Below are 57,671 nucleotides of genomic sequence, written 5' to 3' on the forward strand. Positions count from 1 at the left end.
TGCCCAGCTTGATGGTCGTCACTTTTCCGGTGGCGATTTCCAGATTGCTTTTTTGAGTGCAGGAGAAGAGGACGGGGAGAATAAGGAAAGCGGGAATGAATGAAAGCGGATTCATGGTGAACGTATGTTACTACGCTGGCGGGGGAAAGAGTTTTTCAGCGTGTGGGAAGAATTGTGTAGATAGCCAGATACAGGAGCAGATGGAGGGAGGAGAGGGCCAGCACCTTGTTCATACGGCTGTCCGCAGGCGTTTTGCGGATAAGGAGCATCAGATACCCTCCGAAGAGAATGGAGGGTATCCACATCCACCATGTGTGGGACAGGTTCAGGTGAAGAGCCCGGCTGGATGTAGGCAGCGTGATGTAGGCGGCCAGGATGAAGGACTGGGCCATGGCGCGCGCCTTTCCTTCCCCCAGCCGCACGGCCAGCGTGCGCTTGCCCGTGGTGAGGTCTTCCTTTCTGTCGCGGATATTGTTGACGGATATCATGACGGCGCACAGGAGGCCGCATTGAATACCCGTTACGATGCCGGCATTGTATACCGCAAGCGATTCCACCAGCGTGCCGGGAACGACGGGCGCCGTGCCTATCTGCACCAGAATGGTTCCCAGTACGGCAACCAGTCCAAAGAAGAGGATGACGAAGATTTCCCCCAGGCCTTTGTAGGCCAGCGGCCACGGCCCTCCCGTGTATCCATAGGTGAAGTAGAGGGACGGGATGCCGATGGCGAGGATGGGCCAGCCGCGCAGTTCGATGAGGGGAAAGGCCAGCAGGCACGCTCCCAGCAGGAAGAAGAAGCCGATGAGCATGACTGTTCCATGGGAGAGGGCTCCGCTGGCCGTCATGCGCACGGGGCCGGTCCGCCGTTCCGTATCGGCGTGCTTGGCATGGTCAATGGCGTCATTGAAAAAATTGCAGGCAATCTGAAGGCACAGGCAGGAAGCCAGCGTTAAAAAGGCCAGGGGCGCGTTCCAGCTGCCGGTCAGTTTCTGCACCACCATGCAGCCTGCCCATACCGGAATCAGGGAGGCGGTTAGCGTCTTGGGGCGTGCCGCCAGAAAGGCGGAAGTAATGATATTCATGTGCGGGAAGTCTCCGTAATCAGCGGAGGATGGGGCCGAGGCGGCGGAGGGTTTCCTTAATGAGAGAGACGTGCCATTGCCCGGGGGCCGTTTCCTCTTCTCCCAGGTAGCCGTATACCAGGCAGGAACCCAGTTGAGCGTAAAGCAGGCGGGAGACGGGGCCCATGGGGCCCATTCCCATGACGGCGATCGGTCCCTTGGGCTTGGTGAAAAGCTGCACTCCTGTCTGGATGTCCGAGGCGAGGCAGGGCGTGAATGCGAATTTGACGATATCCGCCTTGTAGGCGCGCGCCTTTTTCTCCTGTTCGCGCAGGTAGTCCACGCCCGGAGTAATTTGGAAATCATGGGTGGAGCCAATGACGGTGACGTTCCGTTCACGCGCTTCCATAATCAGTTCCCTGGCGTGGCGCATGGCGCTGATTTCAATGTCCATGGCGGCGGCGTACGGCATATAGGCCCGGAGCAGGGCAAAGCGCTCTTCTTCCGGCATGCGGCGCAGTCCTCCTTCCTCATGGCAGCGCACGGTGATCAGCAGGGGCATCTCCGGCCGGAATTCCATGACCTGCTCCGTCGCGAGTTCCGGGGGAAGGGCGTCCACACGCAGTTCCACTAAATCGCACAGGTCTGTTAAATCTTTTCCTTTCAGCGTTTTCCATAGCTCCCATGAGGTGACGGACGCAACGATTTTCGGCGGATAGGCCTGATGTTCACGTACAATCTGCTGCATACATCCTACTATCCCAGCAAAGAAAGGAAGGTCAATCTTCTATTAATGAGTACCGCTTCATTTTGGGGCAGAGTATGTCAGTTCGCCTGCCTTCTCCCCTTTTGGAACTGTGTTTTTCCTCCTGTGCCAATCCTGCTGACGGGGCCCCGGCGGCGGAAGGGGAAAAATCCGTTCTGCTGCGCGTAGCGGATATGGCGGCATCTGCTGCGTATGTGATGGATTTTTCCTTATGGGGGCGTTAGGGCGATTTAGATGCTCTTTCCCCTGCGTTCCTTTCCCGGAAAAACTCGAAATAAGATGTTCCGTGCGCCCCTCATCTCAAAAGCAAAACCCCGGACCGCAGGCGGTCCGGGGCGGCTCCCCTTTTCCGGAGGGGGAGTATTATGATATTAGGGGGGGATTAGTTGGCTCCTTCGTCGCACAGGATTTTGACAAAGCCTTCCTCCTGAAGGCGCGTGGCGCCGCAGGCGAACTTGGCCCGGATTTGCAGGGCTTCCTCCATATCGTCTCGTACGGAAAGCTTCACTTTGAAATCATTCCATATGCCAAACTGGGCTTTGCTCTTTACCCAGGCCAGGCAGGAACGAACGCCCTCCTCTGTTTTTGGAAGCCTTTGGGTGCGGATGAATTTGAATCCCATGAAGGTATCTATTTTCCCTTCCACCAGGGCTTTTACATTATTGAAGTCATAACTGCTGACCTCCGTTTCCCGCAGCAGGTTCATGATCTGGGAACTGGTTACCGCAATGACGAGCTGGTCTCCGAACTGCGGGGCATCCTGGTTCCAGGCTTCGTTTTCCTCAAAAAGCTGGAGAGCTGCGCGCAGCTTGGCCACGGTAAGGTTGGTGGCGGCCTTGGTGCCGCTGTCCACGTGATTCACGGCTATTTGCTGGCTTTCCTTGAACGGAACGGCGGTCATGCCATCTTCTCCCACGTAGTTCGTGTCGAGAAAGCCGGAGATCATCACGTCATCCATGCGGCGGCCCGCCGCGGCCTGGAGGCCTTCAATCGTCTTGCTGACGGGAAGGTCCATGTCTCCCAGGCGGGTGGCGTCGAATTCATCGTAGCCAATGGCTTTGGTGAACGTGCGCGGCCGCATGGAGCGGCGTGTGGTGGGAGCCTCGTTCAAAACGGTCTGTCCCACACGTGTGGTTTTTTCCGTGAAGTCCAGAACGCCGAATTGATCCAGAAATACTACCTTGCCGCTCAAGTCGCGCATGACGCTGACATACTTGTCCAGCCGGGAGGCGTGCTGCTGGAGCAGGGTGCCCCATTTTCTGGTGTATTTTACCTGATAATTATCGCTGATAGTTACTGCCATGATTGCAAATATAATGATTGTTTGGATGCAGGAACGGCAATTTGGATTATCGGGTCCGGAATAACCGGAGCGGTCCTGCCGCAAGCGGGAGGCGGCCATGTCCCCTGCGGGATTGCAGGCCGGTCCCATCCAGCGCTGACGGGTATGGACTACAAGAAGGAAAAGCGCACCACGGCAGAATCGTGATGCGCTGTAGAAGGAATGAAAGGCGCCGCCTTTCTGCTGTTAAAGAATCATCGCGTGCGGACGCGTAGCGTGATCCGGGCCGAAAAGAGCCAGCATGCGGCCCGTTTGCCCTTTTTCCATGCGGTAGGAGTAAAAGCGCTTGGTATCCGCCGCCGTGTCCAGCCCTGAATCGTGAATCTGTTCTTCCGGGACTCCCTCTTCAATGAGCTGTGCCTTGATGGCCGTAGGGATGTCTTCCTCGTAATGAGGCGGGCGGATGCAGGGGGAAATGACGGCAATCAGGTTGGACGGTTCCACCCCAAGGTATTTTTTCATGGACTTGATGGTCTGGGAAACGATATTGCCGGCGGTTCCCGTTTTGCCTGAATGAATCAGGGAACGGTGGCAGTTTTCCTTGTCGTACAGCCATACGGCGGCGCAGTCCGCCACGTAAATGGCAAGCACGCAGTCGGAAACTCCGGAACAAATCAGGCCGTCTACGCCCTCCACAGGATAATTGGAGCCGATGTCTCCCACCAGGGCCACTTTCGTGCCGTGCACCTGTTCGGCGCGGCGCAGGTCTTTCCACCGCCAGCCCAGAGCTTCCACTTCCGCCTTATGGTACGGTTCCAGCCGTTCCAGCACGGTTTCGCGGTCTCCGGTAACGTCTATTCCCGGAATTCTCTCAATGAACTGGACGATTTCTCCGGGATAGGACTGGATAGGCTTCAAAAATGCTGGCGTTTCCATAATGATGGATCAGTAGATGTCGTTGGGGACATCTTGTCGTTTTGTATTACCTAGTCGAGCAAAATTTGGCGTTAAAATGTCACGGACGCCGCCCGGTGACTGAGAAAAGGTTTTTTTCCGCGTTTCCGGAGTGATATGAGCAATTCATGCTGCACGGGTATTCTTCACTTTCCACTTTTTTCGCGGGGATGGCCGCCGTATTTTTTTCTCTTACTGCCTCTTTGGCCCAGGAGACCTCTCCGGATGCCGGGCAGCTGCTGAAAAGGGTGCGCCAGGGGGCAACTCTTCAGGAAAACAAGGACATTAAGGGGCAAATACGCAAACGCGGCGTCAAAGTCCCTTTTTCCATGAGCCTGCGCGGCAATCTGATTGCTTTCCAGTACCAGCTCAATAATGTCTGGAACAGATTCGATCTGAAATTCAAGGACCGCGGCCAGGAGATCCTTTCCTGGAGGGACGGGAAAGCCGGCGTTTTGCCTGTTGCCCAGTATGCGGTGCCCATTGCGGGGACGGACGTAACGTACGAAGATCTTTCCATGCGTTACCTGTACTGGCCCCAGGCCAAAATTGTCCGGGATGATGCGGCAAGCACCGTCAAGGGGCGGGATTGCTGGATTGTCCAGATTCCGAACCCTAATCCCAGGGTAGGGCAATATGCCTGGGTGCGCGTCTGGATTGATAAGGAAAACGGCGCCATGTGGCAGGTGGATGGCATTGATCGCCGCGGGGAACTGGCTAAAAGGTTCATGATTGATTCCGTGATGAAGTTGAAGGACGGGTCCTGGTTTTTCAAGCGGATGAAGGTGGAGGTCCGGGATCCTTCCAATCCTCGCAGAACGGTTTCCGTCAGCTATATAGATATGGACAGCCCGGAATAGGTTTCCGGTCCCGGAGCCATTCCCTGCGGAGCTTTCGGATATTTTTTCCGGGGCATGGGGGAGGATTCCTTTTTCATGCCGCACGAATGGATGATTTAGGACGTGACAAGAAGGCGGGATGGGCGTAAATCCTCCAAAAACCTGTTATGAAGAAACATTTATTCCTTGCATGCGTCTTGGCGTTCGGCCTGTCCGCCTGTTCCCAGCACCAGGAGCGGCCGGCGGAGCCCGTTTCTCCGGTGAAAACGACCATTTCTCCCGTGACTGCTCCGGGGAAAAAGCCGGACCGGCCGGCTGTGAAATTGCCTCCCAAGCCCGTTCCGGCGCCTTCCGTAAGTCCGTCCTATAATAATACCCCGCTTTCCCCGCGCATTCCGGGGGTAACGGTCAACCGCGTGGCTGTGCCGGACAAGGTGGTGGCCCTCACCTTTGATGACGGCCCTCATGGAACCCTGACCTCCAAGGTGCTGGACATCCTGCGCGACAATAACGTCAAGGGGACTTTCTTTATGCAGGGCTGCAATGTGAAGGCCCATCCCCAGGTAGTGCGCCGCATGGTCAATGAGGGCCATGAAGTAGGCAACCATACATGGAATCACGTTTATTTGAGCAAAGTGTCCCGTGAAAAAGCGGAATCCCAGCTCCAGAGCACTAACGAAGCCATCCGCAACGCCTGCGGCGTTGTCCCCGTGGTCATGCGTCCCCCCGGCGGCTATACGAATGCCGGCGTGGCGTCCTGGGCCCGCCAGCGCTTCGGCTTCACTACGGTCATGTGGGATGTGGACACGAATGACTGGCGCAAGCCCGGTTCCTCCGTGGTGGCCGCCCGCGCCGTGAACGGCGCCAAACCCGGTTCCATCATTCTGGTGCATGACATTCACGCTTCCACGGTGGCGGCGGTGGACGCCATTGTGAAGGGATTGAAAAACCGAGGCTATGAACTGGTGACCGTTTCCGAGCTTATCAGGAGAGGCCGCGCCGCCGCCGGCCATGCTCCTTCCATGCCCGCGGCCCCTGCCGTACCGGATTCCTCTCCCCTTGCCGTTCCCGCGATTGCGGCTCCCGCGGAGCCTGCTTCCGTTCCGGCGGAGACGGTGGCCGGCATGTAATCCCCGGTGTTTTCCCTTTTCCTTTCAGCCCGGTTTCCGCAGGGAAACCGGGCTGTTCATTGCCAGGCCGGAGCATTTTTTCCAACGTTCCGGAAAGGATGCTTTTCCCTTAACGGGCACACGCACAGAAGGCTTGACCTGCTGGTGAATTTCTCCACAATCCTTTGCCGTATTATTCACCCCCAATCCGGATTGAAATGTCTATGAATCTCCTGGCATCTGCCGATACTCTACCCGCGTCTGGCGGAATGTCCGCTCCTCTCGCCTTTATCTACGATCTCTTCAATAACCCTCTTTTCATCTTCATTGGCGGTCTGGTATTGCTGGGCGTGTTTTTCTGGTATCTGGGTTCCGACCAGGACAAGGTCAAGCGCAATGCCGGAACGATTTTCATTATCGGCATTGCGTCTTTTTCCCTGTTCTCCCTTTTTCAGCAGGGGTTGAAATACGGCATTGACATTGCCGGGGGCGTCTCCTTCACGTTGAGCGTGGAACCGAATATCGGTGACGACGGCAAGCCTATTCCCCTGACGGACCAGGCCATGGAACAGGCATGCGTGATTCTGACGGACCGCCTTAACAGTACCGGGGCCAATGACGTCATTATCCGTCCGAAGAAAAAGGACAACCTGAACCTTATAGAAGTCCAAATCCCCGCTGCGGATCCTGCCAAGCGTGAGGAAACCAAGGCTATTCTGACCAAAGTGGCCAAACTTCAGATTCTCCCTGTCCACCCGCGCAACAATGAACTGGTGGCGGAGGGGCGTATCCGCGTTCCCGGATACAGGATGTATGAATATACCTTCAAAAACGGCAAGGGTGAGGACATCACGGAAAAAATATTCCTGGAAAAGCGTGAATCGCTGACAGGCAAGGATATCGTGCGCGCCGGGGTGGATCTGGCCCGTCCCGGCCACGTCAACGTCACCCTGAGCAATGAAGGGGCGGACAAGATGTATAACCTGACTTCCCGCATGCAGCTGGGCCATGACCGCATGGCCATTGTGCTGGATGATGTGGTCAAGAGCGCGCCAACGGTTCAGGCCATTCTTTCAAAAAGCTTTGAAATCAGCGGTCTGGATGCTCCCGGAGAGGCGGAAGCCCTGACGAAGGTGCTTTCCAACCCCCTCACCAACAAGCTCAATTTTGAGTCCGCCAGTGAAATTTCCGCCTCTCTGGGACATACGGCCCTCCTTCAGGGGGAATACGCTGGCATCACGGGGTTAATCCTCTGCTTCATCATGATGATCATTTACTACCGCTTTGCCGGCTTGGTGGCTATCATGGGCCTGACGATCAATGCCCTGCTTCTCCTGGGGGCCATGTCTATCTTCGGGTTTGAGCTGACTTTGCCGGGTATTGCCGGTATTGTGCTGACTCTGGGCGTGGCGGTGGACGCGAACGTGCTGATTTATGAACGCCTGCGGGAAGAAAAGGAAATGGGGCGCCCCTTCCGCGTGGCTATCCGTAACTCCTTTGACAAGGCGTTCTCCGCTATCTTTGACTCCAATATCACCTCGCTTATTACAGCCGTCATCCTGTACTGGATGGCAACCGGCACCATCAAGGGGTTTGCCGTCACGTTGACAGTAGGCGTCATCACTTCCATGATCGGGGCGATTCTCGTTACCCGCGTCCTGTTCTACTGGGCGGATACCGTCGGCATGATGAAGGATCTTAAATTCCTCAACATTTTCAAGAAAAAGACGAACATCGATTTCATGGGCCAGAAAATCTGGTCCTGCTCTCTTTCCTCCATTTTGCTGGTGATATGCATTGTGGTTGGCTCCGTAAAGGGCAAGGATTGCCTGGGCATGGACTTTACGGGCGGTTCCTCCATTTCCTATCTGGTGAACAAGGGTGACATCTCTTTCCGGGAAGTGGAAAGCGTGGTCAACAAGCTGTCCCTGACCCAGAAGGCTACGGTGCAGGAAGTGGCGGAGTCCACGGACAGCAGCAAAGTGAATATTCTGATTAATTTCTCCGACCACGCCCAGGACAAGGAGGCTATCACCACGGCATTGGACAAGGCGTTCCCGGTGCTGGACAATGCTCCGTTCAGTGAAGAAACCATCGGGCAGTCCATGGGGTATGATACGCTCATTACTTCCGCCTGGGCCCTTTTCTTCGGCATTCTGGGAATCATGGTCTACCTGACGGTGCGGTTTGAATGGACCTTCGCCATTGGTGCGGTCATCGCCCTGACGCATGACGTCCTGCTGGTGCTTGGCCTGGTGATTCTCAGCGGAACGGAGCTGAATGTTATTCACATTGGCGCGTTGCTGACGGTGGCGGGGTACTCCATCAATGACAAAATTATCGTATTTGACCGCATCCGCGAATTCCTCCGCTTTTCCGACCCGAATGAAAGCGCTTCCCAAATCATGAACGAGGCCATCAACCAGACGCTTTCCCGTACTATTTTGACCTCTCTTTCCACGCTGGCCGTGCTGGTGTGCCTGTACTTCTTTGGCGGTCCTTCCATGGAAGACTTCGCCTGGACGATCTCCGCAGGTATTTTGATCGGTACGTACTCATCCATCTTCATCGCTTCTCCGGCGGCACTCCTCTTCTCCCGGAAGCATGGGTTGCATGAAGAAGTCAGACAGGCCATGAAGGCCGGAGCCTGAGATTTGGCGTTGATTCATTAAGTCTCTGACAGGGGAAGGCATCATGCCTTCCCCTGTCTGTTTCTTGAAAAGAGAGGGACAGAGAAAGGCCTTGTCCGGAATAGAACCCGCGAATTTCTTTCCTTCATCTTCCTCCTTCGCTTTTCCTGTTTCCGTCATCTACGGCTACGGTCTCCGCGTGATTTTCCTGCCTCGTGTTCCTTTCTTGTATTTCCGGTATAAGAAAACCCCGCCTGCCGTTAGGCAGACGGGGCCGTATCTCTGATTTCCTGCTATGCGTTTCTGCGGGTGAAGTTATTCATCATCCCCTTTCTCCTGTGACGGAGCGGGAGGAGGAGGCATATCATTGTTGCCGCGGGCTGCTTTTTTGGCTTCCCAGCGCGCTTTCAGAGCCTTGGAAGCGTCAGCGTTGAGTTGGGACATTTCAGCCTCATTCAACTTTCCGTCCTTGTCGGCGTCATACTTTTCTTCAATCAGGATCCATCCGGCAGCCATGATTGGCGCGCGGTTGGGGTCAAGCTGGGGGCGGGGGCCGTTCGGACGGTTGCCGCGGGGGCCCCGGTTGCCGTCTTCACGGCGTCCTTCACCGCCTCTGCGGCCTTCCGGTCCTCTGGGAGCGCGGGGGCCTTCAGCTCTGGGGCCTCCCGGACGCCTCGGACCGCCCATTTTGGGCATTCCCGGTCCTTTGGGGCCGCCGGGAACGGCATGGTGCGGGCCGGGCTGGCCGTGATGGGGGGGCATGGCCAGCAATTCCTCCGGGGAAAGCTTTCCGTCGCCGTCTTTGTCAAATTTTTTGATCATGTCGGCGGCGTGGGCTTCCTGGCGGGCTTTCATTTCTTCCATGCGCCTGGCTGCTTCCGGGTGGTTTTTGGCCCAATCTTCCCGCATGGCTTTCTTTTCCTCGTCGGAAAGCTTTCCGTCTCCATCCTTATCGTACTTCTTAAGCATTTCGGCTTTACGGGCTTCCTGGCGGGCTTTCATTTCTTCCATGCGTTTGGCCGCTTCCGGGTGGTCCTTAAGCCATTCTTCCTGCATAGCTTTTCTTTCCTCCTTGGAAAGCTTTCCGTCCCCGTCCTTGTCGAACTTCTTCAGAATGGCGGCCTTCCTGGCTTCCTGAGCCTTCTTGACGTCGGCCTGCAGAACGGCTATTTCCTCGTCGGAAAGCTTCCCGTCCTTGTCGGCGTCATATTTGGCCAATACCAGTTCTTCTCCGATAATCATGATGCCGGGGTCGATTCTCTTCATCTGGACCCGTTTTGGCCCCTGGCGGTCCCTGCCCCCGGCGTGATGGCGGTGGCCACCCCTTCTTTCCGGGGGGGCCTGCATTTCAGGTGCATCGGAAGGAGCCCCCGGAGCGGGAGGCGGCGGTGCGTCCTGGGCGAACGCGGAGCATGCGGCGAAAGCCGCGGCGATAATCATTTGCTTGCTCATATTTTTGAATGGTGAGGTTTGATGCGTTTCGGAAAGGGGCGTGCGCTGTGTGTCTCAAACAGGCGGAAACGTCTCCCTTTGCTAAAAGGAACCCCCGGAATTCATTCCAGTTGCAAAATAAAAAGGAGAATGCGTTGCAGAGGGGCTGCGTTACCGTTCTTATCACACCTTTTTTCTTTCAGGGTGAAGAAGGGAGAAACGATTGATGATGAATGAAATCAATAAAAAAGGCCGTGGCCGGGCAGGGGAGCGCGCCGCCCGTGTCATAGCGGAAAAAATTATTCGCCGGAAATAAAACGGATGTAGGCCAGCCACCATTGGCTGCCGCCCAGCAGCCAGATCAGAGCGGCGCTGAGAAGAGCGGGGCCAAAGGGGAGGTTTCTGCCGAATCCCATGCGTGAGGCGGCAGCCTGTACAATTCCCAGCAGGGAGCCGAGGAAAAGGCAGAACAGGGCGCCCTGCCAGCCGCCCGCGCAGCCGGCCATCATCAAAATCCAGGCGTCGCCCGAGCCCATGGCTTCCCTGCTGGCATGAACATCCGTCAGATTTCCCTCCACGCTCTCCAGCTCTTCCAAAAGAAAAACGTCTCCGTTTTCCATTTCTATCCTGTCGTGCCGCAGCGTGACGGAGCAGGGAGGGTGCGTTTTCCCGTCAATGGTGACGGAGCCTCCGGAAAGAACAGCCTTGTCCGTAGACCGGTGGAAAAGCATGGACCAGTCGTGAGGCTGGCCGTTGATGATAAGCTGGAGTTCCTCCTGCTCGGATTCCGGCTCCCTTAAGTGCCACGGGGCGGGAACGTCAAAATGCTGCTTCCAGGTGCCGAACAGAAACTTCCCCAATTCAATCACCAGCCTGATGGCTGCATACCCGGCCGCTCCTCCCAGCACGGATGCCGTGAAAGCGTCCGTCCAGGTCATGACATGGTTGTCCGGCAGGAGGAAAGGGTAAAGGGCGCAGGCTCCCGTTCCGGCCAGAGCGCCTGTCAAGGCCTGGGAGCGGAAGACAATCAGGTGTTCCGCGTCAATAAACATGATGACGATGGCGATGGCGGTCCACAGGCAGAGCAGGGCGGCGGCCCCCAGGGAAAAGTCCGCGTATTTCCAGCCGATAGCCGCGAAGAGCAGGGCCGTGAGCAGCTCCACAAAGCAATAGCGGAAGCTGATGCGCGTTCCGCAGCAGGCGGATTTACCCCGGAGAGCCAGCCAGCTCAGAACCGGAATATTCAGGAACCAGGGAATGGGTTTTCCGCATTCCGGGCAGAAGGAACGCGCCGGATCGTTGACGGAGACACCCCGCGGCATACGGTAGATAACCACGTTCAGGAAGGAGCCTATGCAGGCCCCCATCAGGCCGAAAACCACGGGAATCACCCATGCGGGAAAGGCGTCAGTCATGGGAAGGCGGGGAATAGGTCCGGCTGGGCGTCTGGTTGATGCGGTCAATCAGCAGTCTCAGCCTGCCGTAATTGCCGCGTTTGATGGGGAAGACGAGCCGGGGCAGGCGGTCCAGGTGCGGTTCGTCCGCTTCATCCGGCAGGGGGCCGCTCTGAACCATTTTCCCCCCGGGCAGAATCAGGTCTGAAAAGTCCCGTTCCAGATGTTCCATCCACTGGGCGGGAAGCTGCGCGTTCAGGCGGATGACGATGGAATCTCCGACAAAACGGTAGGAGTGGAAAATCCTGTAAAAACGGTCGATGTGCTCCATGGCTTCCGCCGGATTTTTAGTGACATGGATGAGATGGAGATCGTCTTCGGAAATCAGTCCGGAGTCCACCAGTTCCACGCGTATGAAGGCCAGCCAGTTCAGCCAGAAGGTTTTGCCGGGGGAATCCAGAAGGACGATCGGGTAAATGGTTGCTTTTCCAGTCTGGATCAGGGTGAGTGTTTCAAACACTTCGTCCATGGTTCCGAAGCCTCCGGGGAATGCCACCATGGCGTCGCTTTCCGCCACGAAATTCAGTTTTCTGACAAAGAAGTAATAAAAATTGATGAGTTTGTCGCTGTGGGCCACCACATGGTTGGAGGTCTGTTCATACGGCAGGGTGATGTTCAGGCCGAAGGAGCGTTGTTCTCCCGCCCCTTCATTGGCCGCCTGCATGATGCCCGGGCCGCCCCCGGTAATGACCATGTAACCGTGTTCGCTGGCCTCTTTGGCGAATTCCCTCGCGGTTTCATACGCCGGTTCGTCGTTCCTGATGCGCGCGGAGCCGAAGACGGAAATCTTGCGGATGTGGCGGTACGGGGCGAAAACGCAGTTGGCGCGGTACATCTCCCGCCCGGAACGGATCAGGACGGTAAAGTCATGGTCCGAGGCGGCGGACTGGGCCATGTTGATTCCCGTTTTGATATACTCCTGGAGGTAGCGGGGATCGTGCCTGGTGGAGGCTGTTTCGGAAAGCTTTTTAACGGCGTTTTCCAGAGTCTGGTAGCTGGAGTCCATGGACATGGAGGAGGGGCGTTTCTTGTCTTCTCCTGTGAAATCCCTGTTGTCCAAAAAATCAGGATGCTTCATGAGTTGGTATGATAGGTTTGCCTTACTATGCCAGATGACGCGCGTTAAGTCACAGAAAATTTGCCGGCGGGCATGAAAAGAGTTGATTGTTGAAAACAGATCGTTACATTGCTCCCCGCACGGGCGTTCCCAGAACATGCCGTTGGTCCTTCAGGCGCATTGGCCGCCGTGTCCGTGCTGAGGGGAAACCCGGTACATTACATATGATTATGTCGGAAAACGAAACCACTACTGCAGAAGAAACCGCCGTTACCACGCTGGCCCGTTTTGAGGTTCCCAGCCGTCTGGAAAAAATTGAAGATCCGAATGATGCGAATCATCTGACCTTTGTGGCGGAACCGTTTGAAAACGGTTACGGCCATACGCTTGGCAACTCCCTGCGCCGCGTTCTTCTGGGTTCTCTTGAAGGCGCCGCCATTACCTCCGTCCGCATCGCCGGCGCGCAGCATGAATTTTCCTCCCTGCCCGGTGTGGTGGAAGACGTGACGGAAATCGTGCTGAACCTGAAAAAAGTCAAATTCAAGCATAACGGCAAGGAACCGCGCCTGCTCTCTCTGCGCGTGCATAAGCAGGGCGTCGTGACTGCTGCCGATATTGCCGACGATACCGTTTACCAGGTGGTCAATCCCGATCAAATCATTTGCACTCTGGACCAGGACACCATGTTTGAATGCGAATTCCAGGTTCGCGTGGGCCGCGGTTTTTCCACCGGCGATGAAAACAAGGTGCCGGATATGCCCATCGGCGTGATTCCGATCGACTCCATTTTCTCCCCTGTTACCCGCGTGAAGTATTCTGTGCAGAATACCCGTGTGGGACAGATGACTGACTACGACAAGCTGATCCTTGAAGTCTGGACGGACGGCCGCATCGCCCCCGCAGACGCCATGCTCCAGGCTTCCGCCATTCTGCGCCATCACCTGGACGTCTTCGTCAACTATGACGACAAGCAGGTCAACTTTGAAGAAGCTCCTTCCGCCGTCCAGGACGAAGAAACGGCCCGCCTGCGCAAGTTGCTCAACATGAGCGTCAACGAAATCGAGCTTTCCGTGCGCGCCGCCAACTGCCTCAACAATGCCAACATCACGACCGTTGGCCAGCTCGCCATGAAGAGCGAAAGCGAAATGCTCAAGTATCGCAATTTCGGCAAAAAATCCCTCAACGAAATCAAGGACAAATTGCTGGAACTGGGCCTTTCCCTGGGCGTTCAGGTGGATCCCTCCCTGCTTACCGGCCCCGTGCCGCAGGCCAAGCCGCGCCTGGGTCTGGAAGAGGAAAGCCCTGTGGGCCTGGCAGACCTGATTGCCGCCAACATCGAAGACGACGACGACTAAATCTCACAAAACCAACACACATAGAAAAATATCATCATGAGACACGGTGTAAAAACCTCCAAGCTTCAGCGCAACGCTTCCCATCGCAGGGCTCTGCTCGCCAACCAGGCATGCAGCCTTATCCTCAACGGACGCATCACCACCACCCTGGCCAAGGCCAAGGCTCTGCGCCCCTATGTGGAAAAGCTGATTACTCTTGCCAAGCGCGGTGACGTGCATTCCCGCCGCCTGGCCACCGCCACCATTCATAATACGACTGCCGTTAAGCGTCTGTTTGATGAAATCGCGCCTCTCTGCGCGGAGCGCAAGGGCGGCTATACCCGCATCGTCAAGCTGGGTCAGCGTCTGACTGATTCCGCTCTCGTGGCCATGATCGAAATTATCGATCTGCCCCGTGAGGCGGCCGAAAAGGAAGAAGCTCCCGCCACCACGGAAGCCACCGCCTAAGCCGCGCTTCTGGAACGTCCTGTTAATACCCCCGCTCCGGCCTTTGATGAGGCCGGAGCGGTTTTTTATTGGGAATAAGAGAGTTATAGTGATAATATCGCTCTTGCTTCTTTCCTGCCGGAACGTTATAATCCAACTTTAACTATGGACGCAGTATTATTGTTTTCCGGACAAGGTGCCCAAAAAGTAGGCATGGGCAAAGATTTGTATGACCAGTATCCCGCCGCCAAAGCCCTGATTGAACAGGCGGACAAGGCGCTTGGTGAATCCCTTTCCGCCATCATGTTTGAAGGCCCCGGCGAAGAACTGACGCGTACCTGCAACTGCCAGCCCGCCCTCTACGTTCATGGCCTGGCCTGCCTGGCCGTCCTGAAGGAGCTCGTTCCCTCCCTGAATCCCGTGGCAGCCGCCGGCCTTTCCCTGGGGGAATTCACGGCTCATGCCGCTGCCGGGACCTATTCTTTTGAAGAAGGCCTCCGCCTTGTCCAGAAGCGCGGCGCGTTTATGGAGGAAGCATGCAACGCCACGAAAGGCACCATGGCCGCCATGATCGGCGGCACGGATGAAAACGTCATTAAGCTGGCGCAGGAATGTGACGTGGACGTCGCCAATTTCAATTGCCCCGGCCAGACAGTCGTTTCCGGTACGGAGGAAGGGGTGGCCAAGGCTGTAGCAGGGGCGAAGGCCGCCGGCTGCAAGATTGCCAAGAAGCTCAATGTGGCGGGCGCCTACCATTCCCGTTTGATGCACAGCGCGATGGTAAAGCTGGCGGAAGAGCTCAAGAATATTTCCTTCGGTACGCCGTCCATGCCTGTTTACTGCAATTATGAAGCCCGGGTAGTAGAAGGTCCGGATGACATCCGCAGCATGCTGGAACACCAGGTATGCGGATCCGTGCGCTGGACGGCTTCCATGCAGAAGCTGGTGGATCAGGGCCACCGCCTTTTCATTGAACTGGGGCCGGGCAAAACGCTGGCCGGCATGATGGCTCGCATCTGCAAGGAGGCTACGGTCATTTCCATTGAAGACGTGCCCAGTTTGGAAGCCGCTGTTGCGGAGCTGAATAAATAATTTCCCTGAATAAGGGGTGTCAAGCCGCCGGCTCGTTACGGAGCCGGCGGTTTTTTATTGGCGCGTTATGGCGGGGTTTTGCCAAATAAGAAATATCCCATGGAACAGGAGAAATGCCTGTCGCCGTGTCAGCGCTCCTGCTCCTGCGCGGGCATTTCCTTGACGCCACCGGTGAGAAAGGGCATGGACATCAGCATTTTTCCCCATGAAAAACGCAATGGCGGGCACGAACAGAGTTTTCACATAGAAAAAGGTGTGGGGCTTGGATATCCGCCGGGGAAATAGGCCCCACCATTTTGTCTTTGACGCGATAATGGTATCATGAAGCACGCCGGGAAGCCATTCTCCCTGCATTAGGCATGAAAGGAATTCCGTCAAGAAACAAGGCGTTATGGAATAAAAATTCCTGATTTCTAAAGAAGTTCCTTCAGAGAGCGGATGATACTGGTCGCCAGGGAAAAATCCGCCTGCGCCGTCACCCTGTTTGGAACGGAGATGACTGGCATTCCTGCGCGGTATGCGGCTGTAGTGCCGTTCTGGGAGTCTTCCAGCACCAGGCATTCGGCCGGAGATTTGCCCAGGTTTTCCGCGGCTTTCAGGAACAGGGCCGGATCCGGTTTGACGGGGAGGCCGTCGTCGCGGCACACGACGGTTTGAAAACAGGATATGATGCCCAACCTGTTCAGCCAGTCGTCCACCCAGCGGTGGGAAGAGCTGGAGGCCACGCCCATAGGCGTTCCCGCTTCCGCCAGGTTCCGGATGAGTTCTCCGGCGCCGGGCAGGAGGCCGGCGTGTTCCAGATCCCGGACAATTTCCTCCTGGCGGCGGCTGTTGACGGTTTCCCAGTCGAAAGTGCGCCCCGTCAATTTCTCCAGATGTTCTCCGGGGTTCCAGTGGGTGTAGCCGCTGCCCAGGCACTGGTTGAACAAGTCCAGGGGAAGAGGGTGGCCGCAGGACGCGAAAACCCGTTCCCAGGAGGAATAAATGGCATATTCCGTATCCACCAGCAATCCGTCAAAATCAAAAATAACGGCGTGTGCTTGCCGGAGCAGTGCGCGGGCTTTTAGAACGGCTTCCCGGGAACCGGCAAAATGATCAGGAGGGGTCATGGACGGGAGTCTTTTTCAAGCTTCTCAATATTTCCGAGAAGCTTCTGTGGGCCAGCTTGGTTTGAAAAAGGCGGATGGCGATGATGGTGTAAATGATGTTGGGCATCCATGCTCCCAGCCAGGTGGGGAGGTAGCCTGCGGAGGCCAGGGTGGGGAAAAACTCATACAGGAACAGCATGGCTGCCGCCAGGAACAGCGCAATGCCGATGCCGGACATGGCGGAGCGCCTCTGGAACGTGATGGCGGAGGGAATGGCAATAAATGTCAGGATGATGCAGGAAAATATGCGGGCTATCCTGACGTGCCATTCCGTTTGCAGGCTTCTGAGATACCTGGCGTTTGTCGTTCCGGACTTGATGAGTTCCTGGAGAGCCGGAGTTCCCTGTGTATCCACGCGGACGTTGGGAGAGATCAGCTGCCAGGGCGTTTCGGGGTAACGTTCTGTCAGCGTTTGGTATTCCTGCCCGGCAAAAACGGGAACATCATGAAGCTGGCGGGGTTCCTCCTGGGAATAATTTCTTTTGATGGCCTGTCGGAAGGTCCATGTTCTGGAGACCGGATTCCAGGTGGCTTCATCGGCAAACAGCTCGTACTTCATCTTTCCGGGGGCGCTGAACTGTTCCACCCGCACCTGACGGAAAGGATCGCCGGGGGAATCAATTCCGGGAGGATTGCCCAGATACCAGATGCGGGATTCCGCATCATTTTTGTAAATGGAGCTCTGGGAAGCATGGTTGTTTTTGTTCTGGCTCAGGGAGGAGAACATCAGTTTCCTGTACAGGGCGGAGTTGGGCGCCCAGTGAAACCCGAAAATGCCGAAGTAGATGGAGGCAAAGACGGCGCCGATGATGATGGGGGAGTTGATTCGGAGCAGGGACCGTCCGGATTGCAGCATGCCGGTGATTTCTGAGGATGAGGAAAGCTTGGTAAGCGCCCATAGCGTACCTAGGAGAAGGGTATAAGGCAGAATCAGGTTCAGGATCATGGGCAATTGGCTCAGATAGAAGCGAAACGTGCCCGTGAGGGGGGAGTCCAGGTTCATCAGATCGCCCACATTGTCCGCAAAATCTCCGATAATGTAAATCAGCGTCAGGATGGCCGTGCACATGGTGAAAGCCGTGAACCAGGTGCGCGCCACATACTTGTCCAGGATGCTCGAACGGTTGTACAGGAACATCCCCAGCGCGGGGAGAAAGCAACCCAGAAGGATGAGCCAGGGCCGCAGGAGCTGGGAGAGGGGATATTCGGACGGCGTACCGGGAATTTCCCATTGCATCTGGGACCATTCCCGGGGCATCAGGAACCAGGCCGCCGTTCCTCCCAGCGCAAGCAGGAGGAGAAACGCGGACCATTGGCGGAAATGTCGGGCCTGGATTGCCATGAAAAGAGAGGGTAGGGCAAGAATGCCAGATCGGGAGCGGGAAATAAAGCGTTATTTGGCCGCCGGACAGGGATCAGGGGCTGCCGGAAGCGCGTATCCGTGTTTGATGCGTGAATCTCAGTATACGGTTCCGCTTCTTGAGGGACGGAAAGTCATGCGGGAGATGTTCCGCGTGATAGAAGTTGACTGTTGTCAACGTAAACTGGATGAGGTAAAATCTTTCTGACAACTGTTTCCCGGCAACAGTCTTTCCATGTTCAAACGTCTTGTTCAATTGTTTCTTCTGCTTTTTCTGGCTGCTGTGGGCGTTCTGGCGTGGTTTGCGTGGTACGTTTCCACTCCCCTGCTCATTCCCGTGGGAGGGGAGGAACCCGTTTCTTCGCCTGTCGCAGATTCCCTGGTGATGGAACCGGTGGAAGCCGTTTCAGCCGATGGCACGGCTGTTGAAGGTTATCTGGTGCGACCGGGCCGTCCGGAGGCTCTGTCCCCGCGACAGAGCCGTGTGCGGGATACTCTGAAACTGCGCGGGAAAATGCCGCATCTGGAGGCGAAACCGGAGCTGGTTGTGATAGCCTCCTCCTGGAACGAGGGGGTGGAAAGTTCCCTGCCTCTGGCGGAAGGGCTGGCCGGAGCCGGTTATACGAGCCTGATATGGAATCCGCGCGGAAAGAACAATACCCGTAAATTCTGCACGTACGGATTAAGGGAATATGCGGATGTAACGGCGCTTCTGGACGCCGTATCCAGGAAGCAGGGCGGATTGCCCCCCGTGGCCGCCGTGGGGCAGGGATTTGGCGCGGCCGTGCTGCTGAAAGCCGCGTCTGAAGATCCCCGCATCCGCTGCATGGTCAGCATGGACTGTTTTCCTTCCCTGAAAACCGTGGCTGTCCGGGAGATGGAGCAGGATTGGGGCAAGCCTCTGTGCTATGCCGCTTACTGGCTGCTGGATGCCGGGGTGGATTGGCGTGCGGGTTTCAGCACGTTTGACGTGGCCCCCGTGGATGACGCCCTGAAATTGGATTATCCGGTCATGGTGGTTTGTACGAACCAATACTTTTTCTCCACGCTGGAAGATTGCCTGAGCATTTACGATTCCCTGAAGAATGAGAAAAAACAGCTTTATGAATCCATCCGGGAAGGGGAACCGTATGGCACCCGGGAACGGACTTTCCTGCATTCCATTGAAGGAAAGAAGGGGGAAAAATTTGAAAAGGTCTATAAGGTCAACGTTTATGCGGGGGATGACGAGCTGCAGGCTGGCATTGCGGAATGGATTCATGAGAATACGCGCATGCCCATGCCCAGGGTGTTGCCCCATGAGTCTTACAGTGCGCCTGTTACGGGTACCGCTCCTTCCGGTTCATGAACTGTTCCTTTCCTTTTGCCGATGATCCCGTGAGTGCGAACCAGGACAACAACCGAGAACTTCGCGAAAACCGCCGCAGGCGCAGCCGTTTTATTCTGCCCGCGCCGCGACATCTGGCCGCTGTGGCGGTAGGGGCTCTCCTTGCCGCCGTGCTGGTGCATTACCTGGGGTTTATCATTCTGAGCTGGTTTGACCTGGGCATTCATGTGCACAAAGCCCCCGCTGTCCAGGAGGACAGAAAGCCTCTGCCTGAAAAAATAGTTCTGAAGGCGGACGACCGTCCCGCTCCGGATGTGGCGGAAGCCGTTGAAAAACCGGATATCGAGCAACTTGAGGAGATTCCCCCGGAATTGCCGGATTTAGAGGATATGCTTCCGGAACAGGTGGTGATTGCTCCGGGGGAAACCAGCTTTTCCGCGGATCCGGTGAGCCCTTCCCCCCCGGAATCCCTGGCTCCGAAAATGCCGCAGGTGGACATGAAAGCCGTCGCGAAGGGGTTGCCCGAACCTTCCCCGCCTGAGATGCTGAAAGCTTCCGCCAGTCCGGTTACAATCAAGACGGTGGAACCGGACATGGTGAATCCGGATGAATGGTATAACAATAAGCTCAAAGGGGCGGGCGGGCAGGATGATTCCCATTTGCCGGATGGGAGCAAATCTCTTTCCCAGCTCATGGCCCAGTCCTCCTTGGGCAAGGACAGCGGGTACAGCAGGCTGGGAGCGGATCTTCTTTTTGAGTACAACAAGGCGGTGATGAAAAATTCCGCCCGGCTGAGCATGCTTCAGCTTGCGGGGCTGATGATGAAAAATCCGGATACGATTTTCATTGTGGAAGGTCATACGGACAGCTTTGGTTCCGAGGAATATAATGCCGTGCTTTCCCTGATGCGCGCTAATGCCGTCCGCCAATGGCTGAAGGATAACGGCATAGCCCTGACGCGCCCGAATGGTGAATGCAGGTTGTACATACGCGCTTGCGGCGCTTCCCGTCCCGTCGTATCCATCAGGGGGGACCGGGATGCCCAGGCCGCCAACCGGAGGGTGGAAATCCACATGCGCAAGCCGGGAGAGGAAATACCCGCCGGGAGCCTGCCCCTCACGCATGCGGTGGATATGAACACCCCTGTCGCCCGCCAGGTGCGGGCCGGCGCGGGTTCCCGCGCCGGAATCCCCGCTTCCCCGGCGGAAAGGAAAGCGCCTCCCGCCGTGCGGCCATCTCCTGCAGCTCCGGAACGCCGGGAAAATCCTGTGCCGCGGCAGGAAATAATTCCTGAGGCGGAACCCATTCCGGAAACGATTCCTTCGGCAGAGCCTGTGGAAGAACGCATCCCTTCGGCAGAGCCGGTAGAGGATGATATCCCGCTGGCCGAACCCGTCGTGCGTGCGGGGAGCCGCGGCTTAGTGAAGGGAGGGGCCGGACGGAGATGGATTTGATGCGTTTTCTGCCGGTCCGGGCGCTGCCGAAACCCGGACGGCTCCGGTATCTTTTCTCCTTTGATTTTGACGATACTCTGTTCACTCCTGGCGGCCCTGCGGAAGAAAGGAGCATTTTTTTCAGAACCATGCGCGTGCTCCGCGCGCAGTACGGCGTACTCTGGGGTGTTAATACGGGGCGCGACCCTGTTTATCTGAGAGAAGGTCTGGCGGATATGTTCCGGGATAATGCGGAAGCGTTTGCTCCGGATTTTACGGTGACGATGGAACGGAATGTGCACCTGGCGGATGCGGAAGGCAGGCTGATGCCCGGTGTTATGTGGAATGATGCCTGCGCAGTTGCTCATGACGACTTGTTCACCCGTTACGGCGGCGTCCTGGAATCATTGATGAACCAGCTGGAAGGCCGGTTTTCCGGGCTGGGACTCCGCAGGCAGGACAATGACGCCTTTTCCCTGGTGGTGAATGATGCCTGCGGCCTGGATGAAGTTTCCTGCGTTATTCAGAATGCGGTTGGTCCGTATAAGGAAATTGTCACGCAAAGGGCAGGCCCCTACCTGCGTTTCAGCCATCGTGATTACAATAAGGGAACATCCCTTTCCTTTGTTGCCTCCCGGTTCGGCGTTCCGTCCGCCCATATCGCCATTTTCGGCGACGGGCACAATGATCTGGACGCCATGCGGCACTTGCCGGAGGCATTCCGGTGCTGCCCTTCCAATGCGGCGCAGGAAGTGAAGGATATGGTTGCCCGCGGCCATGGGTACATTAGCCCGGAACCGCGCACCCGGGGCGTTCTGGACGGACTGGCGCATGGTGTGTTTCCCTATTTCGGGATGAAGGCGGTGGTTCCGCGGGAGGATATTTGAAAACCGGCTTTCAACATGTTTCTTTCATCAGGGCGCTCCCGGAAGAGGAAGAATCGTATTGACAGGGAATGCCTGCAATGCGGAAATGAGAAAGATTCGTTTCCACTCCCGATTGCATGAACACTCCATCTTTTTCCCGTAGCATTTCCAGAGGTTCCGCCGTAGGCTGGTTTTTAGTGGTGCTGCTGGTTTGCGGCGCCGGCGCCGGATATTATCTTTACCAGGATAACCTGGCAAAAAGAAAAGCAGCCCAGGAATTGACCGCTGAGCGTAAATTAAAGGAGAAGAAGGCCAGGGAAGCCGCGGAAAAACAGCGGATAAAACGGGAACGGGAAATCAGGGAGAGGAAGGAAAAGGAACGGCTGGCGGCCCAGAAGGCTTATGGGGAAGCGCAGGAAGAGAAAGCGCGGCAGGCTGCGGAAGCGGCCCGGAAACATCAGGAGCAGGCCGAACGCGAAGAACGGGAAAAAAAGAGGAGGGAGGAGCTGGAACGGCGCGAACGTGAGGAAGAGGCCCGCAGACAGGAGGAAGATATTCCTGCGGAGGAAGAGCCGGAACCGGAAGGACGTTTTCCTCAACCCGTGAAAAACCGGATGCCGGATGTTTCCGTTTATTCGATTCCTTGCAGGGATGAAATCCAGGCGGAGAAAGATAAGCCGCTGGAAACATGGTCCTGGGACAAGGCGGAGAAAATGGAGGGAATGGAGGAATTTCCCACGGGTTCCTCTCCGTGGGAAAAAGGGAAAGACGCCGGGCGCATGCAGGCGCTTCTGGAAAAATGCAGGGAATGGAAGGACGCCAAGCTTGCCTCGCTGAAGGCGTGCCCGGCGGCGAAGGATTTTCCCGGCGTCCCGGAGGATGGAGCCCAGACGGTCAGGAGGACGGTGGAGATAGATTCCAATATTGGGGGCTGGCATAGTACGGGGCTGTATGCGCCGCCCGGGGCGGAAATTTCGTGTTCCCTGTCCGGCGCTCCCAAAGACGGTTCGATCAGCGTCCGCATAGGATGCCATACGGACAGCCTTCATAAGCTGGATGAATGGAAAAGAGTGCCGGAAATAACCATGCAGGTTTCGGCTGGCCGGGGGCGCGTGAAAATGGTGAATCCGATGGGCGGCCTTGTTTATGTGAATGTAGGCCAGCGTCCCAGACGGGGGAAGGTCTTCAAGGTCCAGATTTCCGGAGCCGTGCCGTCACCCCTGTTCGTAATGGGGAAGACCACTCCGGAACAATGGGCCGAACAACTGGAAAATACCAAGGCTCCGTGGGGGGAAATACGCATGCCCCGGCTTATTGTCACGATGCCCGTGGAACAGCTGAAACAGTGTCCGGAGGTTCAGAAGACGGCGGAGTTTCTGCAAAAAAACATGGCTCTTCAGGACTGGATTATGGGCTGGGATACCAAGCCGGACCGTCTGCATCATCCGATGCGTTTTGTCGTGGACAGGCAGATATCCGCCGGGGCCGGGCATTCCGGTTATCCCGCCATGGCTACGAAGGACTGGACGAATTCCATCGCCGCCGGTTCCATCATCCATTCCGGAAGCTGGGGCTTGTGGCATGAACTGGGGCATAACCATCAATCCCCTCCCTTCACGATGGAAGGCCAGACGGAGGTATCCGTCAACATATTCTCCATGGTGTGTGAAGTGATGGGGACTGGAAAAGACTTTGAATCCTGCTGGGGCGGCGGCATGGGGCCGTACGGCATGAGCGCGGAAATGAAAAAATATTTTTCTGGCACCCAGACTTACAATGAGGCGCCCAACAAGGTGCAGCTCTTCTTCTGGGTGGAGCTGATGTACCATCTGGGATTTGACGCCTTCCGCCAGGTGGCTCTTCAATTCCATGACAAGCCGTACGACAACGGTGAGCTGAGCGATGAAAAGAAATGGGAATGGGTCATGAACGCTTTTTCCAGGGTCACGGGAAAGAACATGGGGCCTTTCTTTAAGGTGTGGCGTACGCCGGTTTCCGAACGCGCCGCAGGCAGGATGAAAGACCTTCCCGTCTGGCTGCCTTCCAGGGATTATCCGGCCTGTTATACCGCAGAGGAATAAGAAGATCCCGGAACAGGGACGTTGCCGCACTCGTTTCTGGACGGTTCCGCCGGCTGGGGCTAGGATGGCGGAGCTGATGAGATGGCTGAATGATTGGCTGGGCTTCTTCAAGCCCCTTCAGGTGCGGAACCTGCAAATATTCTGGTCGGGGCAGGCCTCCGCCTTGATTGGAATGTGGTTGCAGGTGACGGCCATGGGCATTCTTGTGTATGATATTTCCGGCGGCTCCGCCACGGCAGTGGGGCTGTTGGCAGCTTTGAACGCCCTCCCTTTCTTTCTGGGCGGCATGCTGCTGGCCGGGCTGGGGGACCGTTTTGACCGGAGAAAACTTCTCATAGCCGTGCAGTGTGTCCAGTGGCTGGTGGCGGCAGCCCTGTTTTTGTTGACTGTGCTGGATATGCTTCAGTTGTGGCACCTGTACGCCGCCGGGCTGGTGATGGGCGTCAATCAGACGGTGGGTTTTCCCACGCAGCAGGCTTTTGTGGGCGACCTGATACCGCGCCGGCAATTACAGGAGGCCGTGGGCATGTATTCTCTGGTGTTTAATACGTGCCGGGCCATAGGGCCGGCGCTTGCCGGCTACATCATTGCGGAATGGGGCGCCGGAACCGCCTTTGGCGGCAACGTGGCGGCAAGTCTTCCGCTGGTTGGCTGCCTGGTTGCCTTAAAGGGACGCGTAGCGGATACCTCCGCTCCCAGAAAGCAGCGCGGCGCAGGAAGGAAAGCATCCGGCCTCAAGGCGGTGCTTGCCACGCGCAGCCTGCTCTTTATCATGATCAGCGCTCTGATTCAGAATATCTGCGGGCAATCCCTCTATCAGATTGTTCCGGCATTGATGCATGGAAATCCCAGGCATACCGGCCTCATTCTGGGAGCGGTCGGAGCCGGGGCCATGGCGAGCATCCTCTTTGTCCTGCCGTTTGCTCGCAAAAGCGACAGGGTGGGGGCCAAACTTTCCTCAGGTACCCTGTGGATGGGATGCGCGCTGTGCGTGGCCGGCGTCATCCCGGTGGTGGAAGTGCAGGCCCTCTGTTTCTTTTTTGCCGGGCTGGCCACTTCTTCCCTCTTCGTTACTTCTTCATCTGCCGTGCAGCTTTTGTCTCCCCCGGAACGCAAGTCGGCTATTCTGGGGTTGTTCAGCATCGTCACCATCGGAGTGCAGCCGCTGGCGGCCATGGGCTGGGGGGCTGTGGTGGATGCCTGGGGTGTCCAGACGACGATTGTCCTGGCGGGTGGGCTGGAAGCCTTGTTTTCCATTTGGATGTTGAGCGTTCCATTTTGGCGCCATTTCAAATTTTCTCCGGATGATTGTCCGGAGGCGACATAACGCCTTTTCTCCATTTGCGGCAGGGGAGGAAAAACGCTGGTCCGCATTCTGCGGGGAAAGGGGGCGCATGGGAGGCTTTTTCCCGTGGAAATTCCGGAATGCGGCCGGATGAGGGAAGAGGAAGCAGGTTACAGAAACGTCAGGCGCCGGTTGTTAGCTGTCCGTTTTTGCTTCGTGTTCGGAATAGCTGATGCCCAGCATGCAGATATCGTCGGCTTGATTGGTGCAGCCGGTGAATTTGGCTACGCAGGTAAGGGCCTGATGAACGAAATCCTTGGTGCTGTGAGGGGAGGAATTGTTGAAATAGTCAATCAGCCTTTCTACGCCCATTTCTTCCCCATCCTGGTTGGCGGCTTCTGTCAGACCGTCCGTGTACATCAGGATGCGGGACCCCGCCAGAAGCGAAAACTGGGCATTATGGTATGTGGCGTCATCCAGCAGTCCCAGGGCGATTCCTCTGGGCAACGGCATTTTGCGGGCGACCCCGTCCGGACCCAGAATGATGGGATGCGGATGACCGGCTGTGGAGGCTGTCATGACCCCGGTTTCCAGATCCAGGTAAATATAAACGGCGGAGGCGAACATGGTGGTGTTCGCCCGTTGCAGGATTTTGGCGAGCTGGTGGTTGAGGGAAGTAAGGAAAGCCGCCGGATTATCCGCCAGATGGGACAACTGTTCCATCAGGCCGCGGAGCATGGAGGCGATCAGGGCGGCGCGGATGCCGTGGCCCATCACGTCGCAAACGATGGCGCCAACGCCGGAATTGCCTACGGGAAAAGCATCGAACCAGTCCCCTGCAACCCCTTCCGAAGGAGTGAAAATATGGTGAAAATCCGCATGGCGGGTCAGGCCGTGTTCCGTATGGGAGCGGGAGGGAATCTCGTAGGGAAGCAGGGCGAACTGGATTTCCCTGGCCAAATCTATCTCCTTTTCCAGAGTTCTGTTGCGTTCCTCCAGAATGCGGGCCGTTTCCGTGGCCTTGATTTCTGTCTTCACCAGTTTGGTGACATCGCTGGAAATACCCACAATTCCCTTTAGCTCTCCGTTGCGTCCATACCACGGAAACTTGCTGTTCTGGCTCCAGGAATCATCCTTGTGCAGCCATGTTTCATGATGAAGGCGGGCGCGGATGGGGCGTCCGGTAACCATGATGTCTATTTCCTCCTTGCGGGAAATATCGGACATCGTCTGGTCAAAAAAATAATCGTCCGTTCGTCCGGTCAGGTCTGCCGGCGTCGGTACGCCCAGCTTATTGGCTGTGGCGGTATTCGCCAGGACGAAACGTGATTCCCGGTTCTTGAAATAGATGCTGTCGGGAATGTGTTCAATCAGGGTATGAAACAGGTCCCTGTCCTCCGCAGCGCGCAGTTCCGCCGTTTTCCGCCGGGTTATATTAACCCATACGCCCACCAGCATAACGGGCCGGCGCTGCTTGTCCCTGCGGGCGAGGCCGTTGACGCGAACCCAGCTCCAGCTTTTGGAGTTCAGCTTCTTCATCCGGATTTCAATGCGCATGGGCACATGAGTGTGGCCATCCAGGTAACGGCGCACCTCCTGGGAAAAAAAGGCCTGGTCTTCCTCATGTATGGTAAGCTCCGGCTGGGTGAAAATATTGGGAGCTTTCTCCTTGCGGCTGGCCCCCATCATGGTCAGGCAGCGGTCCGTGTAATGGATGACGCCCGTTTTAATATTCCAGATGTAGAATCCTTCTTCCGCCGCCGCCAGGGCCATCTTGATTTTGTCCCAGGTAAAAACTCTCTGGGCGGAATGTCTGTTGCGTGAGGACGGCATTTCAGTTGCCGTTAATCTAACGACAAAACCGCTGTCTTGGCAAGAGGCAAAATAAAGGAATCCTTTCTGAAAGGAGGGCTGGCCGGCAGGTTTTGAGATGAACTCCTATTTTTCTTTTTCCTTTTCCTGGGATTGAAGAAATTGCAGTTCTTTCTTCAAAGCGCTTCCTACGCGGTGCTTTGCCAGATAAACCTGGGCAATCGTGACTCCGAGCTGCCGGCGGACCTTGGCCGCGTCCCACTCCCGCAGGACATAATAGTCAAAAATCTGGAACTGCTTGGGCGACACTTTTGCCTTGACGCGTTCCAGAGCCGCCTGAAGAAGGTTATTCTGCCATTCCCGTTCCCATACCTGGTCAAAATTATTCTTCCCTTCATCCGGGATTTTGTCAATGGGGTGTTCCAACGTGCCCGGGGCATCCGGATTCATCAGCATGGCCGTGTCCTTTTTCCTTTTGCGGAACTGGTCGTTGATGCGCCAGCGGGTCATGTTCCAGAGCCAGAGTTTGAAGGAGCCCTGTTCCGGTTTGTAAATATTTTTCCTACTTTGCTTGGCGATGGAAAGAATGGTTTCCTGTACCACGTCCCAGGCCTCGTCTTCCCTCAATCCGGCCTTGAGGGCGACGGAATAGATAAGGCGCCAATACGTCCGGTAAAATTCATCCCAGGTGCGCTGGTCTTCCCAGTTTTCCAAACGCGCGATCAGGCTTTTCCTGGTATGTTCCGCGTATTGGGAAAGTGTCTGCTCGTCAGGCTGGGATTCGTTATGGGGTTGCAATGGGGACACATTCATGGTTTATCATGAACTACGGATGGAAGTGAAGCGAAAGCCGAGTAATAGGCCGGAAAATTCTGTACGGTCCGGCTTGTTCATTCACTACGTCCGCCATGGAGAAAATCTTTCAGGGAAACGGACATGATCAGGAAAACGTCAAAACGCAGGGGAACCTCCGTCATCGCGGCCCTGGTTGCGTTGTGCGCGGTGGTGGGGTACGGTTTGACGGAGTGGGCTCCGCTGGATAATGAACCGCAGGCGGTTCCCGCCCGCCAGAGGGAAGGGCGGCAGACGGTTCGGGAGAAGGTGGAAATCCCCGACAAGGGGGAGCCCGTTCGTCTGCTGACTATGAACGCCGGCAACTACTTTGTTCCTGAAGACCCCAGGAGAAGCAATTTTCAGGTAAAATACAAACCTGTGGAAGCCCGTGAAGCCGTGGCGGAGCTGGTTCATCAATCGGGGGCGGAAATCGTGGGGCTGTGTGAAATGGGCGGGGAGGCTGCCGTTCGTGACTTGCAAATGCGGCTGAAGAGAAAGGGCGTTCATTTGCCGTACAAAGTTCTTGTCATGCGGGATGGGGAAGACCGTGGTTTGGCTCTTCTTTCCAAATACCGCATCGCGGATAACCGTTCCGTAGCGGACATGCCTGTATCCGGAGAGACGAAACGGAAAAAGACGATGCTGCGGGGCATTCTGGACGCCACGGTCAGCATGCCGGACGGACGGCTGTTCCGCCTGGTGGGCATTCATTTGAAATCGCGCCTCAGCCGTGACGGTTCCGCTGAGGACACGCGGAGAAGGGAAGCCTACGCCCTGCGGGACTACCTGAATGAAGCTCTTGCCTCTCAGGACGGCATGCCTCTGCTTCTGTACGGAGATTTTAATGACGGCCCGTCAGACAGCGCCGTGCAGGTCATCCAGGGACCGGTTAAAACGGAATACCGCCTGAACCGTTTGAAGCCCAGGGATTCCCGCGGGGAGACCTGGACCATTTACTATGAAGACGGAGATACCTACCATTCTTTCGACCATCTTTTCCTGAATAATACTCTGAAGAAGCGCCTCGGCCGCAAGCCCCCCATGGGCATTCTTGACTCTCCCTCCTCCTTCCAGGCCAGCGACCACCGCGGCGTGTGGGTGGAATTGAGGTAGAAAGGGCTTGATGCTTTTCCGCAGGGGAGATGGAGATGAAACGGGGAAAATGAAGGCTCCGGAAAAGGGGGAGAAGGCGCGCTTCATGTCGTTTTGGTCTTATTCGCGTCTTGAAATGCGGGACTTGAGACGGCCGGATGTTTCCCTTTTCCGGAAGGATGGCGGGAGAGGTGATTCCCGGATGACAATTCCTTGCCGGAATTTTGTTGGACAGGAATATATCAGGCATTCCCGTTCCTCAAAAAATGATTGCCGTGTCCGTCTGAAACGGGTAGCATGCCAAAAATCGTTGTTTAATCCTGCATTATCTGTATGAGATATTTTTCCAAGCATTCCGGAATGGCTCTGCGCTGTTCCTTGTCAGGGAGCAAAGGGTTTACCCTGGTGGAACTGATTGTCGTGATCACCATTATGGTGGCCATGATGGCCCTGGCCGCCAGCATGTTAAGAGGTGGGGGCAGGGGGCAGGGCCTTCAGGCCGCCGTTGAAATGGTGGACGGCCTGGTGCAGGAGGCGCGGCTGGATGCCATGGGCAAAGGAACGTGGAGCCGCCTGATTATTGTGAGTACCCCTGATGACGAAGCCCGCAATATGCGCACCCTGGGCGTGATGTCCAAAAATCCGCGCACCGGGAAGTGGCACCTGGTCAACCGTTTGCAGACTCTTCCCGCCGGTTTTTACGTCAGTCCTGCCTACAGCACCCTTCTGGAAGGTTCGAAGAAGGCCAGGGGCGAGAAATCCACGGCCCGCGATTTTGCCAGCCGTGACGGGCAGGATACCGTCAACCTTCCCGGCAACAGAATGACGGATATTTACTTCATTGAATTTGACGAGGAAGGCCGCATGTCCCAGCCGAACGCCCCCACCCGCCTGGTGGTGGTTGCCGGTTCCGCCGGGAACGGCAAGGAGGAGAGGCCAACCCCGATGGTGGACGGCAAACCGGGCCTGGCAGGCGGCATTGTGATTTATCCCAAAGGCAATATCAGCCGTCTGAGGACGACGGAGCAGGTGATACCCAATTAGTTTCCATGATGTAATATCGGATTTTCATTTTATGTTGACCAAGTGTATGAAACAGTCTCGTGCCAAGGGGTTCACCCTGACGGAAGTGGTGCTTGCGATCGGCGTGGTTGCCGTGCTGATCGTCGTGTTCATGGCCATGTTTATTCCTGCCAGAAGGACGGTTCAGTCCGCCCTGACCATTCGCGAAGCGGACCGCATCGTTCACGCCCTGACGGCGGAACTGGGAGAACTCCGCAATTCCGAGCGTGCCGCGTCCAACGCCAGAAAGTCTTCCTCATCCAAATATGTTTCCGCTTTTGACAAGGCGTTTTACTGGATGCAGTTTACGTCCAGACCCGCTACGACCATTCTTGTTTACAATTACAGGGCGGATTTGACCAAAGGAGCCCGCAGGGACGGAACTCCCCAGCCCTGGCTGGAGGAAGGCGGAAGCGTTCCCGGCAAAAATACGGCGGTAGTGACAGGGGTTTGCCTGGCGAACAACAAAGAGCGTTGGGATGATTTCAAGGCCCTTGTGGGTCCCGTCTTCGCCGTGCGCATGACCCAGCTGGTGGTGGAGCGCATGGATTCCAGCTCTTACGGGTATAAACTGGCCCCCAAGTATGGAACGATTTACAATCCTTATAACCGCGGCAAGGTGATTAAGGAACCTTCCCTGTATGTTTATACGCCGGAGAAAGGAGGCGGCCTGAATTTGCCGTGGGGGGCGGAAGTCCTGTACCAGGCGGAGTTCTTCCAGCTGTTGAATACGGATCCCGAACGTTTACAGCATTTGACGTGGGAAAATTTAAAGACTCCCGTGTTTACGCGCAATCTCGCTTTCCGCCGTTAGCGGGCATTATCTGAAGACCTCTGAAAAAACATGAAGACATTTGCCAAAATCAAATCCGGCGCGTTCACCCTGATTGAACTCCTGGCAGCCATGACCATCACTACCGTGCTGGTTCTGGTCATTGTGGCCCTGACTTCCCGCGGGGTGGATATCTGGAGATGGGTGTTGCAGGATGTGCGGACCACGACGCTTGCCCGCACGGCCATGGATACCATGACCAAGGATTTTGAAAGCATGCAGTTCCGGCCCGGGAATCCCTTTGAGTGGATGCTGGTGCAGCGGGACAGCGACTTGGTTGCCCGTGCGGGAAAGACTGCGGTTTCCAGGAAAAAGGGTCGAGCGTCCTCCCTGGATGAAGCCCGCGTGAACCTGATGACCATGGGGCCGGAAGGCGCCAAAGTCACGAATGCCTCTCAGTTGGTTTTCTTTACCACGGCTACAGACCGCAACCCGGCCAAATCCAGCATGGATATGCGTAATGACCGCATCATCGGTGACGTGAATTGCGTGGGGTACAAGCTTCTTTACCGCGATCAGATTCTGGATCAGGACGCTACGGCGGAGTCTGACGGTTTTCCCGTTTATTCCCTGTACCGCAACTTGATCAGTGCGGAAGATACCGTGCGGAACCTTCTGGGGCAGCAGGATCTCTGGTCCGCTTACGAACGGTACCGGCAGGATGAAACCGTCCCTTCCAACTTCCTGGTGGAGAATATTGTGGAAATGACGCTGATTTTTGAAGTGGATTACCAGAAAAAGATCGGCAATTCCGGCAGCAACAAATCGGACAAGGATGCCACGCAAAGAGCATCCGTGCTGGTTCCTGTCATGACTACGGGCGCCAACCGCCTCGGCTCCTGCACCCAGATGGATGTGTATGGCAACCGCCTGGATATCGTAGGCAGCAGCGTGAATATTGATGATTTGAAATCCGGCCGCGTTACTGCCGTGACGATTTCCATGACGGTGGTGACGGATGAAGGCATGGCCCTTGTGGACCAGATCCGACAGAAGAAGCGTCCCGCTCCCTCTCCTGAAGAATTTTTTGAACGTTATACCCGGTCTTTCACCCAGCGGATCGCATTGCCTATGAACCGTTAGGCCTGTATCCGGGAAATTGGGGGAGGACGGAGTGTCCGTTGCCGCCTTTTGCCCAGAGCGTTTCCTGCCATTCATTGTTCTGTAGTTGCAATATGTTGGGGTTTACAAATATCGTCGGTAATTTATCCCCTCTGCCGGAGCTGGTGCTGTGGCGTGATCCTGTCGCCAGAAGCGGGGAGGAAGCCATGGCAGTGGACGAAGCTTTGCTGGAATGGGGCAGGAAACCGGTGCTGAGGGCGTACCGATGGGCGGAACCGACCGTGACTTACGGTTATTTTGATGAGGAAGCCACAGCGCGCGCCATTTTCCCGGGTGAGGAGCTTCATTTTGTCCGCCGCTGGACGGGCGGGGGAATTGTGGATCATCGGCAGGATATTCCCTTTACTCTGGTCATGCACCGCAAGGGAGAACAAGAGCGTCCTTCCAGCGCGGTTCTGTACCGTTGGATTCATGGGGCGCTGGCCCGCGTCCTGAGGGATTGCGGCGTGGAGTGCGTGATGCTGGACGGGGATGCGCCGGATGGAGGCCGGGCCTGTTTTTCCAGCCCCGTAACGAGTGATCTTGTCCTTCCCGGCGGGGAGAAACTGGCTGGCGGTGGCCAGAGAAGAGTCCGCGGAGGCGTTCTTCACCAGGGGAGCATCCAGAATTGTTTTCTTCCTTCCGGATGGGATGAATTGTTGGCCGCCCGTCTGGCGGAGGAACATTCCCTGTGCGTGGACGCGGAACTGTTCCCCGGCATGGATGCCCGCGTGGAGGAACTGCTGGCTTCCAAATACCGTACGGAAGCATGGCGTTCCGGCGTACGGCATGGGCGCCCGTCTCAATCACGGTAATTTCCCTTTTTTCTGATGAACTATCTTCCTGATCCCGGCCGCTACAGCCATGCGGCCTACCGCCGCTGCGGGCGCAGCGGTCTGCTGCTCCCTCCCGTTTCCCTGGGGCTCTGGCACAATTTCGGCGCAGCGGATAATTTTGAAAACGCCCGCCGGCTTATTCACGGCGCGTTTGATGCCGGCATTACGTATTTTGACCTGGCGAATAATTACGGTCCTCCTCCCGGTTCGGCGGAAGAATGCTTTGGCCGTATTTTCATGCAGGATTTGTCCCGTTTCCGGGATGAACTTGTCATTGCTACCAAAGCCGGGCATTTGATGTGGCCCGGCCCGTACGGGGACTGGGGATCCCGCAAACACATGCTTGCCAGCCTGGACCAGTCCCTTTCCCGCATGAAGCTGGAGTATGTGGATATTTTCTACGCGCACCGGCATGATCCGGAAACTCCCCTTGAGGAAACGGCCGGAGCCCTCATTACGGCGGTTCGCTCCGGAAAGGCCCTGTATGCCGGTATTTCCAAGTTCCCGGCGGAACAGGCCAGGCAGATGTGCTCCATGCTCGGGGAGGCCGGCGTTCCGTGCCTGGTGCATCAGGTTCGTTACAATATGTTTAATCGGGAACCGGAAACATCCGTTTTCCAAGCTGTCCGGGAAACGGGTACCGGATGCGTCGCTTTTTCTCCTCTGGCCCAGGGGATGTTGACGGACCGTTATCTGGAGGGTATTCCTGAAGATTCCCGCGCGGCAGGTTCCTCCGTCTTTTTAACAAAGGAACGGGTCCTTCAGCATGGGGATAAGATTCGCCGTCTGGCCGCCCTGGCCAGGAGCCGGGGGCAGAGCCTTGCCCAGATGGCCCTGGCCTGGGTGCTGAAAGATCCCGTAGTGACCACGGCCCTGATTGGCGCCAGCCGTCCCTCTCAAATCAGGGATTGCCTGAAAGCTCTGGATAGCGCGCCGTTTACGCCGGAGGAGCTTTCTCTTATTGACGCAAATGCGGATAGATAGGCGCTGCTTTTCCCGTGGCGCTGGTCTTTCTGCAGGAAGGGGCATTTTCCGTTCCGGACACAGGTTTTTTCTTGGAGTAAAGAAGAGCTGATGCTATGTTTCCACCACTTTAATTTAAAGTGTACTGACAATGATAAGCATCCAGGATTTATTTTGGCTCATCCCATCGGCTTCCGTGCTGGCCCTCATTTTTGCGGGCATCTTTTTTTACCGCATGAAAGCGCAGGATGAGGGGAACGAGGTCATGAAAATGATTGCCAGGCATGTCCGCAGCGGCGCTATGGCCTATCTGCGGCAGCAGTATAAGATTGTCGCCATTTTCTTTGTGCTGATTACCATTGTATTCGCTTTCCTGGCCTATTGCCTGCATATCCAGAATCCATGGGTGCCGTTCGCGTTCATTTCAGGCGGCTTTTTCTCCGGTCTGGCCGGGTACATCGGCATGAAGACGGCTACGTACGCTTCCGGCCGCGTGGCGAATGCCTGCCGCCATTCCCTGGATGCCGGGCTGCAAATCGCTTTCCGCTCGGGCGCCGTGCTCGGCCTGACCGTCGTGGGCCTTGCCATGCTTGATATTGGCGTCTGGTACTGGGTGCTGGATTGGTTTTACGGGGACATGGAGCTTTCCATGCGCCTGGTCGTCATCACTACCACCATGCTGACGTTCGGCATGGGGGCTTCCCTCCAGGCCCTGTTTGCCCGTGTGGGCGGCGGCATTTTCACCAAGGCGGCGGATGTAGGAGCCGACCTGGTAGGGAAGGTGGAGGCCGGCATTCCGGAGGACGACCCCCGCAACCCCGCCACCATTGCGGATAACGTGGGCGATAACGTGGGGGACGTGGCCGGCATGGGGGCGGACCTTTACGAATCTTACTGCGGTTCCATTCTGGCTTCCGCCGCTTTAGGCGCGGCAGCTTACATGGCCGTTCCTGAAATGGCGATCAAGGCCGTCCTTACGCCCATGCTGATCGCCGCCCTCGGCACCATTCTTTCCCTGTTGGGCGTGTACGCGGTGCGCGTGAAGCGCGGCGCTTCCCAGACGGAGCTGATGGCAGCCCTGAACCGCGGCATTAACTTGAGTTCCTTCCTGATTGCCATAGCCTCCGCTTTCCTGCTCCAGCTCATCGGCCTGGATAACTGGGCCGGCATCTGGGGGGCCATCGTCACCGGCCTGGCGGTGGGCATCGTCATCGGCAAGAGCACGGAGCATTACACCTCCCATGATTCCTATCCCTGCCGTAAAATCGCCCACAGCGCGAAGACGGGGCCTGCCACCGTCATTATTTCCGGCATCGGCATTGGCATGATTTCCACCTGCATTCCTGTAATTACTGTCGTCGTGGGAACTGTGCTGGCTTACGGCATGGCTTCCGGGGACTGGCATTTCACCGGGGCTGAAATGAGCAAGGGGCTATATGGCATCGGCATTGCCGCCGTCGGCATGCTTTCCACGCTGGGGCTGACATTGGCGACGGACGCTTACGGCCCCATTTCCGACAACGCCGGGGGTAATGCGGAGATGAGCAAGCTGGACCCGGAAGTGCGCCGCCGCACGGATGCCCTGGATGCCCTGGGCAACACGACAGCCGCCACGGGCAAGGGATTCGCCATCGGTTCCGCCGCGCTGACGGCGTTGGCGCTTCTGGCTTCCTATATTGAAGAATTGAAGATTGCCATCCTTCACTGGAGTGAGGCCACGGGCAATACCATTTACAAAATTAATGATGCCGTAAGCGTGGAGGTTTCCAAAATCGCTACTGCTTCCCTGTCTGATTTCATGGGCTATTTCCAGGTAACCCTGATGAACCCGAAGGTGCTCATGGGGCTCTTCGTGGGGGCCATGATGTCCTTCATGTTCTGCGGACTGACCATGAATGCCGTTGGTCGCGCCGCGGAAAAAATGGTCAAGGAAGTGCGTCGCCAGTTTAAGGAAATCAAGGGAATCCTGACCGGGGAGGCAGAGCCGGATTACGTGCGCTGCGTGGAAATTTCCACGGCGGGTGCGCAGCATGAAATGATCTGGCCGTCCGTGCTGGCGGTCATCACTCCCATCTGCATGGGTATCGTCTTCGGCGTTCCCGGCGTGTTCGGTCTGCTGGCCGGCGGCCTGGCTTCCGGCTTTGTGCTCGCCGTATTCATGGCGAACTCCGGCGGCGCGTGGGACAATGCCAAAAAATATATTGAACAGGGCCATGTGGGCGGCAAAGGCTCGGAAAGCCATAAGGCAGCCGTTATCGGCGATACGGTGGGCGACCCCTTCAAGGATACGTCCGGCCCGTCCCTCAATATCCTGATCAAGCTCATGAGCATGGTGGCCATCGTCACCGCCGGCGTGAACATCGCCGTGACCCTGTTTTAAACAGGAAAATTTTTTTCACGGTTAACGAAGGGAGCCCGCGGGATTGGCGGGCTCCCTTTTTTGGGCTGATAGAGAACTGTCCACTGGCAAGCGGTTTCTTAATGGCCGTTTCTTTCAATGGCTTTTTATTCTGCTGTCTGTGAAAAGGGACAGTATAGTTGAAATAGGGTGGATTAGGGGTTAAATAGCCTGAAAGCCAGCAATGGCGGGGGATGACGAAGATGGAAAGAAGAGACGAGTAGTTGCGATGTGAAATGCCCTCCGAAGAAGGGCTGTTAATATGACGAGGCCAAAGCAAGGCCAAGCCGATTACAGGCGACGAAGTCAAGCATCTTGAAAAATCCTTCATGAAACTGCTTGTTTTCGAATTCCCGGGCCAGTACGGCAAAGTGGAAAAGTTCATTCTGGAAGCCGGATATGCAAAAGAAGACATCCCCGGCCTGATTGACCGCACCGTAGGAAGGGGTAGAGTCATCGTGGCGGAACTGTTTTTCGGCGGGAAGGTGTTGGCATTTCTTTTGGCGGACTTCAGCGGGAGATCCTGTTTTCTTTTGTTTCCGGAAAGGAAGAGATATCGTAAGTTTTTTCTTTCCTTCTGCGTATTCATAACATGCAGATGTTTGCGTATTTTATTGAATCAAGAAGATAAATAACTTATGAATTGGAAAAATCTTTCTGGAATATCTACCTATCTCATGTTGCTGGTATGTAGTACGGGCAGCGGTGCCAAAGAAACTTCTATTGCCGATGACTACAAAAATCCGGCATTACCGCTTGAAGAGAGGGTTGAATCTTTATTAAGTCAGATGACGTTGGAAGAAAAAGTCTTGCAGCTTAGTCAGGGGGTGCTCGGACGGGATTACAATGTCAACAATCTCGTGGAAGGAAATGTTCAGGCTGACCCGCGGATGGGCTCGATGATTTGTGCGCTGGAAGATCCGGAAAAGCGTAACGCCTATCAGAAATTTATTGTGGAAAAGAGCCGATTGGGTATTCCCATGATCTTCGGCTATGATGTGATTCATGGGTATAAGACCATTTTCCCGGTGCCTCTGGCCCAGGCCTGTTCCTGGAATCCGGAATTGGTGCGAGAGTGCTGTGTTGTCGCCGCCAAAGAGAGCAAGGCGTCAGGCATTGACTGGACATTTTCTCCGATGATCGACATCGGCCGCGATCCCCGTTGGGGGCGAGTTGTGGAAGGCTACGGGGAAGATCCTTATGCTACGGGAGTATTTGCCGCCGCTGCCGTCAAGGGGTATCAGGGAGAGACTGTGCCGTACAGAATGGTTGCTTGTTTGAAGCATTTTGTCGGATATGGCGAGTCGGAAGGCGGACGGGATTATTCTTATACGGATATTTCCCGTCAGGCTCTCTGGGAAACATACCTGCCTCCTTATGAAGCCGGCGTCCAAGCCGGAGCCAGGACTTTGATGGGAGCTTTCAATGACATTTGCGGAGTGCCGGCGTCGGCCAATGCCTATATCCTCAAGGAAGTATTACGTAACAAATGGGGGTTCACCGGTTTTGTCGTGTCGGACTGGAGTTCCGTTCCGCCAACTGATGGACCAGGGGTATGCGGCCAATGCGGCCGACTGCGTCAAAAAAGTTCTTGAAGCCGGGCTCGATATGGAGATGGTAGATGGATTTTTCAGGAAGTTCATTCCTGCCCTTGTCAAAAGCGGGGATTTGAATCCCAAATTCGTGGACGATGCTGTGCGGCATGTTTTACGCGTCAAATTTGAGTTAGGGCTTTTTGAACATCCTTACGTGGAGGTCAAACCGGCAGCGGAACGTTGGCGTTTGCCCGGATACAGGGCTCTGGCTCGCCGGATGGCTGTGGAGTCCATGGTTCTTCTTAAAAACAAAGACAATCTTTTGCCTTTGTCTCCCAAGCTCAGGAATATCGCCCTGATCGGTCCTTTGGCTAAGGATAAGAATTCCCTGATCGGCAGTTGGCGCGGTCGTGGAGAGGCCAGGGATGTGACGGATATTGAAGAGGGGCTCCGCCAAATGCTGTCATCTTCTGTCAATCTTCATTATGCCAGGGGGTGCGGCGTGAATGAAGGTTCCGATGAGGAACTTCAGGAAGCTGTGCGGGCCGCGGAGCGATCGGAAGTCATTCTTCTCTGTCTGGGGGAAACCTCCGGTATGAATGGGGAGAATGCCAGCCGTTCGACCATTTCCCTGACTTCTCCTCAACAAAAGTTGTTTGCCCGTCTGGCCGGGTTGAAAAAGCCGATAGTTCTTCTGCTGGCGGCAGGAAGACCAATTTCCCTGCATAATATTGAACCTCAGGTATCATCTATTCTTGTAACATGGCATCCCGGCACGGAAGCCGGACTCGCTGTGGCTGATCTTCTCACCGGCAGGGAAAACCCCTCCGGCAGGCTCGCTATTACTTTCCCGCGTACGGAGGGTCAGATCCCAATGTACTACAATATGCGGAATTGTGCCAGGTCTCACCAGGGCAAGTATCAGGACATTTCCACCGAGCCGATGTATTGGTTCGGAGACGGTATCAGTTACACTGCATTCGAATACGGGCCCCTTGACCTGAGTTCCAGAGAGTTGACATGCAGTACGCCTCTAACTGTGAATATTGACATCAAAAATACTGGATCCAGGGTCGGCAAAGAAACTGTTTTCCTGTATATTCACGATAAAGTGGCTTCAATATCGCAACCGGGGAAACGCCTGATAGCTTTTCAGAAGGTCGAATTACAGGCCGGTGAGTCTAAAACCGTTTCCTTCACCGTAGAGCCTTCGCGGGACTTGAGTTTCGCCAATTCCGACGGATGCCGGGTGCTGGAACCGGGGGAATTTGAAATTATTGTCAAAGACAAAAAGGAAACGATCAACCTGAAGTAGCCTATCAGCAGGAGCCACCAATAAAGGCAGGAAAGATGTAAAGTGCGGCAAATACAACGCATGAAAAATAAAAATGGTGCAGAAAATTCATTTTAGTCCGCCTCGGTGAATTCCAGAGGCGGGTTTGCTTCCTTGGGCTCTGTTGGGAAAGCTCCGGTGTTTTTTCGTCATGGACAGAAAGTTTTTTTGACAAGGCAGAGGCAGAGGAGTAATAAACGCGCAGATGCGTTTCAGCACTGTACAGCCCTTTTTTAGCAAGAACCGTTATTATGGCAACGGCTATTGGTGGCGCGTACCCATGTCCGGACGGGGGAATCCCGAGGTGCAGTAATAGCATTCAGCTATGACCATTTTTCAAGAACTGCTTTGATTCCTCCGAGAGTCAAAGCAGTTTTTTTATTTTCAACTTACATCCATCATCCATGCAAACACCATCCATGATTACTCTCCAACAGCGCAGCCGCCGCCTGAGCGCCGATCTGGAGACTCCTATCAGCCTGTTTCTGAGCCTGACTCAGAATAAAATCCCCGGACTTCTGCTGGAAAGCGCGGAAGTGGACGGCAGATGGGGGCGCTACAGCATCATCGCCTGCGATTACCTGATGACCGTTTCCTGCGTAGACGCCAGGCTTTCCCTTTCCATCGAAGACGACCGCCTGGCATCCCTGAAAGAGCTGGAAGGCATGCCTTACCTGGATGGGCTGCGCGTCCTGATGCAGCGTCTGGAGCTGGTGGGGGACGATATGAGGCAGGCTCCCATCACGAGGGCTTTGTACGGCTATTTCGGGTATGAAACCGCCGCCCTGTTCCAGCCCAGGCTGGCGCAGGCCATTCCTGCCTCTTCCGCAGAGTCCTGCCTGGTGCTGGCCGGCACCGTGATTGTTTTTGACCATTTGTACAATCGCCTTACCCAGCTCAGCCTGGGCGAACACCGTGATTTGTCCCATGCCCCGCTCCATGGGGCAGAGGAACCTTCCATAGGGGAGGTTTCCCGCACGCCGGACCAGGCGGCTTACATGAAGGGGGTGGAGCATATCAAGGAGCTGCTGCATGACGGAGAAGCCATCCAGGTGGTGCTTTCCTCCCAGGCTTCCGCGGAGTTCCACGGAGACGCTTTCATGCTGTACCGCCGCATGCGCAGCATTAATCCGTCCCCATACATGTTTTTCATGCGCCTGCCGGAGGTGACTTTGTTCGGATCTTCACCGGAACTGATGGTGCGCTGCACGGACGGAAAACTTCAGCTTTCCCCCATTGCCGGAACGCGCAGGCGCGGCAGGGATGATGAGGAAGACGCCGCACTGGCCGCCGATCTTCTGAAAGATCCGAAGGAATGTTCGGAACATGTCATGCTAGTGGATCTGGGCCGCAACGACCTGGGTCGTGTCGCCAAGCCCGGTTTCGTGAAGCTGGAACGCCTGATGGAGATTGAACGTTTTTCCCATGTGATGCATATGACTTCCCGCGTGACCGCCCAGGTGAACGACGGGTTGGGCGTCTTGGACATTCTCGGCGCTGCTTTCCCTGCCGGGACGGTTAGCGGGGCCCCCAAGGTGCGCGCCATGGAAATCCTGGCGGAGGAAGAGCCTTTGCCCCGCGGTCCGTATGCCGGATGCATCGGGTGGCTGGGGTTGGACAAAAACGGCGTTCACATGGATTCCGGCATTACCATCCGCAGCATGTGGGTGAAGGATGGGCGCATCCACTGGCAGACGGGAGCCGGCATCGTATACGATTCCGATCCGGCAGCCGAATGGCAGGAGTGCATGAACAAGGGCAAAATTATTGACGTTATTTTGAAAGGAGAAGACCATGTTTCTGTTCATTGATAATTACGATTCTTTTTCGTGGAATCTGGTGCAGGCGTTTTACGCCCTGGGACGCAAGCCCGTGGTGCATGCGAATGACGATCCGCGTATCCTGGAACTGGCGACCAGCCCGGAGCTGGAAGCCGTGTGCATTTCCCCAGGCCCCAGCCATCCGCGCAACGCCGGGCTGTGCCTGGAGTTCCTGAAACGCCTCCCTGCTTCCGTTCCCGTGCTGGGCGTGTGCCTGGGGCACCAGCTCCTGGGCTACTTCGCCGGAGCGGAGGTTTCCCGCGCCCCGTATGTCATGCACGGCAAGAGCTCCGACATCATCCATGACGGCGCGGGGCTGTTTGCCGGACTTCCCAATCCCATGACCGTGGGCCGCTACCATTCCCTGGTGGTCCAGTCCAAGGAGGACGAGCCGAACCCCCGTTTTACCGTTACTTCCCGCGGGCCGGAAGGGGAAGTCATGGCTTTGCGCTACAATGACCGGCCGTGGGTAGGCATTCAGTTTCATCCGGAATCCATCCTGACGCCGGACGGGCTTCAGCTTCTGGGCAACTTCCAGGATAACGTCGTGCCCTCGGGGCAGAAGGAAAAGCGCATCAGCCGCATTCTGGACGCCCTGGCCGCCGGACAGGATCTGACGGCGGATATGGCCGCTGCAGGCTTTGCGGACATCATGGATGGCCGCATGACTCCGGCCCAGGCGGGCTGCTTTCTAATGGGGCTCCGCATGAAAGGGGAAACCCCGCTGGAAATGGCCCACGCCGTGGGCATTGCCCTGGGCCGCGCCAACCGGGTGGAAGGTTTGGAGGGCGACTGCATTGACGTGGTAGGTACGGGCGGGGACGGCCGCAACTCTTTCAATTGCTCCACGGCCACGGCTCTGACGCTGGCCGGAATGGGGTACAGGGTGGTGAAGCACGGCAACCGCGCCGTGTCCTCTTCCTGCGGTTCTGCGGATGCTCTGGAAGGCCTGGGGTTCCCGCTGGACGTAGCTCCGGAGGATGTCCGGCGCCTGTTGGACGAGCGGAACTTCGCTTTCCTGTTCGCGCCTAATTTTCATCCTGCCTTCCGTAATGTAGGCCCCATCCGCCGGGAGCTGGGCATCCGCACCCTGTTCAATCTGCTGGGGCCCCTCATCAACCCGGCGCGCCCCACGCACATCCTGCTGGGTGTGGCCCGTCCGGAACTCGTTGAGCTGCTGGCGGAGACGCTCCGCCAGTCCCACATCCGCAAGGCTGCCGTAGTATATGGCGCCGGGGGATATGACGAGGTGACGCCGCTGGGGCCCACCAAGATGATGATCGTCCACAACGGCAACTTGACGCCCATGTCCCTGGACCCCTCGGATTACGGCATCCAGCCCTGCAATCCGGAGGAACTGGCCGTTCATTCCAAGTCGGAAGCCGTGGATGTGCTGAAGAACATCCTGGCGGGGAAAGGCCCGCGTGCCATGATGGATATGGTGATTCTGAATGTGGGGGTAGCCATGTTCCTGCTGGAGGAGCACATGGATCTGTCCGTCTGCATGGCGAAAGCGCGGGAAGCCGTCTGCGCCGGCATAGGAAGGAGAACGCTTCATGCTGCTTGACCGGTTCCGGGAAGCCAAGGCGGAGGAAATAGCCCTGCTTATGGACATGGCCTCCCGCCGGGAACTGCCGCGCCCGTGGAAGGGGCGCCGGCCGGATTTCCTGAAAGCCATTGCGGAACCGCCGGACGGCCAGCCGGTGGCGGTCATTGCGGAGTTCAAGCAATCCTCTCCGTCGCGCGGCGTCATCGCCTCCGGGCTGAAACCGGAGGAAGTGGCTGAACAGTACGCTGCGTCGGGCGCCTCCTGCATCTCCGTGTTGACGGAAGAACAGTTTTTCGGCGGCCGCATCGGCTATTTGGAACGCATGAGCCGCGCCGGGCTTCCGCTCCTCCGCAAGGATTTCATTTTTCATCAGCTTCAGGTGATGGAGACGGCTTCTACGCCGGCTTCCGCGTTGCTGCTCATTGTGCGTCTGACGCCGGACGCACGGACGCTCCGCGTTCTCAGGGAGCAGGCGGAGGCTTACGGCATGCACGCCGTTGTGGAAGTGTTTGACCCGGCGGACCTGGACATTGCCCGGGAATCCGGCGCGCGCATCATCCAGGTAAATGCCCGCGACCTGGATACCTTGAAAACGGACAGGCAGGCCTGCCTGGACATGGCGAAATTCCGCCGTGAGGGGGAGGTGTGGATCGCGGCCAGCGCCATGAGCGCCGGGGCGCATCTCAGGGAAGCCGCGGAAGCGGGGTTTCAGGCCGTATTGATGGGAACAGCCCTGATGGACGGAGGAAGGCCGGGTGAAAAACTGGCAGCAATTTTAGAAGAAACAATATGAAGAAGCATTCATTTGCAATCAAGGTGTGCGGAATTACCCGCCAGAGCGATTTATCAACCGCCATGGGGATGGGAGCCCATTTCTGCGGCTTCATCTTTCATCCCGGAAGTCCGCGTTACATTGCGCCGCCGCGCGCCGCGGCTTTGGACTCCGCCCTGATCCGCCGCGTGGGCGTTTTCGTGAATCAGAATGCGGAGGAAATCATGGATATCATGAAAACGGCCCGGCTGGAATTCGCCCAGCTCCATGGCGCCCATTCTCTGGACTGCGCGCGCCGCATCGGTCCGGAAAAGGTAATCCGCGTATTGTGGCCGGATCGGTATGAATCTGTGGATGCCCTGCAAAGGGAAATGGAGCTATGGGCGGACAGCTGCGCCTGGTTTCTGCTGGATGCCGGCACCCAGGGCGGCGGCCACGGCGTTTCCCTTGACTGGACCTCCCTGGCGTCTCTGAGTTCCCCCCGGCCCTGGTTTCTGGCGGGCGGCCTTTCTTCCGCCTCCCTGAACAGGGCGCTGGAACAATGCTCTCCGGACGGCATTGACCTGAACTCCGGCGTGGAAGCCATTCCCGGCCAGAAAAGCCCGCAGAAGCTGCTGGCGGCCCTCAAACCCCTCACCCCTTACACTCCTTACCACATCGCATGAAAAAAGAAGGATATTTCGGCAATTTCGGCGGCCGCTTCGTACCGGAAGCGCTGCGTCCCCCGCTCATGGAGCTGGAGGAAGCCATGAACTCCATCATGCCGTCCCGCGAGTACCGGGACGCGCTCCAGGATCTGCTGGTCCATTACGCTGGGCGTGAAACTCCCCTCACGTTCTGTCCCCGCCTTTCGGAAAAACTGGGCTTCCGCCTGTGGCTGAAACGGGAGGACCTGCTGCATACCGGAGCCCACAAAATCAACAACGCCCTTGGCCAGGCCCTTCTGGCCAAAATGATGGGGAAAACGCATCTTATTGCGGAAACCGGGGCGGGGCAGCACGGCGTGGCTACGGCCACGGCGGCGGCCCGGCTTAACATGGACTGCGCCATCTTTATGGGCGCAGAGGATGTAGAACGCCAGTCCATGAACGTCATGCGCATGAAACTGCTGGGAGCTACGGTTTTCCCGATTGAGAGCGGTTCCCGCACGTTGAAGGATGCCATCAACGAGGCTCTTCGCTACTGGATTTCCCATCAGGCGGATACCCTGTATTGTTTCGGTACGGCGGCGGGCCCCCATCCGTTCCCCACATTGGTCAGGCAGCTTCAATCCGTCATTGGGCGAGAGGCCCGCGCCCAGATGCTGGATCGCGCAGGCAGGCTGCCGGATGTGGTGGTGGCATGTGTGGGCGGCGGCTCCAACGCCATCGGCATGCTTCACCCCTTTGTGGAGGATGAAGGCGTCCGCCTGGTGGGGGTCGAGGCGGGAGGCACCGGTGAGCCCGGCTGCTATAACTCCGCCCCCATCAATCTGGGCAGTCCCGGCGTGCTGCACGGCCATGTAACGATGCTTTTACAGGATGAAGACGGGCAAATACAGCCGTCCCATTCCATTTCCGCCGGGCTGGACTATCCCGGGGTAGGCCCGGAACACGCCTATCTGGCGGAAACGGGGCGCGTTCATTACGGTATGATTTGCGACGCCTCCGCTTTAAACGCTTTCCAGACGCTCACCAGGGAGGAAGGCATCATTCCTGCGTTGGAATCCTCCCATGCCGTGGCCTGGGTGCTGGACCATGCGGAGGAATTGCCGCAGGGAGGGGACGTTCTGGTCAATCTCTCCGGCCGCGGAGACAAGGACCTGGGAATCGTCAGGAAATATATCAATCTTTAAGCCGCATCATTTCCATGAACAACATGCAGAAACCACCGTTACAGGAAGCCGTGGAAAGGGCCCATGCCCTTGGCAGACGCGCCGTTATTCCTTTTATCACCGCCGGATTCCCGGACAAGGATTCTTTCTGGACCCACCTGTCCCGCATTGACGAATCCGGCGCGGATATTATTGAAATAGGAGTTCCCTTCTCGGACCCCGTGGCGGACGGCCCGGTTATTGAACAGGCATCCCGGGATGCCCTGGCCCGCGGCGTCAGCCTGAAATGGATTCTGGACGGTCTGAAAGCCCGTAAGGGCTGTTTTGCTGCCAAGCTGGTGCTGATGGGATATGTAAACCCCTTTTACCAGTATGGCCTGGAACAGCTTGCCCGGGATGCGGAGGAGGCTGGCGTCAGCGGTTTCATCGTACCGGATATGCCGCTGGAGGAATCCGGAATGTTCCGGGAAGTTTTCAGCCCCCGTGGCCTGACGCTCGTCACTCTGGTGGCTCCCAATACTTCCGTGGAACGCATGCGGGAATACAAGCCTTATACTTCCGGCTTCGTTTATGTGGTCTCCGTTTTGGGAACCACCGGAGGGAAAGCCAATCTGGAGCAGAGCGTTACGGAAACCATGCGCCGTGCGCGGTCCGTTTTTGATGTGCCGCTGGCGCTGGGCTTCGGTCTTCAGACGCCGGACCAGCTGGAGACGCTGCCGGAAGATGCCCGTCCGGATGCCGCCGTGCTTGGGAGCGCTCTGCTCAGGCATATTGGAGAAGGGAAGGACGCCTGGGAATTTTTGGGAAAATGGACCAGAGGCTGAACCGCGCGTTTCTCCCTGGCTTTTAAGGATAGGCCTGCACAACTTATTGTGCAGGCCTATTTTATTTTATCTGGAAATAGGTTATGAAAATACGGATTCGCAATCCGCTTCGCTTATATTAAGCATATTATTCAACGTTTTCTCGAATAAAATTCCGTCATTCGTCAAAGAATATCGATTATCCTTCCGACAGATTCTGTCGGAGGGAAATACTGATTTCTTTGATCGAATACAATCCTGTTATTCCGAAAACGTTGAATAACTGCTGCATTAACCTGACAGCGGATTGCGAATTCCTTATTTATATTCACAATCATATTCCCCTTGCCGTGTTGTGGGAAAGGGTCTTATTTGTTTCATTAAATACCTAATTATCAAACGTTACATGAAATTACACCTCCCTTTGAATTTGTTGGCTGCCCTGATGACCTCCTTTTCCGGAGTAACGCTTGGCACTGCCACGCTGGCAGGAGTTTCTGGTCTTTTGATGACAGTATCACAGTCTTATGCGGCGGATGTAGCCTTTGACGGAACGCAGGTGAATGTGGCGGCGGGAGGTACGGCCTCCTATGACATTGGTACTGTCACGGCTTCTACCACCTTGAATTTTGCCGGAGCCGGCACGGCCACCATCACCAATTTGAACGGAACGGCCCCGGAAGCCATACTGACGGTAAACCGCGTGGCCAGCGGGGGCGCCAGCCTTTCCACGCTGACGTTGAACGGAGCAGGGACCTTCAACGGAATCATTTCCCTTTATTCCAACACGACGGGAGGATCACAGAATAACATCCTGAATCTCAACCACGCGCAGGCTGCCCAATACGCAACGATCAAGCTGGGCGGCCACGGTTACACGACGGGAGCTTCCGTCCTGAAAGCCGGCGTGAACACTTCCATCAGCAAGCTGGAATACAACAATACCGCGGCTCTGATCACCGGGGAGGGGACTACGCTGACCATCACGGGGAATTCTTCCTCCTACGGCGGCAGTTTCGGCGGGACCGTGACAGTGGACTATACGGGGGGAGGGACCTTCACCCTGGGCAATTCCAACAATGGTACGGCGCTTACTCCCGCGTCCTCTCCTGATGCCACTCTTAAAATCAGCAGCGGCACTCTTTCCCTGTTTTCCGGCAATGTCACCTGGTCCCAGAAACTGGTGATGGGTGACGGCACCACGCTGAACGTACAGGACGGTCCTTCCGTGGCGGGGTATGCCGGCTATAACGCCACTTCCGTCAATAGCGGCGGTTTTAACTTTTCCGGAGCGACGACGTTCGGCAGCGGCGTCAATCTGACTTCCAGCTGGGGCAAGAACGTGAAGTTTTCCGGTGTTCTTACCGCGGCAAGCGGTTTCTCCATCAGCGGCGGCGCGAATGAATATACCTATTACAACCTGCTCAATGCCTCCAATGAAATTGGAGGGACGATTGCCGTTACGCGTAACTTCACCTCCCTGGGAATTAGTTCTTCCGGTTCCCTTGGCAATGCTGCCGTAACCACTTCCACTGGTTCCCAGTATGTGACGTATTATGGTACTGCGGGAGAAACGGCGGATGTTATTGGCAACTCCATCACCGGAGCCGGCAACTTTGTTGCCCAGTCGGGATGGGTGCATCTTTCCGAGAACGTAGCGCTTACGGGAACCTATACCGTCAATTCCGGCGCCGTTCTCTCCAAGGTCGGCTCTATCAACGCCGCTCTTGCCGGGGGCAGACTGGATGCGGGGGCCGGAACCATGACCGTGGCGGGGCTGTCGGGAAACGGCGTCCTTTCCGCTTCTGCGGGCACCATGCATTTCCAGGACGCCTTCACGGTAGGGGAAACGATGGGCATCCTTGCCAACGGTTCCGGGGAGATCACGGGCAATGTGACGGTGGATGGAGGCCGCCTGTATTATACTTCCATGGACAATGTAGGCAGCGTGCTGCAGAACGTGACGCTGACTTCCGGCCTCATTGATTTCTCCGGTTTTCAGGAATTCCAGGACCTGTTCGGTTCTGAAGCCCTGGTGAACACCTCCTATAACCTGGGCGTTGATCTGGGGTCTGGCTTCACTCTGGCGGATGTTGACGAATCCCTGTACACAATCAGTACTGTGGACGGAAAAACAGTCATCACTTTTACGGCTTCCGGCGCCAGTGAGACCGTATGGGATTCTGCCTGGGGTCTGGAAGAGGCTCCCTCTTCCGCTATCGGCATATTGGCGAACCAGCAGGATCTGTCCCTCTACGGCATCCGGCCTTCTTCCATGCAGGAGGGATTCGGGTCCGTGAATGCCGTCACCGGAACGGGAGACCTGACGGAAGTGACGCTGGCCGGCGGCTACTACAATACAGCCGACAATGCCACGGCTACGCAAATCACCACCGGCATCTGGACGGATGTGCTGGGGGGCAATTACAAGCTGATTATCGGCGGCAGCTATGCCAACAACTGGAGAGGTTCCGGGAAGTGGGACATTACGGGGGACGTCCATACTCAGATTCAGGGGGACACCTCCGTCAACTGGATAGTGGGCGGCAATTACAAGGACGGCCAGGCGGCAGGCATTACGGGAGACGTTTACGTATCTGTGGACGGGAATGCCGTGATCAAGGGCAGTTTGATAGGCGGCGGCACAGCCGCCCATAATTCCGTAAACAACCTTGACGGCAGCACGCACGTCGTCGTGCGCAACATGCAAAGCGTCACGGACGAAACCATTTCGCTCAACTCCGTCGTCCGGGGCTTCATCATCGGCGGCAGCGCTTATGAAGCCAATTCCGCGTCCTGCGCCGCCATTACCGGAAGCACCAATGTGACGATTGATTTGGGAGAGGCATCCGGCAATTTTGTCAAGAGCATCGTGGGCGGTTCCTATTCGGGCGGTTCCGGGGCATATACGATAGGAGGCGATTCCAACGTCAGCATCACCGCTGCCAGTGACGCCGTCTTTACCGGGGCTGTTTACGGCGGCGGGTACAGTTCTTCAGGAACATCCACCGTCAGCGGCAATTCCAGCCTGACGCTGGATGGGGGCGCTTATGCGGGCGCTCTTTATGCGGGCGGCGGGGGAACAGGATCCTCCGTAAACGGGGACGCTACCCTTACCGTCAAGAAAGCAGTATTCCGTAGGGGCAGCACGCTGAATGCATCAGGAGGCACGGTAAGGGGCACCTCCTCCCTGCTTTTGGGCGGTTACGGAAATACGGCGGATCATGCCATTTCCTTTTCCAATACGGTTATTACCGGTTTTGACATCGTGACCATGTTCCAGGATTCCTTCTTTACGGGGAACCTGAACATGGACGGTTCCAGCGTGCTGGCGCTGGCGGGCGGCGCCGGAACGGGAATCAGCGTGGACGGTACGTTCGCTCTTTCCGCTGAAGGAGAATTGAGCCTGGATCTTTCCGAATTCGGCTCCCTGACAGACGGCATGTCCGTCCTTTCAACTACAGGCCTGTCCAATATATCTTCCATTAAGGTTTCCTTTGCTGACGGCGTGGCGGGAACCGTCACCGTTTCCGAAAACGGCAAAGACCTTGTTTATACGGCGGGAACCCTCCTCTTGTGGGCGGGCGGTGAAAGCGGAACCTGGAGCGCGGAAAACGTCTGGACGGATGGCGACGCCCCCGCCTCGTATGAGGACGGTCTGGCGGTTTCCTTTGCAGACCAGGCCGGAGTCTCTAACTCTGTTGTACAGCTGGATTCCGAGGTTTCGCCAAGCTCCATGCTTGTCCGCAACTCCACCACCCGTTATGAATTGACGGGGACGGGAGAAATAGCCGGTACGGCCATTACCAAGGAAGGAACGGGAACGTTGGTTCTCGGAACCTCTTCCATACTCGGCGAGGGTACTACTGTAGCCGTGTCGCAGGGCGTTCTGGCATTTGGTTATGATACGGCCCTGCCTGGCACGGGGGTAACCTGGGAGGCCGGTTCTTTCCTGGGAGCGGCCAATGGAGCGACGGTGACGGTGGATTTGGGAGCCGTCGCCAACCCGGTATTCTCCCTTTCTCCGGATGCCGGTTCATCGATTGCTCTGGCAACTCCGTCCGACATCGTTTTCGGCAATGCCATCATTGGGGAAGGAACTGTCCGGAAAACCGGCACGGGCTTGTTGAAACTGACGGGGAGCAACTCCGGCCACATCGTGGTGCAGGAGGGGGATGTCCAGGTGGGGAACGGAACCGCGCCCATCCGCTGGGGAGGCGCCGGTTCTTCCGTCACGCTGGAGAACGGCACGTCCCTGATTATTGCCGGCAACAGTTCGGGAAATTCCCACCACACCATTGGTTCCGATTTGATTTTAGGAACAAACGCGTCTGATGCCGTTTCCCTGAAATGGGTGGATGCTTCCCAGGCAAACGCCACCAATTATCAGCATGACTTTACGGGAACCGTTACTGTCAACGGGGCGGTCTCCCTGGTGGGCAGGGAAAACTGGGCCAAGGAAATGGGCTTCACCGGGACGCTCACCGGAGCCGGTTCCCTGACGTACAGCCGCGGAGCGGGCGACGGCAGGTACAATGCCAACGGCAAACTCATCATCAGCGGAGACGCTTCCGGATTTACCGGAATGATCACCATGAATGCCTCAAACGGCTACAGCGCCGGGCTGGATCTGCGCACTTCCGTTTCTCAGGGGGGCGTTACTCTGACATCCGGAACGGACACTACCGGATTTGCCTTCATGCGCGTGCTGGGGGATGTTGAGATTGCCTCTCTGGACGGAACGGCGAATTCCCAGGTGGGAGCCGTAGGCGGCGCGCGTACGCTGACGGTGGGATCCGGCACGTACAACGGCACGCTCACAGACCGCGGTATTGTTCTCTCGTACGGGGCCACTTCCATTGCGTATGACGAATCCGGCGTTTTGTCCCTGACCAAAGTCGGCGATGAGACGCTGACGCTGGGAGGAACGGTCAGCTACACGGGGCTGACGGATATTCAGGGGGGAACGCTCGCCCTTACTGCCTCAGGGGCTACTTCCCTGAGGAACATCACGATGGCGGCCAATACGCGGATGACGACTGCGGGCGCTTTAAACCTGGCTGCCAACGCCGCGCTGACGCTGGATATCAGCTCCTCGCTCGGAGTGGGTGGGGCTTTCGGCTCCGGAACGTTCAACCTTACGCTGAACGGGCTTGAAGGCATTACGGAAGCCGGGGAATATACCCTGATTTCCGCCGCCAGCGGTCTTGATTCCGCCAGCGCCGTCTTTAACTGGGCCGGGTATGTCGGAGACGAAACGCTGATTTACGAACTGCAGCAGACCAATACCGCCCTTAAGCTGGTAGTGACTTCCGCCGGGGACGTGTGGATCTGGCAGGGAACGGAAGGCGTGAACTGGAGCGATACGAACACGGGCGCCATGTGGGGCATTGAAGGCTCCGCGGAAACGGCTGCCGGGAAGGATCTGATCTTCAACACGGCCGGAGCAGGAACCGTCACCCTGTCCGGGGCTGTGAATCCGGCCTCCATCACGGTCAACAACGCCGCCGGCAGCGACTATGTCTTCGTTTCCGACGGCTCCGGAAAAATCGCCCAGGGAACGCTGACCAAGCGCGGCGAAGGGAAGTTGACCCTTAATTTGGACAACACGGGCTGGAACGGGGATATTTCCGTCCAGCAGGGCGAACTGGTGGCTCAGGTCGCCAACTCCCTGGGGTCCGGCGCCATTACCGTTACGGACGGCATGCTCACGCTGGCTACTGCGGAAGTTCAGCCGGGAATGGGCATGATCAACCTGCAGGGCGGCAGCCTCAATCTGGCTTCCGGTTCTTTTGCCACGGCGTTTACCGCAGACAACATGGCCTGGACGGGCGGTTCCATGATACTGGGCGGGGAGGTGACCGCCACCGTCGCCAAGGCTCTGGCCAATGGGAAAACCGTGGAACTGGCGGACGGTTCCGTACTGACGGTCAGCGGGGCTAATGACAACTCGGCGCTGAACCTGAATGCCTCCGGCACTGGTACCGTTTCCGTGGGCCTGGGAACCAGCTATGGGGCCAATGTTCTGAACATGAGTACGGAATTTCAGGGAACCCTGTCCGTGACGTCCGGCTATTTCCAGTTGAATAACGTAACGATGGGTGCGGACGGCACGCTGAAACTGGCGGATTCCAACGTCCGTACGGAATGGAACGGAACAGCCGGAGGAACGTTTGCCAATGACGTTGTCTTTACGGGCAACCAGGTCTTTGCCACCAAGGATTTCACCTTCAGCGGCGATTTGAGCGGAACGGCGTTCTCCACCCAGGGCGCGGGCAATATTACCTTGGCGGGCGGCGTCAACCTGGACGGTCAGCTCAAGGTGCACCGCGGCACGGTTACCGTGAATTCCGCCAATGTGGCCAAACTGGGGGACAGCATTGACATTCAGAACAACTCCACGCTGGCCTTTGCCCGCGATTTCTCCTACGGAGGCGTCATCAGCGGCACGGCCGGCAGCACGGTATCCGTAAACGCCGGAACGCTGGAACTCACTGGAGCGAACACCTTCCAGGGCGCACTCTCCATTGCGGGCGGCGCTACGGCGCGTCTGGGTGACGGGAGCGCCTGGGCCGGGTCCCTCTCCGGAGACGGCTCCCTGGTCATCGATACTGCCGGAGAGATAACGCTGGCGGCCGGCAACACCGGGTTCACCGGTTCCACTACCCTCGCGGGAACGGGCACCGTTACTTTGGGAGGGGCTGACTCCCTGGGGTCCGGGCGGGTCACCGTCAACGACGGCGTTCTTGATCTGGCTTCCCTGGATGCGGCCAACGTCATTCTGATTACGAAGGGCAGCTTGGAAAACGCGGAAGCCAAAACCGCCGGGAATGTGGAAGTAGCCGCTTCCGCCGGAACGCAGGGAGACCTGAATACGATCAACCTGGGCGGTTTGTCCGGTTCCATGGTCGGCTCCATCGTCATGGAGGATTACTCCCGGCTTACAGGCGTTTCCGGGGCTCTGGACATGACGGGCAAGACGGTGACGCTGAAGCTGGATTCCGGCAGCCTTACCGCGGGCGGAACAACCGGACAGGGCGTCATTGATGCGGACAGCCTGACGCTCTCCGCCGCCGACATAACCATCAACCTTAGCAACCAGGGCGTTCTGGACCTGCTCGCCGCCAACCGGGATTCCGTTAACGGCGTAGGGCTTGTACTGACAACGGGAACCCTTGCTGTGGACAATTTCAAGCAAATCGGATTCTCTCCTCTTCTGACTTCTCTCGGTTATACCGTGACGGAAGTCCTGGGTGCGAACGGGACGCTGATGGTCAGCGGCAATACGGATCTTGTCTATCTGGTGGACACCACCCCCGATTCAGACGACCCCAATATCGGCGATTACGCCGCTCTGGATCCCTACAAGTCCGTCGGTATTAATGGCACCACGCTTCATGTGAGCCTGAACGGGGCGCCGGAAGCCTCCCGGAACGGAGACGGCCTGAAAGTCAGCAATCTGGTCGGCAGCGACGGTGCGCTGGTGGTGACGAATACGGCGGATGATGCGGCCACCAACCACGTCGTGGTGGATCTGGTTCAGGACGTTGACGCCGGCAGCAACAGCTACGGCGGAACCATCAGCGGGGACCATGTGGATTTTGTCAAAAAAGGCGCGGAAACCCTCACCGTGGAGGGCAACTTCACCGGAAATGATTCCAGGCTCACTTCCTCGGAAGGGAACATCGTCCTGAACGGCGCCGGCAATAGCCTTACTGAGCTGGAACTCGCGGGCGGAGACATAACGCTGGGCGGCCGTGATGACGGCGCGTCCCGCATAACTACGGTGGAAACACTGGCTTCCGGCGCGGAGGGGGGAACTCTCGACCTGGGTAACGGAACCCAGATGGTTCTTACCGGCCAGCAGGCCGGTAGCCATGTCACGGAGGTGACTATCTCCGGGGACGGTACGCTGACCCTGGGCGGCACGGGCACGGACTCCTCCCTGACATTGGGCAACGGCTCTTCCCTGAATGGTGTTCTGCTGGACATCCGTGAAGGTTCCGCCCTGTCCGCGGCAACCGGTTCCGTGAATACCGTTTCCGGATTGGCGGGCGGCGGAGCCCTGAAGCTGAGCGGCGCGGAAATGACGATCAACTCCTCCGCCTCCCATACCTTTACCGGTACGCTGGACGGGGCATCCGGAACGCTCAACGTCAAATCCGGCAACGGAAGCGTCCAGACTCTCAAGGGTGCGGGCAATGCGGGTTATCTCCTGAATGTGAGTGACGGCGGCGTCCTGACCCTGGCCGGAGCGGCAGGGGAGGGCGGCAATCCCGCCCAGGCTTCCTATCATGGGATTACCGTGAACGGCGGCACGCTCAATATCGGCAGTGCGGACGATCCTAAAACCCAGCTGACGCTTGGCTCGGACGGCCTGAGCGTAACGGGGGACAGCACGGTTGCCATTACCACTTCCGCCACCACGGTGGACGGCCTGGGCAATCCTTTCGTTACTTCCAGCGGCAACATTACGCTGGGAGACGGGACGGGAGAAGTCACGCTGGTCATGAACAACCTGGATACCCTGGTTTCCGGGAGCGCGGAAACGCTGAATATGGAATTGTTCAAGACGACGGACGGCGCGCTGGTGTCCCTGGGCGGCAACGTCACCCTTCAGGACATGATTCTTGGCTCCATGTATGAAAATCTGGAGCTGGCCACCAATGACAGCATGACGGCCATCATCCTCACCGGCACGGCGCGCACGGAAAACATTTTCCGTAACTCGTCCCTGACGCGGAATGCCTCCACGGGAGCGGACATCCTCTGGAATTCCCGCTACCACATGGAGGAGGGCACTGTTTTGCGCGATTTCTACACCTCTGTTCTTCTTTCCCAGAACTCTGGCGACTATTCCGGGGCCGCCCGCAAACTGGCCGCCGCCGCCGGCAGCACGGTCACCAGCCTGGGCATCGCCCAGCGCGACTCCCTGCGTGACCAGATGGGCTGGATACGCAACCGCGTGGCGCAGATGGGCGTTAATCCCGCATACGTTCATGAGGACATGCCCTACTTCCATATGTGGATGCAGGGGACAGGGTCCTATGCCAAGCTGGATACCAAGGGCGATGAAAGCGGCTACGAACTTACTACCTGGGGCGGCACGGTAGGCATGGACGTGGATATCAACGCCCGCTTTACGGCGGGAGCGGCGTTTACGGCCAATTACGGAAGCCTGACAGCCAATGCTGCGGATACGGCGGATGGAGACCTGGACAGTTACTATGTCAATTTGTTCGTCCGCTACCAGTCCCGCAAATGGTCCCATCTGCTGATCCTGACGGGCGGCTGGAATGATGCCGCGCTGACGCGCACGGTGAACTATGGTACGGGTTCTTACCAGGCCCACGGCAGTACGACGGGGGCCGGTTTCGGAGCCATGTACGAATTGGCGTATGACATCGCTCTCAATGAAGACAGGAGCGTGATTCTCCAGCCTTTATTCAACGCTTCCATTGTGACGACCCGCATGGACGGTTATCAGGAAAGCGGCTCTGCCGGAAATGCCGGATTGAGGGTGGAAGACCAGGAACTGACCACGGCGGCAGTCGCTGTGGGCGCCCGTCTTTCCGGCCTCATGGGGTCCAACATCTTCGGGCGTGAAGCGCTGGGAGAGGTACGGGTGAACGTTTCCCAGGATATGGGAGACCGCCGCGGACAGGCCAATGTGGGCTTCCTGGCGGATCCTTCCTATACGCGTCCGGTATATGGCGCCAAGGTTGGAAGCACGGCCTTCCAGATTGGTGCGGGGCTGAGCGTTCCCGTGGGCACCAAGGGCGTCATTTTCGTGGACGGCAACGCGGATGTCCGCAGCGGTTCCAGCTCCATCAACGGGAGCGTCGGCTACCGCTACAACTTCTAAAGGAAAAACGTTGGCAATCGAAAAGCCGCTGCGGATGATTCCGCAGCGGCTTTTTTATAAACAGGAGGGATTTTGAGGATAACTTCAAGCTTGAGTTTTTGGCCCTGATGGCGGCTTACTTCCATTCCCATTCAATGGGCGTTTCCAAATCAGGCCGCAGCGCCTGGCGCACAGGGCAGGACATGGCGGTTTTTTCCAGCATGGCGCGGAGAGGGTGGCTGCCTTCCAGGGGCATGATGGCCTTGAGTTCAATTTTTTCAATTCCCCTGGATGATTCCGCCGCACGCGCCAGAACGCGCATGCCTTTCAAATCCACTCCTTTTCTGGCCGCGACCACGGAAACAAGGCTCATCATGCAGGAGGCGAGCGTGGAGCCGAGCATGACGCCGGGGGAGGGGAATTCTGCGCGGCCTTCAAAAGAAGCGGGCAGGTCCGTGGCAAAAGTGATGTTGGAAGGAATAAAGGTGGTTTCGCAGCGGAATTGCCCGACATTCTCCGTTTCGGAGGTATAATAATGATCAGTCATGAAGGTTTGACAGCGGCAACCCCGTCCGGGTTCATCCGAATCAGGTTATTTTCATATGAAAGCGCCGTGTGGTTCCGCGGTGCAGGGAACCCGGCCGTTCCTCCATGACATGGTCAATTTTTTCTTTTTACCTTCTCACGGCGGGAAAAAGCTTACGCCGACCTCTTCGGATGCTTTGCCGTCAGAATTCGCCGGATGGGTTCCGCATAAAGCTCCGGCTCCAGCAGGAAGGAATCGTGTCCCTTGGTGGAAGCGATGGTATGGAACTCCGTGGGAATATGGGCGGCTTCAAGCTGCGCCGCGAAATCCTGCTGTTCCGCCGGGCGGAAACAGCAGTCTGTATCAATGGAAAAGACAAGCGCGGGAATCCCTGCGCGGCGGAAGCCTTCCAGGGCGGTTTGAAAGGTTCCGTCCGGGGTATGGTCGCGGATGTCGAACTCCGCCCACATATCCGCAATGCGGATATAGGAGTTGGCGTCAAAGCGTTCCGCGAACTTGGTCCCCTGATGAAGCATGTAGCTTTGCGTGCTGCGGGTGGGGGTCATCCACGTGAGCAGGCCGTATTGGCCACCCACCTCTTTTCTGGCGCGCTGTTCCAGCCCCTCCTGGTAAACAAATGATTTGTGGCCGATGATGCGGGCGAACGCCAGCCCTTTTTTGGGCGCCGGCCCCCGGTAATAATCTCCGCCCTGGAAATCCGGGTCAAGCTCAATGGCCAGGATTTGTTCAAACAGGGACAGGCGGTGTTCAATGGAAGCCCGGTAACCGGAACCGATGGAGATGAAGCTCCGTACCCGTTCCGGGAACTGGCACGCGAAGCTGAGGGCGATCAGGCCGCCCACGGAGGGACCCATAAGATGAACGCGTTCTATGCCCAGACTGTCCAGCAGAAGGGCCTGGAGGCGCGCCTGGTCTGCGACCTCCACATGCGGGAAGCGGGAGCCGTAGGGCTGGCCGTCCGCAGGGCAGGGGGTAGCGGGGCCTGTGGTGCCGTAGCATCCTCCCAGGTAATTGGCGCAGATAATGCAGAAGCGGTCCGTGTCCAGCGGCTTGCCGGGGCCGATGATGCTGTTCCACCAGCCTTCGTGGTTTTCTGGTTTCCAGAGGGAGCCGGTGTCCGGGACTTCCGGATTGTAGCCGTAGGCGTGCTGACTGCCGGAAAGGGCATGGAACAGCAGGATGGCGTTGTCTTTTTCCGGCGTCAGGCTTCCGTACTGTTCATAGGCGACGCATACCTTGTCCAGTGCAGCTCCATTCCTCAGGGAGAATGAATTGGACAGATGCAGGAATTTGGTTTGGACGGCAGGAGGCAGCATGGTTGTACGGAAAGATGCTTGGTCAGCAAAAAAAGACCGGCACCCGGCGGGCGGCGGTCTTCTTGAAATCTGTGCTGGGCCAGGGAATTACTTGACGCCCTTTTTGGAAAGGCGCGTACCTGCCGTAGCGCCCTGGCGGGCCTTGAACTTGGGATTGCTCTTGCAGATCACATACAGCGTGCCCTTGCGCTTCACGATTTGGCAGTCTGCGTGGCGGCGCTTCATAGAGGCTAAGGAAGAAAGAACTTTCATGGTGTATAACTCCGGTTTGGTGTTCGGTTCGGGAGACGGAATATACCGGTTAGTTAAGAATTGTAAAGTCATTTCTTTGCCAAAAGTAAGATGCGGTCCCCTCGGGGATGCTTTTGTGAGGAATATGCCGTGGGCATGGATGGCTTTGAATTCCGGTCCGGCGGAACAATTTTGAGAAGACATGATTTATCCGAAAAGATA

At 56.9% G+C, this 57,671-nt stretch carries 43 protein-coding genes (1 of these 43 only partly in view); 28 read left to right on the top strand and 15 right to left on the bottom strand.

The window, feature by feature from the left end; all coding sequences use genetic code 11:
- The 3 genes in view from O4G22_RS07585 to O4G22_RS07595 are tightly spaced (at most 40 nt apart) and all read right to left on the bottom strand, a layout consistent with a single transcriptional unit that may run on beyond the window.
- Positions 1-115, bottom strand: partial view of a hypothetical protein gene (locus tag O4G22_RS07585; protein WP_094135294.1) — the 5' portion only. It extends 317 nt beyond the left edge of the window; 115 of the gene's 432 nt are visible here — the first part of the coding sequence; its start codon is at positions 113-115; its stop codon lies beyond the left edge, outside the window.
- A 40-nt stretch (positions 116-155) separates the two neighbouring features.
- Positions 156-1,082: a 1,4-dihydroxy-2-naphthoate octaprenyltransferase gene (gene menA / locus O4G22_RS07590; protein ID WP_306701435.1), complete on the bottom strand. Its 927-nt coding sequence runs from the start codon at positions 1,080-1,082 to the stop codon at positions 156-158.
- A gap of 19 nt (positions 1,083-1,101) precedes the next feature.
- Positions 1,102-1,809: a type I 3-dehydroquinate dehydratase gene (locus tag O4G22_RS07595; protein ID WP_094135292.1), complete on the bottom strand. Its 708-nt coding sequence runs from the start codon at positions 1,807-1,809 to the stop codon at positions 1,102-1,104.
- A gap of 74 nt (positions 1,810-1,883) precedes the next feature.
- Between O4G22_RS07595 and O4G22_RS07600 the strand changes: the two genes are divergently transcribed.
- Entirely contained in the window at positions 1,884-2,051 is a 168-nt protein-coding gene (locus O4G22_RS07600; RefSeq protein ID WP_306701436.1) for a hypothetical protein, read from the top strand.
- Positions 2,052-2,209: 158 nt separating this feature from the next.
- On the opposite strand, the gene O4G22_RS07605 is transcribed toward O4G22_RS07600, so the two are convergent.
- Positions 2,210-3,130 carry a phage capsid protein gene (locus O4G22_RS07605; protein ID WP_306701437.1) on the bottom strand — a complete coding sequence of 307 codons (921 nt, stop codon included), beginning with the start codon at positions 3,128-3,130 and terminating at the stop codon, positions 2,210-2,212.
- Positions 3,131-3,355: 225 nt separating this feature from the next.
- Positions 3,356-4,045 carry a polyphenol oxidase family protein gene (locus O4G22_RS07610; RefSeq protein WP_290489241.1) on the bottom strand — a complete coding sequence of 230 codons (690 nt, stop codon included), beginning with the start codon at positions 4,043-4,045 and terminating at the stop codon, positions 3,356-3,358.
- Between the two features lie 188 nt (positions 4,046-4,233).
- Here O4G22_RS07610 and O4G22_RS07615 point away from each other — a divergent pair, with 188 nt between their 5' ends.
- The 3 genes from O4G22_RS07615 (at position 4,234) to secD (ending at position 8,662) form a co-directional block, all read left to right on the top strand.
- On the top strand, positions 4,234-4,923 hold the full coding sequence (locus O4G22_RS07615) for an outer membrane lipoprotein-sorting protein (protein WP_297404102.1): 690 nt from the start codon (positions 4,234-4,236) through the stop codon (positions 4,921-4,923).
- A 146-nt stretch (positions 4,924-5,069) separates the two neighbouring features.
- Positions 5,070-6,032: a polysaccharide deacetylase family protein gene (locus tag O4G22_RS07620; protein WP_290489243.1), complete on the top strand. Its 963-nt coding sequence runs from the start codon at positions 5,070-5,072 to the stop codon at positions 6,030-6,032.
- A gap of 248 nt (positions 6,033-6,280) precedes the next feature.
- A complete protein-coding gene (secD, locus tag O4G22_RS07625; protein WP_179218281.1) occupies positions 6,281-8,662 on the top strand; it encodes a protein translocase subunit SecD in 2,382 nt (793 codons plus the stop codon).
- Positions 8,663-8,956: 294 nt separating this feature from the next.
- On the opposite strand, the gene O4G22_RS07630 is transcribed toward secD, so the two are convergent.
- The 3 genes from O4G22_RS07630 to O4G22_RS07640 all read right to left on the bottom strand — a co-directional run bounded on the left by O4G22_RS07630 (position 8,957) and on the right by O4G22_RS07640 (position 12,604).
- Complete coding sequence (locus O4G22_RS07630; protein ID WP_306701438.1) at positions 8,957-10,093, bottom strand: EF-hand domain-containing protein; 1,137 nt, start codon at positions 10,091-10,093, stop codon at positions 8,957-8,959.
- Between the two features lie 278 nt (positions 10,094-10,371).
- A complete protein-coding gene (locus O4G22_RS07635) occupies positions 10,372-11,487 on the bottom strand; it encodes a prepilin peptidase (RefSeq protein WP_306701439.1) in 1,116 nt (371 codons plus the stop codon).
- Complete coding sequence (locus O4G22_RS07640; RefSeq protein ID WP_179218319.1) at positions 11,480-12,604, bottom strand: TIGR00730 family Rossman fold protein; 1,125 nt, start codon at positions 12,602-12,604, stop codon at positions 11,480-11,482. Before O4G22_RS07640 ends, O4G22_RS07635 begins: the two co-directional genes overlap by 8 nt.
- Before the next feature lie 209 nt (positions 12,605-12,813).
- Between O4G22_RS07640 and O4G22_RS07645 the strand changes: the two genes are divergently transcribed.
- From O4G22_RS07645 to fabD, 3 genes are all read left to right on the top strand, one after another.
- Entirely contained in the window at positions 12,814-13,938 is a 1,125-nt protein-coding gene (locus tag O4G22_RS07645; RefSeq protein ID WP_094135878.1) for a DNA-directed RNA polymerase subunit alpha, read from the top strand.
- Between the two features lie 36 nt (positions 13,939-13,974).
- Entirely contained in the window at positions 13,975-14,385 is a 411-nt protein-coding gene (rplQ, locus tag O4G22_RS07650; RefSeq protein ID WP_012420542.1) for a 50S ribosomal protein L17, read from the top strand.
- Positions 14,386-14,529: 144 nt separating this feature from the next.
- Entirely contained in the window at positions 14,530-15,456 is a 927-nt protein-coding gene (gene fabD, locus O4G22_RS07655) for an ACP S-malonyltransferase (protein ID WP_094135734.1), read from the top strand.
- Positions 15,457-15,869: 413 nt separating this feature from the next.
- Here fabD and O4G22_RS07660 read toward each other — a convergent pair whose 3' ends face one another.
- Together O4G22_RS07660 and O4G22_RS07665 are read right to left on the bottom strand one after the other, a co-directional pair.
- Positions 15,870-16,565, bottom strand: coding sequence for an HAD family hydrolase (locus O4G22_RS07660; protein ID WP_297667718.1), 696 nt, complete (start codon positions 16,563-16,565; stop codon positions 15,870-15,872).
- Positions 16,552-17,946, bottom strand: coding sequence for an LptF/LptG family permease (locus O4G22_RS07665; RefSeq protein WP_094135740.1), 1,395 nt, complete (start codon positions 17,944-17,946; stop codon positions 16,552-16,554). The genes O4G22_RS07660 and O4G22_RS07665 overlap by 14 nt, the downstream gene beginning before the upstream one ends.
- A gap of 253 nt (positions 17,947-18,199) precedes the next feature.
- Between O4G22_RS07665 and O4G22_RS07670 the strand changes: the two genes are divergently transcribed.
- The 5 genes from O4G22_RS07670 to O4G22_RS07690 all read left to right on the top strand — a co-directional run bounded on the left by O4G22_RS07670 (position 18,200) and on the right by O4G22_RS07690 (position 24,998).
- A complete protein-coding gene (locus tag O4G22_RS07670) occupies positions 18,200-19,312 on the top strand; it encodes a hypothetical protein (protein ID WP_295977987.1) in 1,113 nt (370 codons plus the stop codon).
- Complete coding sequence (locus O4G22_RS07675) at positions 19,309-20,745, top strand: OmpA family protein (RefSeq protein WP_306701440.1); 1,437 nt, start codon at positions 19,309-19,311, stop codon at positions 20,743-20,745. The genes O4G22_RS07670 and O4G22_RS07675 overlap by 4 nt, the downstream gene beginning before the upstream one ends.
- A 128-nt stretch (positions 20,746-20,873) precedes the next feature.
- On the top strand, positions 20,874-21,611 hold the full coding sequence (locus O4G22_RS07680; RefSeq protein WP_179218320.1) for an HAD family hydrolase: 738 nt from the start codon (positions 20,874-20,876) through the stop codon (positions 21,609-21,611).
- Positions 21,612-21,727: 116 nt separating this feature from the next.
- Complete coding sequence (locus tag O4G22_RS07685; RefSeq protein WP_306701441.1) at positions 21,728-23,671, top strand: M60 family metallopeptidase; 1,944 nt, start codon at positions 21,728-21,730, stop codon at positions 23,669-23,671.
- 76 nt (positions 23,672-23,747) lie between these two features.
- Positions 23,748-24,998 carry an MFS transporter gene (locus tag O4G22_RS07690; protein WP_179218321.1) on the top strand — a complete coding sequence of 417 codons (1,251 nt, stop codon included), beginning with the start codon at positions 23,748-23,750 and terminating at the stop codon, positions 24,996-24,998.
- A 153-nt stretch (positions 24,999-25,151) separates the two neighbouring features.
- Here the strand turns inward: O4G22_RS07690 and O4G22_RS07695 are convergent, their stop codons facing one another.
- Together O4G22_RS07695 and O4G22_RS07700 are read right to left on the bottom strand one after the other, a co-directional pair.
- Entirely contained in the window at positions 25,152-26,789 is a 1,638-nt protein-coding gene (locus tag O4G22_RS07695; RefSeq protein WP_094135753.1) for a SpoIIE family protein phosphatase, read from the bottom strand.
- A gap of 105 nt (positions 26,790-26,894) precedes the next feature.
- Positions 26,895-27,581: an RNA polymerase sigma factor gene (locus O4G22_RS07700; protein ID WP_022197496.1), complete on the bottom strand. Its 687-nt coding sequence runs from the start codon at positions 27,579-27,581 to the stop codon at positions 26,895-26,897.
- A 123-nt stretch (positions 27,582-27,704) separates the two neighbouring features.
- Here O4G22_RS07700 and O4G22_RS07705 point away from each other — a divergent pair, with 123 nt between their 5' ends.
- From O4G22_RS07705 to O4G22_RS07780, 16 genes are all read left to right on the top strand, one after another.
- On the top strand, positions 27,705-28,715 hold the full coding sequence (locus O4G22_RS07705) for an endonuclease/exonuclease/phosphatase family protein (RefSeq protein ID WP_306701442.1): 1,011 nt from the start codon (positions 27,705-27,707) through the stop codon (positions 28,713-28,715).
- 312 nt (positions 28,716-29,027) lie between these two features.
- Positions 29,028-29,738, top strand: a complete 711-nt coding sequence (locus O4G22_RS07710; RefSeq protein ID WP_295978002.1) for a prepilin-type N-terminal cleavage/methylation domain-containing protein — start codon at positions 29,028-29,030, stop codon at positions 29,736-29,738.
- Positions 29,739-29,784: 46 nt separating this feature from the next.
- Positions 29,785-30,570, top strand: coding sequence for a type IV pilus modification PilV family protein (locus O4G22_RS07715; RefSeq protein WP_179218322.1), 786 nt, complete (start codon positions 29,785-29,787; stop codon positions 30,568-30,570).
- A gap of 30 nt (positions 30,571-30,600) precedes the next feature.
- Complete coding sequence (locus tag O4G22_RS07720; RefSeq protein WP_094135769.1) at positions 30,601-31,671, top strand: PulJ/GspJ family protein; 1,071 nt, start codon at positions 30,601-30,603, stop codon at positions 31,669-31,671.
- A 92-nt stretch (positions 31,672-31,763) separates the two neighbouring features.
- Positions 31,764-32,504, top strand: a complete 741-nt coding sequence (locus tag O4G22_RS07725) for a lipoyl protein ligase domain-containing protein (RefSeq protein ID WP_306701443.1) — start codon at positions 31,764-31,766, stop codon at positions 32,502-32,504.
- A gap of 15 nt (positions 32,505-32,519) precedes the next feature.
- The gene (locus O4G22_RS07730) at positions 32,520-33,509 is read left to right on the top strand and encodes an aldo/keto reductase (protein ID WP_306701444.1); all 990 of its coding nucleotides are present in this window, start codon (positions 32,520-32,522) and stop codon (positions 33,507-33,509) included.
- Between the two features lie 130 nt (positions 33,510-33,639).
- Positions 33,640-35,868: a sodium-translocating pyrophosphatase gene (locus O4G22_RS07735; RefSeq protein WP_179218323.1), complete on the top strand. Its 2,229-nt coding sequence runs from the start codon at positions 33,640-33,642 to the stop codon at positions 35,866-35,868.
- 656 nt (positions 35,869-36,524) lie between these two features.
- The gene (locus O4G22_RS07740; protein ID WP_306701445.1) at positions 36,525-37,481 is read left to right on the top strand and encodes a glycoside hydrolase family 3 protein; all 957 of its coding nucleotides are present in this window, start codon (positions 36,525-36,527) and stop codon (positions 37,479-37,481) included.
- Between the two features lie 13 nt (positions 37,482-37,494).
- Complete coding sequence (locus O4G22_RS07745; RefSeq protein ID WP_306713847.1) at positions 37,495-38,736, top strand: glycoside hydrolase family 3 C-terminal domain-containing protein; 1,242 nt, start codon at positions 37,495-37,497, stop codon at positions 38,734-38,736.
- A 422-nt stretch (positions 38,737-39,158) separates the two neighbouring features.
- The gene (locus tag O4G22_RS07750; protein WP_306701448.1) at positions 39,159-40,565 is read left to right on the top strand and encodes an anthranilate synthase component I family protein; all 1,407 of its coding nucleotides are present in this window, start codon (positions 39,159-39,161) and stop codon (positions 40,563-40,565) included.
- On the top strand, positions 40,549-42,141 hold the full coding sequence (gene trpD / locus O4G22_RS07755; protein ID WP_306701450.1) for an anthranilate phosphoribosyltransferase: 1,593 nt from the start codon (positions 40,549-40,551) through the stop codon (positions 42,139-42,141). The genes O4G22_RS07750 and trpD overlap by 17 nt, the downstream gene beginning before the upstream one ends.
- Positions 42,131-42,916: an indole-3-glycerol phosphate synthase TrpC gene (locus tag O4G22_RS07760; RefSeq protein WP_287162038.1), complete on the top strand. Its 786-nt coding sequence runs from the start codon at positions 42,131-42,133 to the stop codon at positions 42,914-42,916. The genes trpD and O4G22_RS07760 overlap by 11 nt, the downstream gene beginning before the upstream one ends.
- Positions 42,913-43,560, top strand: coding sequence for a phosphoribosylanthranilate isomerase (locus O4G22_RS07765; RefSeq protein WP_022197482.1), 648 nt, complete (start codon positions 42,913-42,915; stop codon positions 43,558-43,560). The genes O4G22_RS07760 and O4G22_RS07765 overlap by 4 nt, the downstream gene beginning before the upstream one ends.
- Positions 43,557-44,729: a tryptophan synthase subunit beta gene (gene trpB, locus O4G22_RS07770; protein WP_306701451.1), complete on the top strand. Its 1,173-nt coding sequence runs from the start codon at positions 43,557-43,559 to the stop codon at positions 44,727-44,729. The genes O4G22_RS07765 and trpB overlap by 4 nt, the downstream gene beginning before the upstream one ends.
- Before the next feature lie 23 nt (positions 44,730-44,752).
- On the top strand, positions 44,753-45,532 hold the full coding sequence (trpA, locus tag O4G22_RS07775; protein ID WP_306701452.1) for a tryptophan synthase subunit alpha: 780 nt from the start codon (positions 44,753-44,755) through the stop codon (positions 45,530-45,532).
- Positions 45,533-45,917: 385 nt separating this feature from the next.
- Entirely contained in the window at positions 45,918-55,376 is a 9,459-nt protein-coding gene (locus O4G22_RS07780) for an autotransporter-associated beta strand repeat-containing protein (protein ID WP_306713848.1), read from the top strand.
- A 115-nt stretch (positions 55,377-55,491) separates the two neighbouring features.
- On the opposite strand, the gene O4G22_RS07785 is transcribed toward O4G22_RS07780, so the two are convergent.
- The 3 genes from O4G22_RS07785 to ykgO all read right to left on the bottom strand — a co-directional run bounded on the left by O4G22_RS07785 (position 55,492) and on the right by ykgO (position 57,470).
- Complete coding sequence (locus O4G22_RS07785) at positions 55,492-55,902, bottom strand: OsmC family protein (protein WP_094135791.1); 411 nt, start codon at positions 55,900-55,902, stop codon at positions 55,492-55,494.
- Positions 55,903-56,054: 152 nt separating this feature from the next.
- Positions 56,055-57,218, bottom strand: coding sequence for a homoserine O-acetyltransferase MetX (gene metX, locus O4G22_RS07790; protein ID WP_306701454.1), 1,164 nt, complete (start codon positions 57,216-57,218; stop codon positions 56,055-56,057).
- An 87-nt stretch (positions 57,219-57,305) separates the two neighbouring features.
- Positions 57,306-57,470: a type B 50S ribosomal protein L36 gene (ykgO, locus tag O4G22_RS07795; protein ID WP_065529996.1), complete on the bottom strand. Its 165-nt coding sequence runs from the start codon at positions 57,468-57,470 to the stop codon at positions 57,306-57,308.
- Positions 57,471-57,671 lie beyond the last annotated feature (201 nt).

Origin of the sequence: Akkermansia muciniphila, assembly GCF_030848305.1 — a bacterium.
Taxonomy (GTDB): domain Bacteria; phylum Verrucomicrobiota; class Verrucomicrobiia; order Verrucomicrobiales; family Akkermansiaceae; genus Akkermansia; species Akkermansia muciniphila_A.

Coding starts and splice junctions, on each gene's coding strand:
- menA (WP_306701435.1), bottom strand. CDS start 1,082: ATGAATATCATTACTTCCGCCTTTCTGGCGGCACGCCCCAAGACGCTA.
- O4G22_RS07595 (WP_094135292.1), bottom strand. CDS start 1,809: ATGCAGCAGATTGTACGTGAACATCAGGCCTATCCGCCGAAAATCGTT.
- O4G22_RS07600 (WP_306701436.1), top strand. CDS start 1,884: ATGTCAGTTCGCCTGCCTTCTCCCCTTTTGGAACTGTGTTTTTCCTCC.
- O4G22_RS07605 (WP_306701437.1), bottom strand. CDS start 3,130: ATGGCAGTAACTATCAGCGATAATTATCAGGTAAAATACACCAGAAAA.
- O4G22_RS07610 (WP_290489241.1), bottom strand. CDS start 4,045: ATGGAAACGCCAGCATTTTTGAAGCCTATCCAGTCCTATCCCGGAGAA.
- O4G22_RS07615 (WP_297404102.1), top strand. CDS start 4,234: ATGGCCGCCGTATTTTTTTCTCTTACTGCCTCTTTGGCCCAGGAGACC.
- O4G22_RS07620 (WP_290489243.1), top strand. CDS start 5,070: ATGAAGAAACATTTATTCCTTGCATGCGTCTTGGCGTTCGGCCTGTCC.
- secD (WP_179218281.1), top strand. CDS start 6,281: ATGTCCGCTCCTCTCGCCTTTATCTACGATCTCTTCAATAACCCTCTT.
- O4G22_RS07630 (WP_306701438.1), bottom strand. CDS start 10,093: ATGAGCAAGCAAATGATTATCGCCGCGGCTTTCGCCGCATGCTCCGCG.
- O4G22_RS07635 (WP_306701439.1), bottom strand. CDS start 11,487: ATGACTGACGCCTTTCCCGCATGGGTGATTCCCGTGGTTTTCGGCCTG.
- O4G22_RS07640 (WP_179218319.1), bottom strand. CDS start 12,604: ATGAAGCATCCTGATTTTTTGGACAACAGGGATTTCACAGGAGAAGAC.
- O4G22_RS07645 (WP_094135878.1), top strand. CDS start 12,814: ATGTCGGAAAACGAAACCACTACTGCAGAAGAAACCGCCGTTACCACG.
- rplQ (WP_012420542.1), top strand. CDS start 13,975: ATGAGACACGGTGTAAAAACCTCCAAGCTTCAGCGCAACGCTTCCCAT.
- fabD (WP_094135734.1), top strand. CDS start 14,530: ATGGACGCAGTATTATTGTTTTCCGGACAAGGTGCCCAAAAAGTAGGC.
- O4G22_RS07660 (WP_297667718.1), bottom strand. CDS start 16,565: ATGACCCCTCCTGATCATTTTGCCGGTTCCCGGGAAGCCGTTCTAAAA.
- O4G22_RS07665 (WP_094135740.1), bottom strand. CDS start 17,946: ATGGCAATCCAGGCCCGACATTTCCGCCAATGGTCCGCGTTTCTCCTC.
- O4G22_RS07670 (WP_295977987.1), top strand. CDS start 18,200: ATGTTCAAACGTCTTGTTCAATTGTTTCTTCTGCTTTTTCTGGCTGCT.
- O4G22_RS07675 (WP_306701440.1), top strand. CDS start 19,309: ATGAACTGTTCCTTTCCTTTTGCCGATGATCCCGTGAGTGCGAACCAG.
- O4G22_RS07680 (WP_179218320.1), top strand. CDS start 20,874: ATGCGCGTGCTCCGCGCGCAGTACGGCGTACTCTGGGGTGTTAATACG.
- O4G22_RS07685 (WP_306701441.1), top strand. CDS start 21,728: ATGAACACTCCATCTTTTTCCCGTAGCATTTCCAGAGGTTCCGCCGTA.
- O4G22_RS07690 (WP_179218321.1), top strand. CDS start 23,748: ATGAGATGGCTGAATGATTGGCTGGGCTTCTTCAAGCCCCTTCAGGTG.
- O4G22_RS07695 (WP_094135753.1), bottom strand. CDS start 26,789: ATGCCGTCCTCACGCAACAGACATTCCGCCCAGAGAGTTTTTACCTGG.
- O4G22_RS07700 (WP_022197496.1), bottom strand. CDS start 27,581: ATGAATGTGTCCCCATTGCAACCCCATAACGAATCCCAGCCTGACGAG.
- O4G22_RS07705 (WP_306701442.1), top strand. CDS start 27,705: ATGATCAGGAAAACGTCAAAACGCAGGGGAACCTCCGTCATCGCGGCC.
- O4G22_RS07710 (WP_295978002.1), top strand. CDS start 29,028: ATGAGATATTTTTCCAAGCATTCCGGAATGGCTCTGCGCTGTTCCTTG.
- O4G22_RS07715 (WP_179218322.1), top strand. CDS start 29,785: ATGAAACAGTCTCGTGCCAAGGGGTTCACCCTGACGGAAGTGGTGCTT.
- O4G22_RS07720 (WP_094135769.1), top strand. CDS start 30,601: ATGAAGACATTTGCCAAAATCAAATCCGGCGCGTTCACCCTGATTGAA.
- O4G22_RS07725 (WP_306701443.1), top strand. CDS start 31,764: ATGTTGGGGTTTACAAATATCGTCGGTAATTTATCCCCTCTGCCGGAG.
- O4G22_RS07730 (WP_306701444.1), top strand. CDS start 32,520: ATGAACTATCTTCCTGATCCCGGCCGCTACAGCCATGCGGCCTACCGC.
- O4G22_RS07735 (WP_179218323.1), top strand. CDS start 33,640: ATGATAAGCATCCAGGATTTATTTTGGCTCATCCCATCGGCTTCCGTG.
- O4G22_RS07740 (WP_306701445.1), top strand. CDS start 36,525: ATGAATTGGAAAAATCTTTCTGGAATATCTACCTATCTCATGTTGCTG.
- O4G22_RS07745 (WP_306713847.1), top strand. CDS start 37,495: ATGGAGATGGTAGATGGATTTTTCAGGAAGTTCATTCCTGCCCTTGTC.
- O4G22_RS07750 (WP_306701448.1), top strand. CDS start 39,159: ATGCAAACACCATCCATGATTACTCTCCAACAGCGCAGCCGCCGCCTG.
- trpD (WP_306701450.1), top strand. CDS start 40,549: ATGTTTCTGTTCATTGATAATTACGATTCTTTTTCGTGGAATCTGGTG.
- O4G22_RS07760 (WP_287162038.1), top strand. CDS start 42,131: ATGCTGCTTGACCGGTTCCGGGAAGCCAAGGCGGAGGAAATAGCCCTG.
- O4G22_RS07765 (WP_022197482.1), top strand. CDS start 42,913: ATGAAGAAGCATTCATTTGCAATCAAGGTGTGCGGAATTACCCGCCAG.
- trpB (WP_306701451.1), top strand. CDS start 43,557: ATGAAAAAAGAAGGATATTTCGGCAATTTCGGCGGCCGCTTCGTACCG.
- trpA (WP_306701452.1), top strand. CDS start 44,753: ATGCAGAAACCACCGTTACAGGAAGCCGTGGAAAGGGCCCATGCCCTT.
- O4G22_RS07780 (WP_306713848.1), top strand. CDS start 45,918: ATGAAATTACACCTCCCTTTGAATTTGTTGGCTGCCCTGATGACCTCC.
- O4G22_RS07785 (WP_094135791.1), bottom strand. CDS start 55,902: ATGACTGATCATTATTATACCTCCGAAACGGAGAATGTCGGGCAATTC.
- metX (WP_306701454.1), bottom strand. CDS start 57,218: ATGCTGCCTCCTGCCGTCCAAACCAAATTCCTGCATCTGTCCAATTCA.
- ykgO (WP_065529996.1), bottom strand. CDS start 57,470: ATGAAAGTTCTTTCTTCCTTAGCCTCTATGAAGCGCCGCCACGCAGAC.